We start from the raw sequence: 57,178 nt of genomic DNA on the forward strand, positions 1-57,178 counted from the left end.
CGCGGGGTCGGGCGTCTGCACCTCGCCGGTCGCGCTGATCGCTCGGCAGCGGATCTCGTGCGCGCCGCTCTCGGCCGTCCACGGCAGGCTCCACTGCACCCAGGTGTCTTCCGAGATGGCGGTCGCCAGCGTCGCCGGCTGCCACGGACCGTCGTCGATCTGCACCTCGACGCCGTCGATGCCGACGTGCTGCTGCCACGCCACGCCCGCGATGACCGTCTCGCCGGGCGGCAATCGTCGCCCGCGCCGCGGCACGTCGATACGCGACTGCAGCTTGATCGGCCCGCGCTCGGACCACCCGCGCGTCGACCAGTACGCCTTCGCGCGGTCGAATCGCGTGACCTCGAGCTCGACCACCCACTTCGTCGCCGACACGTAGCCGTAGAGCCCCGGCACGACCATTCGCACGGGGAAGCCGTGCTCCAGCGGCAGCGGCTCGCCGTTCATCCCCACCGCGAGGATCGCCGGCCGGTCGTCGGTGAGCACCTCCAGCGGGGTGGATGCCGTGAAGCCGTCGATGGAGCGCGAGAGAACCATGTCCGCATCCTCGGTGGGGCGTGCGCGGGCGAGCAGTTCGCGGATCGGGTGGCCGAGCCACCGCGCGTTCCCGATCAGCAGGCCGCCCACGGTGTTCGACACGCACGCGAGGGTGGTGTCGCTCTCGGCGAGAGGCAGGGCGAGCAGCTCGTCCCACGTGATCGTGACCTCCTGCTCGACCATGCCGTGGATGCGCAGCGACCAGTCGGCCGGATCGATCTCGGGCACGACGAGCGCCGTGTCGATGCGGTAGAACGAGCCGTTCGGCGTGACCACCGGCGCCAGATCCGGGATGCCGAGGTCGGCGCCGGCGGGGATCGGCGGCGCCGGGGTGGTGGGGCTCGGCAGGCGCAGGGCGCCGCGGACCGCTTCGACCGCGGCCGAGCCGGCGCGGCGGGCCGTCGAGGCGATCGCGACCAGGACGCCGGCGGCCAGTGCGGCACCCGACCACACGAAGAAGCCACGGCGATCGAGTCCGCGCTGCTCGGCGCGGGCGGGGGACGCGACGGGACTCCGCGGATCCGGCGACGAGCCGTCTGTCCGCGCAGCGGCGGTGGCCCGGATCCCTGCAGTTCGCTCGCGTGCGGGCGCGGGGCGGCGCAGCCCGAGGCCGCGGAGACGCCGCGCGAGCAGCCACAGGGTCGCAGCGCCGACGACGCCCGCGACGACGGAGGGCAGCCACGCCAGCCCCTCCGCGCCCGGGCGGAGCACGGCGACGACCGCGCCGACCATCCCGAAGGCGGCGACGATCCCCGCGCCCCACGGCGGGCGGCGCACCTCGAGCCAGCCTGCGACGGCGGCCACCACGAGCATCACCGCGGCGATGCCGACCAGCAGCGCGATCTTGTCCGCGGTGCCGAACAGGGCGATCGCGAGGTCCTTCGCCCACGACGGGGCAGCGTCGATGAGGGCGCCGCCGATGGCCGCGAACGGGCTCGAGGTCGGTGCGACCGATGCCGCGGTCAGCTCTCCGAGGCCGGCGCCCAGGACCGCGGCCGAGACGCCCGCGAGCCACGTGGCCGGGGCGGGGAATCGGTCGCGCGAGGGCGCGTGCTCGTTCGCCACGAGGCGAGCCTACGACCGCCGGCGGAGTGAAGGGCGGTCGAACGATGACGATCCGGCAACGGCGGGTGCGGCATCCTGCCGGGGAGCCGTGGGTGGCGTCAAGCGAAACACTGCCGCAACAAGCCCGGGACTAGGCTCGTGTGCCATGGGTGACCTGTTCGACGGATACGGCTCCACGCTGGCGCCACGCAAGACGCCGTCGGGTGTGCCGGCGTTCGACGAGATGTTCGGCAGCCCCGATCATCCGGGGGCTCCCGCACAGTCCCGGCAGGCGTATCGCGAGCTGTACCAGGCTCTCGCGCAGATGACCCAGGAGGAGCTGCGCGGGCGGACGGACTCGCTCGCGAGCTCCTATCTGGCGCAGGGCGTGACCTTCGATTTCGCCGGCGAGGAGCGCCCGTTCCCGCTCGACGCCGTGCCGCGGGTGATCACCTACGACGAGTGGTCGCGCGTCGAGGCCGGTGTGAAGCAGCGGGTCAAGGCGCTGGAGGCCTTCCTCGACGACGCCTACGGTCACCAGCACTGCGTGCGCGACGGCGTGCTGCCGGCGCGACTGATCGCCTCGTCCCAGTACTTCTACCGGCAGGCGGCGGGCATTCACTCCGCCAACGGCGTGCGCATCCACGTCTCGGGCATCGACCTCATCCGCGACGAGCACGGCGAGATGCGCGTGCTCGAAGACAACGTCCGCGTCCCGAGCGGCGTCTCGTACGTCATCTCGAACCGCCGTGTGATGGCGCAGACCCTTCCCGAGCTGTTCGTCTCGATGCGCGTGCGTCCCGTCGGGGACTACCCCAACAAGCTGCTCGGTGCGCTGCGCGCGTCCGCTCCTCCCGGGGTCGAGGATCCCAACGTCGTCGTCCTCACGCCGGGCGTCTACAACTCCGCGTACTACGAGCACACGCTGCTCGCGCGCCTGATGGGCGTCGAGCTCGTCGAAGGACGCGACCTGCTCTGCATCGGCGGCAAGGTGTTCATGCGCACCACCCGCGGGCCCAAGCGCGTGGACGTCATCTACCGGCGGGTCGACGACGACTTCCTCGACCCGCTGCAGTTCCGGGCGGACTCGATGCTCGGGGCCCCGGGCCTCATGCTCGCGGCGCGCCTGGGCAACGTCACGATCGCCAACGCCGTCGGCAACGGCGTCGCCGACGACAAGCTCCTCTACACCTACGTGCCGGACCTCATCCGCTACTACCTGGCCGAAGAGCCCATCCTCAAGAACGTCGACACGTGGCGGCTCGAGGATCCGAACGCCCTCGAAGAGGTGCTCGACCGCCTCGACGAGCTCGTGGTCAAGCCCGTCGACGGGTCCGGCGGCAAGGGACTCGTCGTCGGACCGGATGCTTCTCCCGCCGAACTCGAGAAGCTCCGCACGCGCCTGCTCGCCGACCCGCGAGGCTGGATCGCGCAGCCGGTGGTGATGCTGTCGACCATCCCCACGCTCGTCGAGGACGGCATGCGGCCGCGCCACGCCGACCTGCGGCCCTTCGCGGTGAACGACGGCGACGACGTGTGGGTGCTGCCGGGCGGGCTCACCCGGGTGGCGCTGCCCGAGGGGCAGCTGGTGGTCAACTCCAGCCAGGGCGGCGGGTCGAAGGACACGTGGATCGTCGGCGGCTCGGCTCCCACCCAGGTCGAGTACGGCCAGGGCGGCGGCATGGGGGCGCTCGTGGCCGACCAGGCCGCGGTCACCTCCTCGATCCCGATCATCTACGACGAGCAGTCGCAGCCCACCCACTCTCCGCAGGACAAGCCGCGCTCCAGCCGCGAGCAGCAGGAGCAGCAGCAGCAGGCCTCGTCCGACGACGTTTCGTCTCGCTTCGCTCGCTCAACGACCGAGGCCCCGGTCGTTGAGCGAGCGAGGAACGAGCGAGACGAAACGCCGCGACCGGACGGAGGCTCGTTATGCTGAGCCGCATCGCGGAATCCCTCTTCTGGATCGGACGCTACCTCGAGCGCGCCGACGGCACCGCCCGCATCCTCGACGTGCACCTGCAGCTGCTGCTCGAGGACCCGTGGATCGATGAGGACATCGCGTGCCGTTCGCTGCTCACGGTCATGGGGTCGTTCCCGTCCGATGACATCGACACCGTCGGTCGCGAGGACGTCCTGCAGCAGCTCGCCGTCGATCGCAGCAATCCGTCGAGCATCGGCTACTCTCTCAGCGCCGCGCGCGAGAACGCCCGGCGCGCGCGGGAGATCGTCTCGACCGAGCTGTGGGAGACCCTGAACACCACCAACGCGCGCATGCCGCGCCGGCTGCAGGTCGACAAGGTCCACACGTTCTTCCAGTGGGTGCGCGAGCGCAGCGCGCTGTCGGTCGGCGTCGTGGACTCGTCGACCAGTCGCGACGAGGCCTGGCAGTTCTTCACCCTCGGACGCTCCATCGAGCGCACCGACATGACAGCGCGGATGCTGGCGACGAGGTCGCTGACCCAGGCATCCGGTCCGTCGTGGACGACCATCCTCCGTTCGTGCGGGGCCTACGAGGCGTACCTGCGCACCTATCGAGGCATTCCGAGCGCTCGGAACGCCGCGGAGTTCCTGCTGTTGGACCGACTCTTCCCGCGGTCGATCATCTACTCGATCCAGAGCGCGGAGGGGTGCATGAGCGCGATCGATCCGCGCGCCGACCGCGTCGGCCATTCGAACACGGTGCTGCGGGCGCTCGGGCAGATCCGCAACGATCTGGAGTACCGCTCGCTGAGCGAGATCCTCGACGAGCTGCCCGAGCACATGTACCGCGTCCAGAAGGTGACGCGCGAAGCATCCGAAGCCATTCGCGGGCGGTTCTTCCCCACGCAGGCCGAGCCCAGCTGGATCGGGGAGATCTCGTGATGCTCCGACAGGTTCACCGACCGGGGCTGTGCCTCCGCGAGCGGAGGCACGACACATGAAGAGACTCAGGATCGAGCACCAGACCGGCTTCTCGTATCAGGGCGACGTGACCGCGTCGTACAACGAGGCGCGCATGCTGCCGGGATCGACCGAGAACCAGTTCGTGCTGAACTCCTCACTCGACATCGAGCCGTCGACGTCGGTCAACCAGTACGTCGATTATTTCGGCACGCGCGTCGCGGCCTTCGACGTGCTGTCGGGCCACGCGTCGCTGATGATCACGGCACGGTCGCTCGTCGAGGTGCGTCCGCGTCCGATCGAGCACGTCGAGTACTCGTGGGCAGATCTCGAGCGCGACGCGATCCTTGCGATCGACATCGTCGAGCAGCTCACCCAGACCGTCCGCACCCGCCCGCACCCCGAAGTCGCCGACCTCGCGCGTCGCATCGCGGCCGAGCACCAGCATCCGGGGCGCGCCGCGCACGCGATCGCCGAGGCCGTCGGCGATGCCGTGGAGTACATGCACGGGATCACCGGGGTGCACTCCACCGCGGCCGAGGCGTGGGACGAGCGCAAGGGCGTGTGCCAGGACATCGCGCACATCACCCTCGGGGCGCTCCGCGAGGTCGGGATTCCGGCGCGCTACGTCTCGGGATACCTGCACCCCCGGGAGGACGCCGAGGTCGGCGAGCCCGTGATCGGCGAGTCGCACGCATGGGTCGAGTGGTTCGCGGGGGAGTGGCAGGGCTTCGACCCCACCAACAACCTCGAGATCGGCGACAGGCACGTGCTGGTCGGGCGTGGACGCGACTACAACGACGTACCGCCGCTGCGCGGCGTGTACGCCGGCCCGCACAAGAGTCACCTCCACGTGAAGGTCACGATCACCCGCGAGGCGTGAGTCCGGCGGGCCGGACGGCGGGTCAGGCCGGCGCGGCGTCGGGGTCGAGGGCCTTGAGGGTGTCCTCCTCGACGGCGTTGTCGGCGTCGAGCCGGTCCTCGGTGCTCTGGTCGCCGCCCGTGGGGGCGTCGTCGCCGTGCGGCTGCTCCGCCTGCGGCTGCTCCGCGTCCGGCTGCTCCGCGTGCGGCTGGTCGCCCTGCGGCTGGTCTTCGGTGTGATGTTCGCTCATGCGCCCCACGCTAGGCGGGGGATGCCGGTGCCGACAGGGTCTTGCGCTCAGAGCGCGGCGATGATCGCGTTGTCGAGCTGATCGGTGTCGACCCCCGGGCGCTGGGCCCGGTTTGTCAGGAGCACCCACGCCACGCCGGCGGACGGGTGCACCCAGAACTCCGTGCCCGACCAGCCGCCGTGTCCGAAGCAGTCCCGGTCGATGAGTCCCGGCGCGCGGGTGCGCAGATTCCACGTGAAGCCCCAGTCCTGCCCGCGCTCGGGCGGATACGGCTCGAGGCGCGGAATGTCGCCCGTGAGCGGCCGGAGCATCATCGCCAGCGTCCGGGCCGACACGACGGTGCGCTCGCCGCGGGTGGCGGTGCGCAGCAGCGCCGAGCCCAGGGCCAGCAGATCGGCCGCGCGGCCGATGACACCCGCACCCGGGTGTCGCAGCGCGGTGAACCGCGACATGTCGAGGCCGGCGGCTGCGGCATCCGCGACCTCGTGCGGGTCGCTGGCCTCGTCGAGGGTGAAGCCGTCGGCGCCGATCCCACTCGCCCACCCGGCGAGGTCGTCCTCCCACGTGCGGGCGGTGGCGTGGGCGGTCATCGCGGCGATCCCCTCGAACGCCACCGACGAATAGCGAGAGGCCGCGCCGGCGGCGAAGTCCCGGCCGCCCGACAGCAGGGCGGGGCGCAGGCCCACAGCGGTGTCGAGGGCGGGCTCGGCGATGCCCGCGGTGTGGCTGGCCAGGTGCCGCAGGCGCACGATGTCGTCGCGTCCCGCGCCGAAGTCCGGCAGCGCCCACGACAGCGGCGTCTCGGGTGTCAGCAGGCCCTGTTCGATGGCGCGCGCGGCGCCGAGCCCGACGAGCGGCTTGGTGATCGAGAACAGCCGGTAGTGGTCGTCGACGCGCGCTGCGCGGTCTCCGGTCGACCCGAACGCGTCGAGTGCGACGGTGCCGTCGGCGGTCGCGACGCCCAGCACGGCGGTGGGCAGCCGCTCGTCGGCCACGGCGCGGCGCGCCCAGTCATAGGCGGCGGCGAAGGCGGTTGACATGGGACTCCTGTCGGTCCGGGCCGGTGTGGCGGGCGAAACGGATGCCGCGACGCGGCGTTCCGTCAGGTGCGCGGCTCGTAGCGGCGGGGTGCGTGCGTGCGGGCCACCAAGTCTCGCATCGCCTCGAGTGACGGATCGCCGGCGAACCACCCCTGCGCCCGTGCTTGAACGAGCACATTGCCCAGCGCGGTCGCCTCGACGGGTCCTGCCAGCACGGGCATCCCGGCACGGTCGGCCGTGCGCTGGCACAGCAGCTGGTTGAGCGAACCGCCGCCGACGACGTGGATCGTCTGGAGCGTGCGGCCCGCCAGCGTCGCTGCGGTCCGCACGGCGCCGGCGAACGCCTCGGCGAGGCTCTCGACGATCGCGCGGGTGAAGGCGGCCCGGTTAAGCGGGACGGGCAGGTCGTGCTCGCGGTACCACGCGGCGATGCGGGCGGGCAGGTCGCCCGGGGCGAGGAAGCGCGGGTCGTTCGCGTCGAACACCGCGACCGAGTCGGCGGGGACCTCGGTGGCGTCGGCGAGCAGCGTGGGCAGGTCGAGTGACTGGCCGGTCTCTCGCTCCCACTGGCGCACGGATTCGCTCAGCAGCCACAGTCCCATGACGTTGTGGAGGAAGCGCACACGCCCGTCGACGCCGCCCTCGTTGGTGAAGTTCGCCGCGCGGGCAGCGTCCGTGGTGACGGGCTCGCGCAGCTCGAGCCCGACCAGTCCCCACGTGCCGCACGAGATGTACGCCGAGGTGTCCGGGTCGGCCATCGGCACGGCCACGACCGCCGACGCCGTGTCGTGCGACCCCACGGCGACGACGTCGATCGGGCGCAGGGCGCCGATCTCGGACTGGACCGAGGCCCGGATGCCGCCGATGCGGGCGCCCGGCTCGACGAGATCGGGGAAGAGCGAACGGTCGAACCCGAGCGCGTCCATCAGCTCGGTGTCCCACGTGCCGTCTGAGACGCGGACGAGGCCCGTCGTCGAGGCGTTCGTGCGCTCCGCGACGCGTGCGCCGGTGAGGAGGAAGGCGAGCGCGTCCGGCACGAGCAGCGCTCGGTCGGCCAGCCCCAGGATTCCGTCGCTCTTCTCCGCCTCGAGCTGGTACGCGGTGTTGAACGGCAGGAACTGCAGACCGTTCCGCCTGTACAGCTCGGCGAACGGATGCTTCGCGTGCACACGCTCGACGGCGGACTCGTTCCGCTCGTCGCGGTAGTGGAACGGCTCGCCCAGCATCCGATCGCCGCGGAAGAGGGCGTAGTCGACCGCCCACGAGTCGATCCCGATCGACGCGATGCCGGGCTCGACCCGTACGGCCTCGGCGAGTCCGCGCAGGGCGTGGGCGTAGAGGCCGGTGAGGTCCCAGTGCAGGCCCGATGCCAGGCGCACCGGACCGTTCGGGAACCGCGCGACCTGCTCGAGCTGGAGCGTGCCGCGTGGATCCACCCGCCCGATCATGACCCGGCCGCTGGTGGCGCCCAGGTCGATCGCGGCGACCGCTCCGCCCGTGGCGACCGCTCCGCCCGCGTTCGTCGTCATCGCAGGAACGCCGCGGCGACCCCGGAGTCGACGGGGATGTGCAGGCCGGTGGTGCGGGTGAGCTCGGGACCGGTGAGCACGAACACGGCGTCGGCCACGTTCTCGGGCACGACCTCGCGCTTGAGGATGGTGCGGTTGGCGTAGTACTGGCCGAGGTCTTCTTCCTTCACGCCGTAGGTCGCCGCGCGGTTCGCTCCCCAGCCCGCCGCGAAGATGCCCGATCCCCGCACGACGCCGTCGGGGTTGATGCCGTTGACGCGGACGCCGTGCTCGCCGAGTTCGACCGCGAGCAGTCGCACCTGGTGGGCCTGGTCGGCCTTGGTGGCCGAGTACGCGATGTTGTTCGGGCCGGCGAAGACGGAGTTCTTCGACGAGATGTAGATGATGTCGCCGCCGAGCTTCTGGTCGATGAGGATCTTCGCGGCGGCCTTCGAGACGAGGAACGAGCCCTTGGCCATGACGTCGTGCTGCAGATCCCAGTCCTTCTCGGTGGTCTCCAGCAGCGGCTTCGACAGCGACAGGCCGGCGTTGTTGACGACGAGGTCGACGCCGCCGAAGGCGAGGACCGTGGCGTCGAGCGCGGCCTGGATGGCGTCGGCGTCGGCGACGTTGGCCGCGACCCCGATCGCCACGTCGGTGCCGCCGAGTTCGGCCGCGGCGGCCTGCGCCTTCTCGAGGTCGAGGTCGGCGATCACGACGCACGCGCCTTCGGCGGCCAGACGCGTGGCGATGGCCTTGCCGATGCCGGATGCCGCGCCCGTCACGAACGCGATGCGACCCTGGTGGGTCTTCGGCTTCGGCATCCGCTGGAGCTTGGCCTCTTCGAGGGCCCAGTACTCGATGCGGAACTTCTCGGCGTCCGAGATGGGGGCGTAGGTCGAGAGCGCCTCGGCGCCGCGCATGACGTTGATGGCGTTGATGTAGAACTCGCCCGCGACGCGCGCGGTCTGCTTGTTGGCGCCGAACGAGAACATCCCGACGCCCGGCACGAGCACGATGAGGGGGTCTGCGCCGCGGATCGCCGGCGAATCGGACTCGGCGTGGGCGTCGTAGTACGCCTGATAGTCGGCGCGGTAGGCCTCGTGCAGCTCGTGCAGGCGGGCCAGCGCCTCGTCCACGGGGGCGTCGGCGGGCAGGTCGAGCAGCATCGGCTTGACCTTGGTGCGCAGGAAATGGTCGGGGCAGCTGGTGCCGAGCGCGGCCAGGGCGGGCGCCTTCTCGGCCGCGAGGAAGTCCAGGACGACGTCGGCGTCGGTGAAGTGGCCGACCATCGGCTTGTCGGTGGAGGCGATGCCGCGGATGGTGGCGGCCAGCGCCGCGGCCTTCGCGCGGCGCTCCTCGGCCGGAAGGGCCTCGAAGCCGGTGCGCACGGGGCCGAACGGGTCGGCCTTGCCGTTGCCGGCGATGTAGGTCTCCGCGGTCTCGATGATCCACAGCGAGTTGCGCTCGGACTCCTCCGAGGTGTCGCCCCACGCGGTGATGCCGTGACCGCCGAGGATGCAGCCGATCGCCTGCGGGTTCTGCTTCTTGATCTCGGCGATGTCCAGCCCGAGCTGGAAGCCGGGGCGGCGCCACGGCACCCACACGACCTTGTCGCCGAAGATGGTGCGGGTGAGCTGCTCCCCGTCGGCGGCGGTGGCGATCGCGATGCCCGCGTCGGGATGCAGGTGGTCCACGTGCGCGGCATCCACCAGACCGTGCATCGCGGTGTCGATCGACGGGGCCGCCCCGCCCTTGCCGTGCAGGCAGTAGTCGAACGCGGCCACCATCTCGTCCTCGCGGTCCAGGCCCGGATAGACGTCGACGAGCGCGCGCATCCGGTCCAGACGCAGCACGGCCAGACCCTCGGGCTTCAGCGTGCCCAGGTCGCCCCCCGAGCCCTTCACCCACAGCAGTTCCACGGGCTGTCCGGTAACCGGATCGGTCTCGGTGCCCTTCGCCGACGTGTTGCCGCCGGCGTAGTTGGTGTTCTTCGGGTCGGCGCCCAGGCGATTCGAGCGCTCGATGAGGTCGGTGACGGCGGGGTTCGTCATGAGGTGTCCTTCGTGACAGTCGGTTCTAGACGGGAACTCGGGCGGCGAGGGCGGCGAGGCGGGTCGCGATGCGCTCGACGGTGAGGGATGCCGCAGGCTCGTGCGGCCGGTTCAGGTGACCGTGTTCGGTGCCGGGCTCGGTGACCACTTCGACGTCGCGGCCGGCGGTCGCCAGCGTCGCGCCGAAGTGCTCGCCCGACACGCGGAGTTCGTCCACGTCGCCGTTGACGATCAGCGTGGGCGGGAAGCCGGCGAGATCGGCGGGTGTGGCCGATCCCGGCACGGCGCCGAGCGGGGCGTCGTCGACGGGGCCGCCGAGGTAGTTCTCATACATCCCGAGCACGGCCGCGGGACCGAACCGGTCGGCTCCCGGCTGGGCGTCGAGTGCGGCGCGCAGCTCGGGACCGGGCGCGGGCTGCACCGCGAGGAGGGTGGGGTAGGCCAGCACGACGAGGGCGGGCAGGACGTCGCCGGCGCGCTCGAGCAGGCGGACGGTGGCGCCGGCTGCGAGGTTGCCGCCGGCGCTCGTGCCGCCGATCGCGAGGCGCTCGACGTCGACGCGCAGCCGGGCGGCGTTGTCGACCGCCCACCGCCACGCCGTGAGCATGTCGTCGGATGCCGCGGGGTAGCACTCGCCGTCGCGGGGGGCCGCGGTCGGGATCGGGCCCCACCCCGCCGGCACGGGCGCGAGGCGGTAGTCGACCGAGATGACGGTCGTGCCGCGGGTCGCGAGCTCGCGGGCGACCCAGTCGCTCTCGGGCATGTCGAGGTCGCCGAAGGCGAAACCGCCGCCGTGCGCCCACACCAGTCCGGTGCGGCGCGGCTCACGCGCGGGGTAGACGCGCACGAGCCCGTCGGCAGCGGTATAGGGGTCGCTCATGCTGGATCCTCGGGTCAGGGGTATGGAGGGTGGGACGCCGGGAGTGGGGGGGATCGGCTTCCCCCACTCCCGGCGGGTCTGGTGGGTCAGGCTCCCCAGCCGGCCTGCGTGCCGCCCACGCGGTCGGCGGCGATCTTCTGCTGGTAGCCCGATGCGGCGTACGCGGCCATCGGGTCGGAGGGGAGGCCCCGCGACTCGCGCCACTCGGCGAGGGCCGGACGCACGTCGGTGTAGAACGCGTCCATGAAGACGGCGTTCGCCGCGAGCACGTCGTTCGACGACTGCGCGGCATCGAGTGCGGCGCGGTCGACCAGCAGGGCGCGGGCTGTCATCTCCTGGACGTTGAGCACCGAGCGGATCTGGCCCGGGATCTTGTCCTCGATGTTGTGGCACTGGTCGAGCATGAACGCCACGTCGGGGTTGTTGAGGCCTCCGCCGCGGACGACCTCGAACAGGATGCGGAACAGCTGGAACGGATCGGCCGCCCCCACGATCAGGTCGTCATCGGCGTAGAAGCGCGAGTTGAAGTCGAACGAGCCGAGCTTGCCGAGACGCAGCAGCTGCATGACGATGAACTCGATGTTCGTGCCCGGTGCGTGGTGACCGGTGTCGAGGCACACCATCGCCTTGTCGCCCAGCGCGGCGACCTGGGCGTAGCTGGTCCCCCAGTCGGGAACGTCGGTGTGGTAGAACGACGGCTCGAAGAACTTGTACTCCAGCACCAGGCGCTGGTCGTCGCCGAGCCGCGCGTAGATCTGCTGGAGCGAGTCCTGCAGGCGGTCCTGGCGGGCGCGCATGTCGTTCTGCCCCGGGTAGTTCGACCCTTCGGCGAGCCAGATCTTCAGGTCGCGCGACCCCGTCGCATGCATGATGTCGATGCACTCGAAGTGGTGGTCGATCGCCTTGGACCGGATCCGGTCGTCGTGGTGCGTGAGGGCGCCGAACTTGTAGTCCTCGTCCTGGAAGGTGTTGGAGTTCACCGTGCCGAGTGCGACGCCCAGGTCCTCGGCGTGTGCGCGCAGGGCGTTGTAGTCCGCGACCTTGTCCCACGGGATGTGCAGGGCGACGCTGGGAGCCAATGCCGTGTACCGGTTGACCTGCGCGGCGTCCGCGATCTTCTCGAACGGGTCGCGGGGCGTGCCGGGGGTGCCGAACACGCGGAAGCGGGTGCCCGAGTTGCCGAAGGCCCACGAGGGCAGTTCGATGCCCTGGCCTTCGAGCGCCTGGAGGGTCTCGGCGGGAAGCGTCGTCATGATGCCGTGCTTTCGTTGGGGATGGAGGGGGAGGAGGCGGCCGCACGCGCGGCCTGAAGCTGGTCGTCGAGGTGGAACACCTCGGTGAGCGACGTCGCCGCCTGATCAGGGCGACCGTCGAGGCCGACGAAGAAGCGGGCCATCTCGGCCTCCCACCTCGCCGCGACGGGGGATGCCGCCAGGTACGCCTGCGCGGCCGCGTCGTCGTCCGTCTCGTAGTACCCGATGAGGCGGCCGCCCTCGCCGAGGAACAGCGAGTAGTTGCGCCTGCCGGAGGCGGCGATCTCTTCGAGCATCTCAGGCCACACCGGGGTGTGGCGGGCGATGTACTCCTCGAGCAGGTCGGGTGCGACCTGCAGCTGGAAGCAGACCCGCGTCGTCGCGGACGGGCTCGTCATCGAGGTGCTCCTTGGGTGGTTCTGATGATGCCGGGGGCGTGAATCGTTTCAACAGCATAAGTCACGGGTATCGTTGCGCGCAAGTGTCAGGGAGGCGCCATGGCTGTCAGCGTTCGCGATGTCGCGCTCGCGGCATCCGTCTCGGTGGGCACCGTCTCGAACGTCCTCAATCGTCCGGCGAAGGTCGCGCCCGAGACCGTCGCCCGGGTGCAGAAGGCCATCGCCGACCTCGGTTTCGTCCGCAACGACGCGGCGCGCCAGTTGCGGGCCGGCCGCAGCCGCAGCATCGGCCTCATCGTGCTCGACGTGGGCAACCCGTTCTTCGCCGAGGTCGCCCGCGGCGCAGAGGCGCGCGCTGCCGAGGAGGGCATGACGGTGCTGCTCGGCAACAGCGACGAGCGGCAGGACCGCGAGACCGCGTACATCGACCTGTTCCGCGAGCAGCGGGTCAACGGCGTGCTCGTGACTCCGACGACCGACGACCTCGGGCTGCTCGAGCGACTGCGCGACGGCGGTGTGCCGGTGATCCTCGTCGACCGCGAGGTCGAGGATGCCGGATTCGGATCCGTCGCCGTCGATGACGTCGAGGGTGGTCACCTCGCGGTGGCGCACCTCATCGAGCAGGGACGCCGCCGCATCGCCTTCGTCGGCGGGCCGCGCTCGACGCGGCAGGTCGTGGACCGTCTTGAAGGAGCACGCCGCGCGGTCGCCGAGCATCCCGACGTCTCGCTGGATGTGATCGAGATGCCCTCCCTGACCGTGCTGCAGGGAAGGGATGCCGGTGAGCAGCTGCTCGCGCGGGATCCGGCCGACCGGCCCGATGCGGTGTTCGCCGCCAACGACCTGCTGGCCGTCGGCGTGCTGCAGGCGTTCGCACTCATGGCCGACGTCCGCGTGCCCGACGACATCGCGCTCATCGGCTACGACGACATCGACTTCGCCGCCGCCGCGGTCGTGCCGCTGAGTTCCATCCGCCAGCCGGCGCACCTCATCGGCTACTCCGCCGTCGACCTGCTGCTGAAGGACCTCGCCGACCCCGACGGCGGGCACGAGCGTCGCATCCGGTTCCGGCCCGAGCTCGTCGTCCGGGAATCCACCGGCCGCTGATCCCGCTCCGGGTGAGCGTCAGCGGATCCAGGAGCTCCGGCCGAACCTCTCCCAGCGGTCCACGATCCGCGGAGCCTCGTCGTCCCCGGCCGCGGGCTCGACGACGGGACGACCGGAAATGAAGGCGTGCTGCACGTCGGAGTCGATCGCGAGAGGGTCGCCCGACCACACCACGATGTCGGCGTCGCGACCCACCTCGAGCGCACCCACGCGCGCCTCCAGCCCCAGAATGGATGCCGGGTTGACCGTGAGCGCCTCGAGCGCGGTCTTGGCGGGCAGCCCTTCGCGGACGGCGAGGATGGCCTGCAGCCGCAGCTGCTCGATCGGCACCACCGGGTGGTCGGTCGTGATCGCGACCTTCACGCCGGCCGCGGCGATGAGGGCGAGGTTGCCGATGCCGCGGTCGCGCAGCTCGACCTTGGAGCGGGAGGTGAGCATCGGGCCGAAGATCACCGGGATGTCCTTCTCGGCTAGCACGTCCGCGATCTTGTGACCCTCGGTGCCGTGGTTGACGACGAGCCGGTAGCCGAACTCCTCGGCGATGCGGATCGCGGTCGCGATGTCGTCGTGCCGGTGGCAGTGCTGGTCCCACGCCAGCCGCCCGTCGAGGACGTCGGCGAGGGTCTCGTGGGTGAGGTCGCGGTCGAACGGCTCGCCCTTGGTCGCGGCGGCTGCTCGCTTCTCGGAGTAGTTGCGCGCGTTCACGAAGGCCTCGCGCAGCACGGCTGCCACACCCAGTCGCGTCGACGGGGTCTGCTTCTTGTCGCCGTAGACGCGCTTCGGGTTCTCGCCGAGCGCCGACTTGACCGAGACGTCGAGCGAGAGCACCTGCTCGTCGACGGTGCGTCCGCCCCACGTCTTGATCGCGACGGTGCGTCCGCCGATGGGGTTGCCGGATCCGGGCTTGATCACCGCGGTCGTCACCCCGCCGCGAAGCGCGTCGCGGAAGCCGACCTCTTCGATGTCGATGCCGTCGAGCGCACGGAAGCGTGCGCCGTTGGGATCGGTCATCTCGTTGGTGTCGTCGCCCGACCAGCCCTCGCCGCCCTCGTGGACGCCCAGATGCCCGTGCGCCTCGATGAAACCGGGGAGCACCCAGCTGCCCGTGGCGTCGACCACGCGGGCGTCGTCCGGCACCGGCGTCTCCGGTCCGCCGACGGCGGAGATGACGCCGTCGGTGACGACGACCGTTCCGTTCTCGATCGGCTCGCCGCTGACGGGAACGACGCGGCCACCGGTGATCGCCAGGAATTCAGTCATCCCTCCACCCTAGGTCGGGTGCGGGCGAAGGGGCCGCGGGGCTACCGCCACAGAGTGTCAGCTAGCCTGAGTCGGGTCGAGAGGAACAGCGTGCGCGCACGAGCGAGGGCCGCAGGATGACCGCGGGTGCCGTGCCGACGCGGCGCATCGAACTGACCCTGCACCGACCGTGGTTCGCGCTCTACGCCGGCGTCCGACCGACGCTGGTGATCGGCGGGCGCGGCCAGCCGGTGCAGTGGGGGCTCGGTACCTGGCAGGTGCCCGCTGAGGAGACGGTGCTGCTCGGGGTCTTCCTCTTCAATCGCGTCTGGCGGTTCGGGCAGGCGGAGATTCGGCTCGAGCCGTCGCAGTCGCCGGCCCTCGAGTATCGGGCGCCTGCGCTGCCGTTCGGGGCAGGCCGCATGCGCGTCAGCGGGAGCAGCTGACTCAGCTTCTCGGGTCGGTCTGCCCGTGCCCCTGTTGCGGGGCGCGTGCGCACGCCGCCCCCGCGTGCGGGAAAACCACGCACGCGGGTGACACGTGCGCACGCGTCACAGGTTGGGGTCAGCGACCGACCCGCACCCAGCCGCACGCGGGCACGGACACCTCGATGTCGCCGGATGGCAAAGACACCCTCACGACCCGAGCGGCTGCGGCGAGATTGGCGACGAGCGCGCTCTCCACGCCGTTTCCGCGGGAGCCGATCGCCCAGATCAGGCCGTCGGGGCTCTCGCCCGAGAGCAGTTCGCCGCCCGCCATCGCGGCGAGTTCCTCGAGGGCCGTCGTGACCGGCAGCGGGTCACCGCTCGCGGTGCGGATGCCGCGCGGACCCCACTCCTCGAAGTAGGCCAGGGACGCCACACCGGCGATGCCGAGTGCGGCCGCGCTGGCGATCGTCCAGGCCGCGAGCTCGGCAGCAGACTGCCGCGGATCCACCGCCCCGGTGAACTCCGCCCCGTAGCCCTCCGACAGGTCGGAGCGGGTCGGCCCGGGCTGCGGAGCGGTCGCCACGTTGTTGAAGCGCGGGCGCAGGCACACCGGACCGAAGTGGACGGGGCGTCCACCCGCGTCCCCGACCGTCTGCCGCGCCACGAGCCGCTGCATCGCCACCGACTCGACGAGCTGCTCCGTGCCCAGCGCGTGGAACAGCGGCGTCACGGTCGTCGCCCAGCCGTCGAGATCGTCTGGCACGCGGTGGCGCTCGCGGTTCAGCTCGGTGAAGTGCGAACGCGACCCGCCGATCACCGCGACGGCCGCTCCCGCGTCGGCCAGCGCACTGCGCACCGCGGCCGCCACGTCGGCGTCGGTGACATCGCGCGCGTCGCCGCTGCGCTCGAAAGCCCCGACGCGCACCACATCGATGCCGCGCAGGGCCGCGGTCGCCTCGGCGAGCGCCTCGATCTCGCCGGCCTCAGCCGGGTCCAGCGCGAACCGGACGTCCAGCGGCAGCCCCGCTCGCGCAGTGCGGTCCAGCGCGGCGCGCCAGTTCGGAGTCGCCAGGTCCAGCTCGACGAGCACCTCCGACCCGATCGGTGCGACGGCGGGCGCGGGATCGGGCCCCGTCGCGGCGCCGAGGGCGATCGTCGGAAATCTCCCACCCGCAGTCAGCGTGATGCGGTCCGCGCCGGCATCCGCCTCGAACGGCGCCCTCACCCGGCGCGCCCGGATCATCACGGACTGCTGCACGCGCTCGCCTGCGGCGACCGGGTAGGGGAAGGGCAGCGTCAGCGGACGGCTGTAGGTCTTGTACGAGGCGTCGGTCCAGTTGCGCTGGTCCTCCATCTCGAACACGTCGCCCGAGAACTCCATCGCGACCGAGAGGCCCGCGTGCTCCCAGGCGAGCGCGGCGATGTCGATCACCGGCTGATGCGGGCTGATCGCTTCGGGGAATCGGGTTTGATCCGACAGCCCGCCGGGGTGGGCCACCGTGAGCGCGGTGCCCGCCAGCTGCGGCGGATGCAGCACGACGAGACCGGTGCGGTTCGTCTCGAACGGATGCTGCGACTCCAGGTCTGTGAGCACCACGAGTCCGGCGGCGCGAGCCTCGACCCGGACGATGCCGCGGAAGCTCGAGCCGAGCTCCTCGGATCGCACGTGCAGGGTCAGGGTGACGTCCGTCTCGCGCACGCGATCGACGATCAGCGGCGCGGTGTCCCAGTTGCGATCACGGACGACGGTGCGGACGCTCCGCAGCACCCGGGTGCCGTCGTACGACAGATCGGCGATCTCGTCGTCGCGCAGCTGCAGCGACCACGGGCCGCTCTCCCAGCGGCGCGACGACGAGAACCAGGACATGTCAGAGCGTCGTCATGCCGCCGTCGACGGCGAAGAGGCCACCCGTGGCGAACGCGGCGTCGTCCGACGCGAGGAAGACCATGATGCCCTCGACGTCCTGAGGTGTGCCCGCACGCCCCATCGGGATGCGGCCGATGATCGCTGCTCGCGATTCCGGGTCGCTCGTGATGGTGGTCACGAGCGACGTCTCGGTGTACGCCGGCACGACCGTGTTCACGCGGATGCCGCGATCGGCATACGCGGCGCCGACCGTGCGGGCGAGTCCGTGGATGCCGGCCTTGGACGCACTGTAGGCGGTGAAGTCCTTGCCCTCGCCGTTCAGGCCGGTCGGGCTGCCGGTGAGGATGATCGACCCGCCCCCGCTCGCCAGCATCGCGCGGACGGCGTGCTTGACGGTGAGGAACGTCCCGGTCAGGTTGATGTCGATCGTGCGACGCCAGACGTCCAGATCCAGGTCGGCCGCCGCGGCGTCCTGCCCGAACAGCTGCACGCCGGCATTGGCGACGACGACGTCGGGACTCCACTCGTCGGCGACGAGATCGGCGAACGCCATCTCGACCGACAGCTCGTCCGAGATGTCCATGACGGCGGCACGCGCGGCGTCGCCGATGGATGCCGCGGCTCGCGACGCGGCATCCGCATCACGATCGGCGATCACGACACGCGCGCCCTCGCGGGCGAAGCGCTCGGCCACCGCGAGGCCGATGCCGGTCCCGGCGCCCGTGACGAGCGCGGTCTTTCCTTCGAGCCTGCTCATGATTCCCCTCAGCGCTCGCTGTGGTCGCGCTCGATGCGGTCGAGGTGCAGCATCCGCGCGAGGTTCTTGTCGAGCTCGTCGTCGCGGAAGATCTTCTTCCAGTCTTCCTTGATGATGCTCTCGCGGCCATAGTCCATCGCGATGAGGCACGCGTCGCTGAAGGGGTTGTCGCCGCGGAGCCCGTTCGCGAGGGCGACCTGCGTGTGCCCGTACAGGATGCTGCGCGCGGCGGCCTCGGGAACCCCCATGGTGTTCACGGCCTCGTCGAGCGCCTCGTTGAGCAGGGCCCCGATCATGCAGGCGACGGTCTCGACGAGGGTGGGCTCGAGCTGGGCGAGCTGCTTGATCGTGACCCAGTGGACATCGATCACGGGTGCGTAGATCGCGCGCACGGTGGCCTCGACGACGGCCTGCTTGGCCGGGTCGTCGCTCTCGATCGCCGCGATCGCGTCCTGGGGTGCGGCGATGCCGCCGAACGTGTCGGCCCACTCCTCGGGCGTCTGGCGCTGCAGGAAGATCGACGGGTGGCAGGGGTGCGCGACGGCCTGGATGACGTCCTCGCGGGTGGTGAGCAGTCCCGCGTAGGCAGCCGCCGGGTCGAGTGTCAGCACGATCGCGCCGGACTTCAGCTGCGGCACCAGGTCGGCCGTGACGGGGGCGAGCGCGAGGTCGGGGACGGCGAGCACCACGATGTCGGCGTCGGCGACGGCGGTGGGGGCGTCGGTGAGCTCGCGCCCGGCGTCGATCGTGCGCTGCTGACCGGCGGGGGAGTTCTCGACGTACCAGACGGTGTGATCCGTGCGTGCGAGGTTGTCGGACACGCGCATGCCCATCTTGCCGCCGGCGCCGACGACGGCGATCTTGTAGGTGCTGGTGGTGGTGGTCATGTCGTGCTCCTCAGGTAGTCAACGGTGGCGCGGGTCCATTCCCGCTCGGTTCGGATGGTGGTCTCGGCGTCGCCCTGCCAGGGCAGCCAGTGCTCGACGATCTCGTTGATGCCCCGCTCGCGGGGGTGGACGGTCTCGAGCAGATGCGGATAGTCGTGCAGGCCCTCGCCCATGCGCGCTCCGGAATACGTGAAGCCGACCCAGCCGGGCTGCCGGGCGAAGGCGAAGTCCTTCACGTGCACGTTCTTCACGTGGCCAGCGACGGCCTCGACGCAGTCACGCGGACGCTCGAGGCGCGCGACGACGTTGCCGGGGTCGAGGCAGACGCCCAGGCGGGGGCTGCCGATGCGCTCGACCAAGGCGACGAGATCTGCCGTCGCGAGCTGCTCGTAGGTCTCGAGGGCGAGCGTGACGCCCGCGGCCTCGTACGCCGGCAGCGCCCGGCGCAGCCAGTCCTCGGCATCGGCGAGCGACGGCCGTGACTCGGGGCTGTAGAGCATGCTGCGCACGAGTCGCGCGTCGAAGACGGCCGCGATCTCGAGGAAGCGTGCCAGTCGAGCCGGCTCGATCCCCTTCGTGCCGAGCTCGATCGTGAGGCCCAGATCACGGGCCGTGGATGCCGCGACGCCCAGTTCGTCGTCGCTCATCCGCTCGAGCGGCTCGAAGTCGCAGATCTGGAACAGCTCGATGCCCATCTCGCGGGTGGCCTCGAAGGCCCCGGTCAGCGACAGCGGGGCAGAGTCGCGTCCGGCGTGCTGCCAGAAGAACGCGTACGTCCCGAGCCCGATCACGGGGCGGTCCCCATCACGCCGTGACGCCGGTCATCGAGGGCGACGGCCTCGTCGAGGACGGAGACGAGGGCGTCGGGGTCGTGGGCGAAGCGACCCAGGAACAGCCCGTCGACGTCGTCGCCGAGTCGCGTGAGAAGACCGGGCCCGGCCGAGCCGCCGTAGATGACGCTCGAACCCGCGCGCCCGGGAAGCGCATCCAGCGCCGCTCGCACGGCGCGGGTGACGGTGACGATGTGGTCCGCCGGGGCCGGCTCGGCGGCCCCGATCGCCCACACGGGTTCATAGGCGACGACGACGGGACCGTCGGCGGCGCCCCCGAGCGCGGACCGCAGCTGCGCCACGGTCGCGCGGGCGGCGGCCGCGGCATCCGCTCGCTCATCTTCGCCGAGGCAGAGGACCGGGACGAGCCCCGCACCCAGAGCGGCAGCGGTCTTCGCGGCGACGACCGCCTCGGTCTCGCCGAACAGGCGGCGGCGTTCGGCGTGGCCGACCTCGACGAAGAGCGCGCCGGACTCGCCGAGCTCGGCGGCGGTGACCTCGCCGGTGTAGGCGCCGGGCGGGTAGGCGGAGACGTCCTGGGCGCCGACGGCGACGCCCGTGCCGGACAGCGCGGCGACGGCGTCGTCGAGCTGGAGGAAGGAGGGGATGACGAACACCGTCACCCGGCCGGTGCGCACCGATGCGTGCTCGCGCAGGCGCTCGGCGACCGTGGCGAACCAGGCGCGCGCGTCACGCCGCCCGAAGTACGCCTTCAGGCTCACCCCCACCACCATGCGTCGCATCAGCAGCTGCCGGTGCTCTCGTACTCGCCGATCGCGGCGACCTTCGCCGCGGACGCCGACGTCGGGTCGAAGCGGTAGGTGAGCCACTCGCGGACCAGACGGCGGGCGAGCTCGATCCCGACGACGCGCTGGCCCATCGTGAGCACCTGGGCGTCGTTGGAGAGCACGCCCCGCTCGACCGAGAAAGAGTCGTGGGCGGTCACGGCGCGGATGCCGGGGACCTTGTTCGCCGCGATGGCGACCCCGAGGCCGGTGCCGCAGATGAGCAGCGCCCGGTCGGCGGTGCCGGCGGCGACCTGCTCGGCGGCCTCGATCGCGACCTTCGGGTACGGCGTGTGGCCGTCGGCGTCGACGCCGACATCCACGACCGAGGCGACGCCGGGGTTGTCCTGCAGGTCCTTCTTCAGGATCTCCTTGTAGTCGAAGCCGGCGTCGTCGCAGCCGATGACGATGCGCAGGGGCGGGGTGGTGGTCATGACGGGTTCTCCTGGTTCGCGCGGCCGGCGTCGAGGACGTCGGCGATGGCGGTCACGATGAGGGCGAGCGAGTGCGCGCCGGGGTCGACGGTTCCGACGCTGTTCTGGCCATGCGAGCGCGCGCGGCCCATGCGGGGGAGCAGCTCGGCGGTGCCCGCGGCGGCGGTGGTCGCCGATTCGGCCGCACGACGCCAGCCCTCGGCGAGCGAGGCGCCGCTGTCGACGGCCGCGGTGAGGGCGTCGGTGAACGGGACGAGCGCATCGACCATGGTCTTGTCGCCCACGTCGGCCTTGCCGTAGGCCATCACCCCGGCCGACCCGGCGGCGACGCCCGCGGCGACCGCGGACGCCGACGGTCGCCCGATGTCGCCGAGCTCGGCGGCGAGGCTCGCGAGGATGACGCCCCACAGGGCGCCCGACGTGCCGCCGGCCTTGTCGCTCCACCCGTCGGCGGCGCGCTCGAGGGTCGTCCGGGCGCCGGCGCCCGAATCGTGCGCGGCGGCTCCCGCGGTCAGAGCGGCGTGCGATCCGCGCTGCATGCCGATCCCGTGGTCGCCGTCGCCGGCGATCGCGTCGATCCGCCCGAGCTCCTCGACGTTCGCGTCGACGGTGGCGACGATCGTCTCGAGGGCGCGAACGACCACGGCCGCGGCGGCGCGTGAATCCGCATCGGCGTCGGGGATCTCGGCGGCGGCGGTCGCGGCATCCGGCCCCACCTCGGCACGGGCGGCCGCGGTCACCGAGCCGCGGCGGTAGGCGGGGGCGTCGACCGGAGTGTCCCACAGGCGCTCGAGCTCGTCGTCGAGCCAGAAGAGGGTGAGCGACGTGCCGGCCATGTCGAAGCTCGTGCAGTACTCGCCCACATGCGGGTCGACCGCGGTGATGCCCGCGGCGTCGAGGAGCTGGGCGATGCGCCGGTAGACGACGAACATCTCCTCGTACTTCAGCGACCCGAGACCGTTGAGGATCGGGACGACGCGGGCGCCGTTGATCGTCACGCCGTCGGGAACCTCGTCGAGCAGCTTCTCGACGAGCATCTCGGCCAGGCCGTCGGCGGTCGGAATGCCCGTCTCGTCGATGCCGGGCTCACCGTGGATGCCGAGACCGACCGCCATGCGGCCCTCCGGCACGCTGAACAGCGGCTTCTCAGCGCCCGGCAGGGTGCAGCCGGTGAACGCGACACCGAAGGAGCGGGTGCGGTCGTTCGCGTGCCCGGCGAGCCGTGCCACCTCGGCGAGATCCGCGCCGGCCTCGGCGGCGGCCGCCGCGATCCGGAACACGGTCAGGTCGCCGGCGATGCCGCGGCGCTTGTGCCGTTCGGCAGGCGGGGCGCTGGAGACGTCGTCCGTCACGGCGACGGTCTCGCACGCGATGCCGTCGGCACGCAGGCGCTCCTGCGCGGCGTCGAAGTTCAGCACGTCGCCGGCGTAGTTGCCGTACGAGAAGAACACTCCGCCGCCGTTGTCAGCCGCCTTCGCCACGGCGTGAATCTGCTGCGTGGACGGCGAGGCGAAGAGGTTGCCCATCGCCGCGCCGTGCGCGAGCCCCTGGCCCACGAGCCCCCCGAACGCGGGGTAGTGGCCCGAGCCGCCGCCGACCACGACCGCGACCTGACCTCGCGGCGATACCGTGGCGCGGACCACGCCACCGGTCACCCGTCGCACGGACCGCGCGTTCGCGGCGACGAAGCCGTCGATCATCTCATCCGCGAAGTCCGCAGGTTCGTTCCACAGGCGCGTCATCGCGTCTCCTCGATCGGTCGGGCAGGGGTGGGAAGCCCCGCGGGCATGACTCCAGTGTCACAAACCGGTTGACCAATTGCAAGCGCGGAGCCGAGCGCCCGGGTAAGGTGGCCCCATGCCCGCGTACCCCGCCGATCGGTCGGCAGACATCGCCGCATCCCTCGGCACGCTTCCCGCGGGGACGCCGGTGTCGGAAGTCGCTCGCCGCCTGATGGACCTCTTCACCAGCGGATCCATCGAACCCGGCACGCGACTGCCTCCGGAGCGGCAGCTCGCCACCGGGCTCGGGGTCGGCCGCTCCGCCGTGCGCGAGGCGCTCGCCGCCCTCGAGATCATCGGCATCGTCGACGTGCGGCCGGGGTCGGGAACCTATCTTCGCGGGACCGCCAGCGACCTCCTTCCGCAGACGCTTCGGTGGGGGCTGCTGATCGGACGCAAGAGCACGGCCGAGCTGCTGGAGCTGCGTTCGGGTCTGGAGATCTACGTCGCCCGTCTTGCCGCGGGCCGGGCTGCGGCATCCGATCGGGAAGCACTCGGCGCGACGGTCGAGCGCATGCGCGCCGGCACGACGAATCTCAAGGCCTTCGCGCGCGCGGATCTGGACTTCCACAATGCGCTCGCCGCGGCCGCCGGGAACGACACCCTCGTCGACCTGCTCCACGTGGTCCGATCGCTGCTGCAGGTCTACGCCGACCGCGCCGTCCACGACGAGGCGGCCGCGCTCATCGCGATCGCCGAGCACGACGCCGTCTTCGCGGCCGTCGAGCGCGGCGACGAGGACGCCGCTGCCTCGGCGATGGCCGCGCACATGGCGACCGCGTCCGCGCGGCTCGCTGCCGAAGCCACGGACTGACCGGCCCATACGCTGGTCGGACCGCCACTGACCGAGAACCTGCCGCGACCGAGATCGCGGACCGAGGAGAGGAGCGCGATGTCGCGCAACTGGGCCGGAACCTACGAGTACAGCGCACCGCGGATCGTCGAGGCGACGAGCGTCGACGACGTCCGCCGTGCCGTCGCGACGCCGGGGCCGGTGCACGCGCTCGGCACGAGGCACTCCTTCACCGATCTTCCGGACACCGCCGGGACCCTGATCGACGTGACGGGACTCCCCGCCGAGTTCGCTCTCGACGAGCAGCAGCGCACCGTGACGCTGGCCGGCGGCATCCGCTACGGGGTTCTGGCGCAGTGGCTTCACGAACGCGGCTGGGCGCTCAAGAACATGGGCTCGCTGCCGCACATCAACGCCGCCGGGGCGACCGCGACCGGGACGCACGGGTCGGGGAACGGCAACCAGACCCTCTCGGCGTCGGTGCGCGCGCTGCGCTACGTGGGTGCGGACGGCGACGTGCACGACCTGCGCCGCGGCGACGAGGACTTCGACGCGCTCGTGGTCGGCGTCGGCGCGTTCGGCATCGTCGTCGAGGTCACGCTCGACGTCGTGCCGACCTTCCGCGTGCGGCAGGACATCTACAGCGGGGTCACGTGGGATGCCGCGCTCGAAGATCTCGACGCGGTGACGGGTGCGGGCTTCAGCGTGTCGGTGTTCTCGCTCTGGGAACCCGACACGTTCGGCGCGGTGTGGGTGAAGTCGCGGCTGGAACGGGACGACGACGCCGTCGCCGACACGCTGCTCGACGGTGTCATCGACCCCGGCGCGAACCCGCTCGGGGATCTCGCCGACGTCACCGAGCTGGGCGGCGTCCCCGGCCCGTGGATGCTGCGACTGCCGCATTTCCGCCTCGACGGAACCCCCTCGTTCGGTGACGAGATCCAGTCCGAGTACTTCGTCGCGCGATCCGATGCTCCCGGCGCCTTGCTGGCCGTGCGCGAGCTCGCCGACCGGATCGCCCCGCTGCTGTTCGTCACCGAACTGCGGACCGCGGCCGCGGACGACCTGTGGCTGAGCCCCGCGTACGGCCAGGACGTGCTCGCCATTCACTTCACGTGGCACAACGACCCGGTGGCCGTGCGGGCGCTGCTCCCCGACATCGAGGCCGCGCTCGCCCCCTTCGGCGCCCGGCCGCATTGGGGCAAGCTGCACCTCATGGAACGCGAGGCCATCGAGCGCGTGCACCCGCGCCTTGCCGACGCCCGCGCGGTGTTCGAGCGCCTCGACCCCGACGGCCGCTTCGTCAACGACCACCTCGTGCGGGTGGGAGTGCGCGAACCGCGCTGAGCCGGGTGGGCGGTGCGGGCTGGCTGTGCGGTGGGGAGCGGGCTGGCCGGTGGGGAGCGGTGCGGGGCGGTGGGGGCGGGCGTGGCCGCGAGCCGTCACGTGTGTCGGGTTCCCGTCGCTCCACCGGACAGGACTGACGGCTCACGCGCGGCGGGACGGCGTCCGTGCGCCCGGAGACGATCGGCGGGCCGCGAGCCGTCACGTGTGTCGGGTTCCCGCCGCTCCACCGGACAGGAGTGACGGCTCACGCAACTACGCGCGTCGGCCGAGCACGCCGCTGACCGACCACGCCCCGACGACGACCGCCCGCGGGGGCCAATTGGTCAACCGGTGGTACGATCGCGGAGGCTGTGCCCGACGACGAAGGGGTTCGAATGACCAGGGTTCGCATGAGCGGAGGCTTCGAGTGAGCACCATACCCACGCCCGAAGAGACGGCAGCCGTGCAGGCCCCGCGTCGCTGGACGCTCGGTCAGGCGCCGTGGCAGGCCATCGCCCCGACGACCCCGCCTCGTGCGCGGGTCATCATCGACAACGACTTCTCGGGCGACCCCGACGACCTCTTCCAGCTCGTGCACCACCTGCTCTCGCCGAGTGTCGAGATCCCGCTGATCGTCGCGTCGCACCTGCGCGCGGACGACCCGTTCGACGCGAGCGACCGACAGGCGCGGAACGCCGCGGCGATCGTCCACGACGTGTTCGCCCGCATGGGGCTGGATGCCGCACATGTCGTCGCGGCCGGTTCCGACGTCGCGCTGGCGAACCGGACCACACCGCAGCCCGCTCCGGCCGTCGACGCCATCATCGCCGAGGCCCTCCGCGAAGATGTCGCGACGCCCCTGTTCTACGTCGCCGGCGGAGGACTCACCGACCTGGCCTCGGCGTACCTCCGCGAACCGCGCATCGCCGACCGGATGACCGTCGTCTGGATCGGCGGCGCCGAGCACGAGGGACTCGCCGTGCCCCCGCCCGACTCGATGCCGATCGAGTACAACCTGCTCATCGACGTCGCCGCCGCGCAGGTGGTCTTCGAGGACTCGGCGCTGCCGATCTGGCAGGTGCCGCGTGACGTCTACCGGCAGTGCCTGGTGTCGGATGCCGAGCTGCGGCTGCGCGTCGCCGCGACCGGTCCGCTCGGACGACACCTGTACGACGAAGTCGCCCGGGTGATGGCGATGGTCGCAGCCCACCTCGGCGGCGCGGCCGAGACCTACGCGCTCGGCGACTCGCCGCTCGTCCTGCTGACCGCGCTGCAGTCGGTGTTCCAGCCCGACCCGTCCTCGAGCCGCTACGAGAGCGTGCCGACGCCCGCGATCGACGACGACGGCTCGTACCGCGTCGTTCCCGGGGCGCGACCCCTGCGCGTGTACACGTGGGTCGACACGCGACTGATGTTCGAGGACTTCTATCTCAAGCTCGGTGAGTTCGACCGGTGGCAGCAGGCCGCGGTGCACGCGCCCGGCCGGCCCGCCGACGACGCTGCGGCGCCGGGCGGAGCGACCTCGTGACCGCGCGGCCGCGGACGATCGTCACCGCCGACCCCGAACTCGACGATCTGAACTCGATGATCCGGTTCCTGCTCTACGGCAACGAGGTCGAGATCGAGGGCCTCGTGTACGCGAGCAGCCGCTTCCACTGGCGGGGCGACGGCGCCGGGACCGAGTTCTTCCTCCCCGACCGCGAGTACACCGAGCCGCAGAGGTCCTGGCGATGGGCTCCGGGCGAGCGCTTCATCGACGATGCCGTCGACGCGTACGCTCAGGTCTACGACACGCTCGTCACGCATGACGAGCGCTACCCCGCACCCGATCGGCTGCGGAGCGTCATCCGCGAGGGGAACGTCGACTTCGAAGGCGACACCGCCCACGCCTCTCCGGGGTCGGACCTGATCGCCGACGTCCTCCTGGACGACCGGCCGGGTCCGGTGTTCCTGCAGCTGTGGGCGGGGCCGAGCACGGTGGCACGAGCGCTCATGTCGATCGAGGAGCGCTTCGGCGAAACTCCGGAGTGGGAGGCGGTCCACGCGACCGTGTCGGCCAAGGCCGTCATCAGCAAGTTCGCGTCGCAGGACGACACCTACGACGACTACATCGCCGTCGCGTGGCCCGGCATCCGCGTGATCGAGGTCGCCACGCTGGCGTGGGGCTATATGGCGCGCCGGACGATCCGCCCCGAGGACCAGCATCTGCTCGGCGCGTCCTGGACGCGCGACAACGTCACCGGCGTCGGTCCTCTCGGCGGGCTGTACCGCGTGTGGGGCGACGGGCGTCAGATGGTCCCGGGCGACATGACCGACTACTTCCACCTGTCCGGCTTGTCGGCCGACGAGCTGCGTGCGCTGGGGTACGGGGTGTGGATGCCGCCCCAATCGCCTGGCGAATGGATCTCCGAGGGCGACTCGACCAACATGCTCAACCTCCTCGTGCCCGGCCTGCGCGCACACGAACACCCGTCGTACGGCGGGTGGGGCGGACGCTACGTGCGCACCGACGATGGTGCCGACACGTGGGGCCTCGCGGACGCCGCGTTCCGGGTCGGCGGAGCCGACTGGGCGGACTCGTCGGCCACGGGCGACGAGGGCTCGGTGGTGCGCTGGTTCGCCGACGCGCAGGCCGACTTCGCCGCACGCCTGCAGTGGACGGTGCGGCCGTTCGCCGAGGCCAATCACCACCCGACCGTCCGCATCGCGGAGGGCACTGACGTCGATGTGTCGGCCGGCTCCGAGGTGACGCTCACGGCTGAACTGGGCGACCCCGACGGCGACGATGTGTCCTGCCGCTGGTGGGTGTACCGCGAGGCCGGGACCTACGACGGTGAGGTGTCTCCGGCTGCGGAGCACGGCATCCGGACCTCGATCGTCGTGCCCGCCGACGCGCGGCCCGGCGAGACGATCCACGTGATCGCCGAGGCGACCGACGACGCACCCACCCCGCTGAAGGCGTGGCAGCGGGTGATCCTCACCGTCCGCTGACGTCGCGGCGGCGTTTCGTCTCGGGCTGCGCCCTCGCTCAACGTCCGGGGAGTTCGGGCTGCGCCCGCGCTCGAACTCCCGCGGGCCCGGGCTGCGTGCGCCGCGCTCAAACTCCCGGGAGCTCGGGCTGCGTGCGCACGCGTCCCTCGCGTGCGTGAGAACCCCGCACGCAGGGGCGGCGTGCGCACGCGACCCGAAGCGGGAGGCCGGGACCGAGCCGACCAGCCGGCCCGTCCCGCGCGGCCGCCCGGGCGTCCGGCGCCAGCCGCCCCGGGCGTCAGGCGGTCGCGGCCCGGATCGCGGCGTCCACGGCGGCCAGCACCGGCGGCGGAGTGAACATCAGCGCCGTCGACACCGTGCGTCCCCGGCCCCAGTGGGTCTCGGCGCGCACGCTCTCGGCGCGCTCCGGGTCGATCTCGGCGAGCGTGTCGAGCAGCGCCCGGTAGGCGCGCGGGTCGTCGATCACGTCGGCCAGCGACGCGTCGAGTCCGGGCAGCTGCGGACGATCGGATGCCGCCACCTGCGGCATCCGCCATGCGTGAGCGCCCGATCCGACCTCGAACGGCTCGCGCCCGGCGAGCTCGACCACGGCGGTGGTGTTGGCGGGAACCGTTGCGGTCACGACGATCTCGTCGCCCTCGCGCACCCATCCGACCGAGGCCTCGCCGTACGGGGTGATGTGCCGCGCCGAGGCGTGGGCGAGCGAGGCCAGCGGGTGCGGAGCGATGCGTAGCGTGCGGTACGCGGGCTCGGCGGGTGCCAGGCCCGCCACGACCCGGTGCAGCCAGTCGGCGACCGCGCCCAGGGCGTAGTGGTTGAACGAGGTCATCTCGCCCGGGTTGATCGACCCGTCGGGCAGCATCGAGTCCCACCGCTCCCACACCGTGGTCGCGCCCATCGTGACGGGGTACAGCCATGACGGGCACTCGGTCTGGGTGAGCAGGCGCTCGGCGGCGTCGAGATGGCCGCCGTCGGTCAGGGCGTCGGTCACGAGCGGCGTGCCGACGAACCCGGTGCCGATGCGGTACCCGCCCTCGCGGACGAGGTCCGCCAGCCGCGCGGCCAGTCCCGCGCGCACGCCGGGTTCGCGCACCAGGTCGAACTCGAGCGCGAGGGCGTAGGCCGTGGGGGCGTCGCTCATCATGCGCCCGGCGGGCGTGACGTACTCGGCGGTGAACGCGTCGCGGCTGCGTGCGGCGAGCACGTCGTAGCGGGCGGCGTCGTCGTCGCGTCCGAGCAGGCGTGCGGCATCGGCGACCTGCTGCAGCGAGCGGGCGAGGTAGGCGGTGGCCACGATGTCGCCCGAGACCTTGGCCTGTCCGGGCTTGTCGGGCGGCGCGGCGGGGTCGAGCCAGTCCCCGAGCTGCATGCGCCCGGCCCACAGGCCCGAGTCGCCGGCGTCGGCCAAGACCGACTCCACCCACGCGCGCATGCTGTCGTACTGGTCGGCGAGGACGCCGGCGTCGCCGAAGCGCTCGTGCAGCACCGTCGGGACGACGGTCGCCGCGTCGCCCCACGCGGCGACCGGGCCGCCGCCGCCGAACGAAGGTAGGGCGGCGGGGATCACCAGCGGCACAGAGCCGTCGGAGGTGTGGCGCTGCTCGTGCGCGAGGTCGCGCAGCCACGACGTCAGGAACCCGTCGCAGTCGTAGAGGAAGCTCGCCGTCGGGGTGAACACCTGGATGTCTCCCGTCCACCCCAGGCGCTCGTCGCGCTGTGGGCAGTCGGTCGGGATCGACAGGAAGTTGCCGCGCATGCCCCACACGACGTTCTCGTGCAGTCGTTCGATGAGCGGGTCGGATGCCGCGAACCACCCGGTCCGCGTCATGTCGGTGTGGAGGACGACCGCCTCGACGGCGGCCGGGTCGATGTCGGCGCCGGTGATCTCGGCGTACCGGAACCCGTAGAACGAGAACCGGGATTCCAGGACGTCGTCGCCGCCGCCGAGGTCGAAGGTCGCCGTCGCCGCGGCGTTGCGAAGGGGGCGGATGCCGAGCTCGCCGTCCTCGAGGACCTCGGCGTGCCGGATCGTCACACGCCGGCCCGCCTCACCGCGGACGCGGACGCGGAGTCGGCCGACGAGGTTCTGGCCGAAGTCGAGGATGCGGCCGCCCGACGGTGTGTCGATCACGGCCGACACCGGCAGGGTCTCGATGCGGCGCACCGGAGGGGCGATCCGGGCTTCGGGCACGGGCACCGTGTCGAAGCCGGGCTTCGCCGCAGCGCCGACGCGAGCCGGGGTCCAGCTGGTCGCGGAGCGGCGGAGGTCCTGGTGCTCGCCCGGGTAGACACCGCTGTCGACGACGGGGCCGTCTCCGGCGGCCTCCCACCCGGCGCCGGTGGCGGCGAGGGTCTCGACGGCTCCGTCGGCGTAGGTCACCCGCAGCTGCGCCAGGAAGGACGGCTGCGTCCCGTACAGCCGATCGGTGAAGGTGAAGAAGCCGTACTTCTCGGTGTACCAGGCGCCGGCAACCGTGGCCGACAGCACGTTCTCGCCGGGACGCACGAGAGCGGTGACATCGACGGACTCGTGGACGAGGCGGTCGCGGTATGCGGTCCAGCCGGGGGCGAGCACGTCGTCCGAGACGGGCGCACCGTTGACGGCGGGCTCGGCGACCCCCAGCGCGGTCCAGAAGAGGAACGCCGACGTCACCGCCCGGTCGATCGTGAACGACGTGCGGGCCTCGAACGGCTGCGCATCCCGATCCGGCTCGGAAAGACCGATCGGCTGTGCGACCCATTCGCCCGGGGCGAGGAAGGCGGCCCGCACCGCGCGAGCATCGCTCCACTCGGTCAGCGCGCCGGTCGTGGCGCGCACCCGCACCCCGACCTCCCGGGTCTCGCCGGGCTCGAGCGGGGCGAACGGCCATGCCACCAGCACGCTGTCGCGGCCCTCGATCGTCACCGTCTGCCGGCCGTCGGTGATCTCGGCGTCAGCCTGCAGCCACGCGTCCGGTGCGCCCTCGACCGTCCAGCTCAGCCGGGGCGTGGGAGTCGCGACGTCGGCGGTGTCGTCTCGCAGCTCGGCACGCAGCACGGCGGTGGGGGAGGTGCTCATTCGTCGTTCCCTTCGGCCACCCACGAGCTCGCGGAGATGTGACCCTCGATGGCGTACAGGCCGATCACGCGGCCGGTGAAGGACTCGGTGACCTCGGACGACAGGAACCGGCCGTCGATCTGCGCGAGCTCGATGCGCTCGCCGTCGACGGTCGCCGCCAGGTGGAAGACGTCGCTCGTCGAGACGAGACCGCCGCCGCCCGCGGGCCGCCGCGAGACGATGTGCAGGTCGACCTCGTCGCCCGAGAACGGGTGCACCCATTCCTGCAGCAGTCCGCCGATCGCCGCGCGCGCGACGATGCGGCCGCCGCCGACCTCGAGATCGACATGAAACTGCTCGTCGTAGCGGACGGCGAGACCGCCGGTGCCGGCGGAGACGTCGACGCGGACGGTCACCTCGTTGGTGAGGTGCTCCTGCCGCCTGCCGACGAACACCGGCCGCGGGTCGGCGAGGGTGCTGCCGTCGGCGGCCAGGACGAGTCGGCCGTCCTCGATGGACGCCACGTCGGACGGCAGGCGGCGAACGGCCACCCACTCGTCGTCGAGCGGCGCGTCGAAGGCGATCTCGGTCCGGGTGCCCGGACGCGGATTCAGCTCCACGGGGGCGATGGCAGGCCACCCGTCACTCCAGCTCACCGGCGTGACGAACGTCTCGCGCCCGAGCGCGGAGAATGCCCGCGTGCCGCTTCGGGGGCGCACCCCGAGGAGCACGCACAGCCACTGGCCGTCGGGCCCGAGGACGAGATCTCCGTGTCCGGTGTTCTGGACGGGACGCGGCGTGGATCGTGCCGACACGAGCGGGTTGCCCGGGGCCCCCTCGAACGGACCCTCCGGCGCGTCGCCGCGCGCTATCGAGATGGTGTGGCCACGCTCGGTGCCGCCCTCGGCGATGACGAGATACCACCGGCCGTCGATCTGGTAGAGGTGAGGCGCCTCGGGGAACATCAGGCCTGTGCCCGACCAGAGCGACCGCGGCGCCTCGACCGCCCGGTGGGTGTCGAGGTCGACCTTCACCTGCTGGATGCCGAGGTGCGTCGGCTCGTTCGGGTTCAGGGCGCCGTCGAGCACGAGTCCCGAGAAAGTGACGTAGGCGGTTCCCGCGTCGTCCCACACGATGTCGGGATCGATGCCGAACACGCTCCCCGCGCCGTCGTGCGTGAGGATGACGTCGCCGTCCGACCAGGGACCGGCCGCATCGGCGGCGGTGAAGTGCAGCATCCCCCGGCCCATCGCGTCGGTGATCACGAGGTGGAACACGCCGTCGTGGTGGCGGATCGTCGGCGCCCATGCGCCGCCGCCCGTCGGCACGTTCTCGACGCCGAGCTGACCGGGGCGCGTGGCGACGTGGCCGATGAGCTCCCACGTCTCGAAGTCCCGCGAGCGGTGGATCGGGATGCCGGGCAGGTACTCGAACGACGACGTGGCCAGGAACCACTCCTCACCCACCTTCACGACCGACGGGTCGGGGTGGAAGCCGTTCAGCAGCGGGTTGGGGAGCGTGGTCATGATTCCTCGATGATGTCGGATCGCCCGGCGAAGAAGCGCGCCAGGCCGGAAGCGGGGTCAGGAAAAGCGCGGGTCAGGAAGAGAGCAGGTCAGGAAGAGAGCAGGGTTCCGAGGTCGCGCGCGAGCGCGAGAGCGCGGGGATCGGCGCCCCCGGGCCACGGGCCGCGCGCGATCGTCCACGCGAACGCGACCCCCGTGTCGGGGTCGACGCACGCCAGCGCGCCCATGGCGCCGTCGTGGCCGAAGGCCCGCGGACCGCCGAAGTGCAGCGACGGAGTCGGCTTCTGGAAGACGATGCCGTGCGCGCGGTGCGGCTGCCCCAGCACCTCGTCATAGCCGCTGACCTGCTGCTGGCCGATCGCCGCCACCGTGTCCGGGGACAGCAGCGCGGGCGCACCCTCGACACCGGTCACCGCCGTGGCCATGAGACGGGCGAGGCCGCGTGCGGTGCCGGTGCCCGAGGCGGCGGGGTGACCGAACCGCCAGCTGACCTCGTCGTTGGCGAGGTCGACGGGCGGTCCGGCCGCATTCCACACGATCGGGCCGAGCACCGAGCTGTACATCGTCGACGAGTCCGACACCGGGCGGATCATCGGCAGAGTGTCGACGCGCCGACGGTCGTGCTCGGGAGGCAGGCCGAGGAAGAAGTCGATGTCGTGCGGGCGACGGATCTCGGTGTCGTAGACCTCGTGCAGCGTGCGCCCGCTGACGCGGAACACCAGTTCGGACGCCAGGCTGCCGATCGTGATCGCGTGGTATCCGAACGAGCTGCCGGGGTGCCAGAACGGCGTCGTCGCGGCGAGCCGCTCCGCAGCCGCGTGGTGATCGAGGAGCTCGTGCCATGTCAGCGCCGGCGTCGCCTGCGGCAGGCCGGCCTGGTGCGAGAGCAGCTGGCGGACGGTGACGCGGGCCTTCCCCTTCTGCGCGAATTCGGGCCAGAAGGCCGCCACCGGCTCGTCGAGGTCGAGCGCTCCCCGCTCGACGAGCAGACCGACGGTGACGCCGATGGTGTTCTTCGTCGCCGAGTACGGCACCATCACCGAGTCCTCGGACAGGTGCGGCCCGCCCCACACGTCGAGCACGGGCTCGCCGCCCTGGAACGCCGCGGCCTGGAACGACAGGTCGGGGTCGGCGGTGAGGAAGCCCTCGAGTCGCTCGACGATCTCGTTCAGCCGGGCGTCCACGCGGCCCTGGAGGATGCCGCCGGTGACCTGCTCCGTCGTCACGCCTGCACCTGCCAGGCGAGGTCCAGCGGCAGATCGACCACCGAGGCGCCCGCGCGCAGCGTGTACTCGCCGGACTCGAGGCGCCAGGCGCCCTCCGCCCAGTGCGCGAACCGACGCGTCGGCAGCGGGATGCGGGCGGTGACCGTCTGGCCTGCCTCGGCGCGCACCACCGCGTAGCCCACGAGCCACCGCACCGGGCGCTCCACGGTCGAGTCGGGGCGCTCGGCGTAGACCTGCACCACCTGCTTACCGGGGCGGTCGCCGGTGTTGGCCAGGGTGACCTCCACGTCGTCGCCGACGCGCTGGGCGGCACCCCACGACCAGGTCGTGTAGCCGAGACCGTGACCGAACGGGAACGCCGGTGCGGCATCCGCCTTTAGCCACGCGCGGGAGCCGATGTGGATCCCCTCGGTGTACCGCAGCACGCCGTCGGTCGGGACGACCTCGGTCACGGGCACGTCGGACAGGGCCGCGGGCCACGTGGTGGGCAGACGCCCACCGGGCTCGGCAGCCCCCGTCAGCACGTCCGCCAGCGCCGCACCGAACTCCTGACCGCCGAAGTATCCCTGCACCACCGCGGACACCTCATCCGCCCACGGGAGCACCACGGGCGACCCGGCGTTGACGACCACCACGGTCGGCGTGCCGGTCGCGGCGACCGCGCGGACGAGGTCGTCCTGGTGGCCGGGCAGATCGAGGTTCTCGCGGTCGTAGCCCTCGGACTCGACCTTGGAGTTGGTGCCGACCACCACGACCGCGACCTCGGCGGCTTCGGCCGCGGCGACGGCGCGCGCGATCAGCGCGGCGGGGTCGGTGCGCTCCGGCGCGATGCCGAGCGTCACGCTCAGCGCGCCGTCCAGCGGGCCGCCCTGGGCGCGGGTGAACTCCGCGCGCACGGCGATCGCGCGTCCCGCCTCGACGCGCACCGCAGCGGTCAGCGACGGCGGATTGAGGAACGCGGCGCCCAGGTCGGTGCCCTCGAGGACGGGGGCGTCGTCGAGCACGAGGTCGCCGTCGACGAAGAGCTTGCCGGGGTTGGCGCCGGCGAAGCCCAGCTGGATCTCGCCGGATTCGGCGGGGGTGTAACGGGTCTCGAGCACGACGGTGCGGCTCGCGCCGATGGGGGCGTCGCCGCCGAACCAGACCAGCGCGGTCGCGCGCCGGTCCTCGGCGAACAGCTCCGCGCCGTCGGCGCCGAAAAAGCCCACCCGCAGACCGGGCTCGCCGGTGACCGGATTGACCAGCTGATCCAGCGGGATCTCGGCGACGCCTTCCTGCACGACGGCGCCGATCTCGTACGTCACCTGCGCGTCGGCGAGCGCGGCGCGGATGCCGTCGAGGGGCGACACGATCTTCTCGGGCAGCACGGTGGCGCTTCCGCCGCCCTGCGTGCGCGCCTCGCGGGCGTTGTGGCCGATGACGGCGACGCGCGAGAGCGACCCGGGGTCGAGGGGCAGCACGCCGTCGTTGGCCAGCAGCACCGTGCCCTCGATCGAGGCCTCGCGGGCGAAGGCGGGTCCGTCGACGGGTGCGGGCGCCGCGGCATCCGAACCTTCGAGCGCGCCCACGCGCTCGGCGAGCAGGAGGAGCCGCAGCACCTTGCGGTCGAGGTCCGCCTCGTCGACGCGGCCGTCGCGGACGGCATCCACCAGATCGGCCCATGCCGGGGCGGGTCCGGGCATCGCCAGGTCCTGTGCGGCGGGGATGGAGCCGAGCGAGCGCACGGCGGTCCAGTCGCTGATGACGACGCCGTCGAAGCCCCACTCCGAGTTCAGGGGCGTCTCGAGCAGGTCGTTCTCGGTCATGGTGACGCCGTGGACGGAGTTGTAGGCGCTCATGATCGTCCACGCGCCCGCTTCGTCGACCGCGCGCTCGAACGGCGCCAGGTACAGCTCGCGCAGGGCGCGGTCGTCGACCTGCACGTCGACGGTGAAGCGATCGGTCTCGCTGTCGTTCGCGACGAAGTGCTTCGGGCATGCGCCCACGCCGTTGTCCTGCATCCCGCGGACATAGGCTGCGCCGAGCCCGGCGGTCAGCTCGGGATCCTCGCTCAGGCATTCGAAGTGGCGGCCGCCCAGCGGCGAGCGGTGCAGGTTGATCGTCGGGCCGAGCACGACGTCGACGCCCTTGCGACGGGCTTCGGATGCCGCAGCCGCACCGTAGCGGTAGGCCAGCTCCTCGTCCCATGACGCGGCGAGCGCCGAGCCCGACGGGAGGTTCAGCGACGGCTCCCGCTCATCCCATCGCGGGCCGCGGACACCCGCGGGGCCGTCCGACAGCGTCATCGCGCGCAGGCCGATGTGCGGCAGCGGGACGGTGGTCCAGAAGTCTGCTCCCTGGACGAGGGCCGCCTTCTGCTCGAGCGTCAGCTTCTCGAGAAGCGGCACGAGGTGGGCGACGGCGGGGGTCTGGACGCGGGTGGGGGCGGTCATGCCGCTTCTCCTTCGGGGGACAGGCTCGCCAGGAACTCGCGGCGCTCGCGGCGACGCTGCTCCTGCTTGTCGGGATCGGGGATGGGGGCGGCCATGAACAGGCGCTGGGTGTAGGGGTGCGCGGGGGCGGAGGTGACCTGGTCGCCGTCCCCGCTCTCGACGATCTCGCCGCGGTACATGACGGCGACGCGGTGGCTGATGTGGCGGACCACGGCCAGGTCGTGCGTGATGAACAGGTAGGCCACGCCGGTGCGCTCCTGGATGTCGATGAACAGGTCGAGCACACGTGCCTGCGTCGACAGATCGAGCGCCGAGACCGGCTCGTCGCACACGATGAGCTTCGGGTCGAGGGCGAGTGCCCGCGCGATCGCGATGCGCTGGCGCTGGCCGCCCGAGAACTCCCGCGGGAGACGGCTGCGGGCATCCGAGGGCAGGCCGACCGCGTCCAGCAGATCGCGCACGCGGCCCTTGGCCTCCTTGCCGGCCACGCCGCGCGCGGTGAGGGGTTCGGCGAGGATCTGCTCGATCGTCAGGTTGGGGTTCAGCGAGGAGTACGGGTCCTGGAACACCACCTGGATCTCGCTGGCGAGGTCGCGGCGCTGGCGCCGGTTCAGGTGCGAGATGTCGCGGCCGTCGTAGGAGATGCTTCCGCCCGAGACGGGGGCCAGTCCCAGCACGGCGCGGCCGAGGGTCGTCTTGCCCGAGCCCGACTCGCCCACCAGGCCGACGGTCTCGCCGGGACGGATGTCGAGCGAGACACCCTTGAGCGCACGGAAGGGCTGCGCGCGGAACCCCTTGCCGGGGTACTCGACGACGAGGTCGTCGACGGTCAGCAGCGGATCGGTCATGACCGGCCTCCAACGGTGTACGCGGGACGTGCGGGTCCCTCGTCGAGGATCGCGTCCAGCAGGGATCGCGTGTAGGGGTGGGTGGGGTTGCCGAGGATCGTGCGCACGGGTCCCTGCTCCACGAACAGTCCCTGCTGCATCACGGTGACCCGGTCGCACAGATCGGCGACGACGCCGAAGTTGTGCGTGACGAGGAGCATCGCCATCTGACGCTCCGACTGCAGGTCGCGGAGGAGATCGAGCACCTCGGCCTGGACCGTCACGTCGAGGGCCGTCGTGGGCTCGTCGGCGATGATCAGGTCGGGGTCGGTCGAGACGGCGCCGGCGATGAGGACGCGCTGGGCCATGCCGCCCGACACCTCGAACGGGTAGGCGTCGAACGTGCGCTGCGGGTTCGGGATGCCGACCCTGGCCAGCAGCGCGAGCGCTTTCTCGGTGGCGTCCTTCTTCGACATCCCCAGCTGCGTGCGCAGGGGCTCGACCAGCTGGGAGCCGATCGTGAACGACGGGTCGAGGTTCGACATCGGCTCCTGCGGGATGTAGCCGATGCGCTTTCCGCGGATGCCGGCGTAGGCGCCTTCGTCCCCACCGGCCAGTTCGGTCCCCTCGTAGTCGATCGATCCCGCGGTGACGTGCCCGCCGCGGGGGAGGAGCCCCAGCACGGCGAAGGCGGTCTGGGTCTTGCCGGAGCCCGACTCTCCGATGAGCCCGTGGATCTCGCCCTTGCGAATGTCGAGCGACACACCATGGACGACCTCGATGTCCTCGCCCTGGGTCTGCTGGTAGGCCACGCGAAGATCGCGGACACGCAGCACGTCGTCCGTGCGGGGAGTGCCCGGCGCGTCGTCGTGGACGATGGTCGCGCCTTCGACCACCGGCAGCTCGGTGGAGTCCTCGAGGGACGACAGGTCGCCGCCGCCGGTGGACAGCGAGGTGGTGACGGCGGCCATCGAGCCGGTCGCGGTGGTCACGGCGCGGCGGCGACGACGGCGGACCGTGACGGTGCGCTCGAGGACGTCGCGCATGGCGTTGGCCAGCAGGGTCAGCGCGATCGAGGTCAGCGCGATCGCCAGCGACGGCCAGATCATCAGGTGCGGTGCGCGGTAGATGTTGGTGAACGCGTCGTTGAGCATCTGGCCCCACGTCGGGACCGACAGGTCGCCGAGGCCGAGGAACTCGAGCCCCGCCTGGATCGCGATGGTGATGCCGGCCACGATGGCCGACTGGATGATGATCGGCGCACGGACGACCGAGAGGACGTGGCGGCCGATGATGCTCAGGTCGCTCAGGCCCGACACACGCGCGGCGTCGACGTACAGCTCGCTGCGCACGGCGTTCACCGAGGCGTAGACGAGCCGGAAGTAGGCGGGGGAGATCAGGATGCCGAACACGAACATCGCGATCCACACCGAGGGGCCGACGACGGCCTGCACGGCGAGGAGGACGACGATGCCCGGAAGCGCCATGAACAGCGACGTGACCCACGACGACACCGCGTCGAACCAGCCGTGGAAGTATCCGGCGATCAGGCCCGAGATCACGCCGATCACGAGGGCGGTCACCAGCGCCAGGAGCGCCGCGGCGACGCTGACCTGGGTCGCCGCGAGCAGGCGCGAGAGCACATCGCGGCCGGCGCTGTCATTGCCGAGGAGGTTGTCTGCGCTCGGCGGGGCGAGGATGAGCGACAGCGACGCCTCGTTCGGGTCGTACGGCGCGATGAGAGGGCCGATGACGGCGATGACCGCCACGACGGCGAGGAAGATCAGCGAGATCAGCGCGAGGGGCCGGCGGACCAGGCGGCGCAGTAGGTGCGGGTGCGCGGGTCCGCGCGTCGGCGTGGTCTGGGGAGTCTCGATGGCGGTCATGACAGTCGCACCTTCGGGTTGAGCGCAGCCTGCGCGAGATCGATGAGGAGGTTGACGACTACGACGATCACGGCCGTGGCGATGACCACGCCCATGACGACGGGGATGTCACCCGAACTGGTGGCGCTGACGGTCAGCTGGCCGACGCCGGGAAGGGCGAACACCTGCTCGACGATGACGGCGCCGCCGAGGAGTCCCACGAACTGGACGGCGAGGACGGCCAGCGCGGGGCCGCCGGCGTTGCGCAGCACGTGCTTGAAGACGACGCGGTTCATGCTGAGGCCCCGGGCGCGGAGGGTGCGGACGTAGTCGCGCGAGAGCGCGTCGACGACCGAGCCGCGCACTTGCTGCGCGACGGCGGCGATCGCGCTGAGCGAGAGGGCCGCGATGGGGAGTGTCACCGACGAGAGCCATCCCGTGAAGGAGGTGCTGATGGGGATGTAGCCGGTCGCTTTGAACCAGCCCAGCTCGATCGCGAACCACAGCACGAGGTAGAGGGCGATGAGGAAGCCCGGGACGGCGAAGCCGATGACGGCGATGAACTGGACGACGGCGTCGACCCATCCGCCGCGGCGGGCGGCGAGGACGCCGAGGACGACCGAGATGATCGCGGCCACGATGGTGGTGCCGATGACGAGCGAGAGCGTCACGGCGAGGCGGCTGGTCAAGCTGGTGGTGACCGGCTGGCTCGTGAACCACGAGACCCCGAAGTCGCCGGTGATGGCCGAGGTGAGCCAGTTGACGTACTGGACGACCAGGGGCTGGTCGAGGCCGAGCTGCTGCGCGCGCAGGGCGACGGTCTCGTCCGAGGCGTTCTGGCCCATGATGCGGCGGGCGATGTCTCCGCCGCCGGCGTAGAGCATGGTGAACGCGACGAGCGAGACCGCGAAGATCAGCACGAGCCCCGCGAGCAGGCGCCGGAGGATGAAAGTCAGCATGTGTCGTCCCAGGGGATCGGTCCCGGCCCGCCCGCGGTGCGGGCGGGCCGGGGAGTGATCAGTTGGCGGGGTAGATGTCGTAGATGGCCGGGTAGGTGTTGGTCGGCAGCATCTCGACGGTGGTGTTCGCGTCGGACGGGAAGTTGCCCTGCACGCGGTACATGGGGGCGAACCAGGCCTGCTCGACGAGGTAGCGGTTGAGCTCCTTGACGACCTCGTCCTGCGTGGCCTCGTCGCCGTTCTGGATCTGCTCGATGTACTCGTTCACCTGCGGGTCTTCGTACTTGAACGGGTTGAAGATCGCGGTGGGCGAGAGCATGAACTGGATGAGCTGCCAGTCGGGGTTCTGCTCGAGCGGGATGTAGGCGGCGGGGAACTTCGGCGCGAGCAGGTCGGCGATGAAGTTGCTGCCCGGGTCGGTGTACTCGACCGTGATGCCGATGTCGGCCAGCTGCTGCTCGTGCAGCGTGTAGGTCGTGCCGCCCAGGAGTGCCGAGTTCGGCAGTTCGAGGGTGAAGCCGTCCTCGTAGCCGGCCTCGGCCAGCAGCTCCTTGGCCTTCTCAGGGTCGTAGCCGTAGTACTCGTCGAGCTCGGCGTCGTACGCGGCCGACGACGGCGGGAACATCTGGCCGGTCACCGTGCCGTTGCCGCCCTCGAGCGCCTGCAGCAGGCCTTCGCGGTCGAACGCGTGGTTGATGGCCTGGCGGACACGGACGTCGCCGAGCGGCTCGTTCATGTCGCCTGCGCGGTCGAGCAGCAGCAGGCTCGCGACGTCCAGCTCGTTGGCGTTGACGGTCCATCCGGCGCCCTCGATCTCGGCGAGGTTGTCGCTCGAGGTCACCTTGACGGCGTTGGCCTCACCGGCCTTGATGGCGTTCAGGGCCGCGGTCTGGTCGCTGAGCACATTGATGACCAGGCGGTCGTAGTGCTGCAGCTCCGGGTTCCAGTAGTCCTCGTTGGCCGTGTAGACGTAGCTCGTGCCCGCCACGGTCGCGCCGGTGTCGAGCACGTACGGCCCGGAGCCCACCGGGTTGGTCGCGAGGTCGCCCGCGGCGATGGCCTCGCTCGAGGCGATCAGGCCGGCGTCGCGCGTCAGGTAGTTCAGCAGCGCCGGGTTCGGCGCGTCGAGGGTGATCGTGACAGTGGTCGCGTCCGGTGCCTCGAAAGAGGTGACGCCGGCGAAGTAGGACGCGTCGGGTGAGGTGCCGTCCTTGAAGCGCTGCAGGTTCTCGACCACGACGTCGGCGGTCAGTTCGCTGCCGTCGGTGAAGGTGACGTCTTCGCGGATCGTCAGTGTGAGGACGGTGTTGTCTTCGTTGTACTCCCACGCGGTCGCCAGGAACGGCTCGATCTCGCCCTCGGGCGTCGCGAGCAGGAGGGTGTCGTACATCGCCTGGTAGAACGGCGAGCGGTTGCCCCACTCGGCGCCGGCGGGGTCGAGGGTGAGCGGCTCGATGATCGCGCCGAGCGTGAGGGTGCCTCCGCTCGCGCTGCCGCCGCCGTTGCCGGAGTCAGTGCCTCCGCCGGCGCAGCCGGTGAGGGCGAGAGCGGTGATCGCGAGGGCGGCTGCTGTGGCCTTCCAACGGAACATCCTTGGTCCCTTCTAAGCGGCGATGCCCCTGTGGATCGCCTTCTGGAGGAGACCGTAACAGAAATTCCGAGTGAGCACTAGGTTTTTAGGTTGAAAAACTAGCGATCGCTCGCAATTCGTTATAGAACGGTCATGAAGGGTCCGCGAGCACCACCGATGGGGGAGGCGCCGCGGGATACGGTGAGACCATGACGGACACCTCCGCGACCGCGGCGACCACCCGCGCTCGCAAACCTCGCGGAGAGTACGCCAAGAGCGCCGCCACGCGCACCGCGATCCTCGACGCGGCGCTCGAGGTCTTCGCCGAATCGGGGTACCGCTCCGGATCGCTGCGTGAAGTCGCAGCGCGCGTCGGGATGAGCGAGGCGGGGCTGCTGCATCACTTCCGCAGCAAGAGCGCCCTGCTGCAGGCCGTGCTCGACCATCGCGACGAGCGCTCGCGCAGCTACGTGGACGTCACCCAGCCGGACGGGGCCGACACGCTTCGCGGTCTGGTCACGCTCGCGGCCCACAACGCCGGCACGCCCGGCGTGGTCGAGCTCTACACCACGCTCTCCGCCGAGGCGACCTCGCCCGACCACCCCGCCCACGCCTACTTCGTGCGCAGATACGAGTGGACGCGGGAGATGATCTCGCTGGCCTTCGCCAAGCTCGCCGACGACGGACGGCTCGAGCACGGTGTCGATCCTGTCCGGGCGGCTGTCGCCACCATCGCCCTGATGGACGGTCTGCAGGTGCAGTGGCTGCTCGATCGCGATGTCGTCGACATGGCGGACGCGCTCGCGGAGTACTTCCGCGGCTTCGTGGTCGGCTACGACCTGGGCTCGATCGAGCGGGTGCTCGACGCGCGCGCCGTCACGGAAGCCGCCGCCACGGAAGCCGGCGCCACGGAAGCCGAGGTCACCCCGGCCATCTCAGCCACCGAAGCGCCCGGCGCCGAAGGCGCCGATCCCGAATCGAAGGACGTCGCATGATCCGCGTCCCGTTCCACGACGGGTGGACCGTCGGCCCCAAGCTCGGCGCGTTCGAGCAGCCCACCCCCGACACGGCTCCGCGGCCGGTGCGTCTGCCGCACGACGCGATCCGCGACCTCGCGCGCTCCGCCGCGAGCGACCAGGGGGTCAACAGCGGATATCACCCGGGTGGTGTCTTCGAGTACGCCCGCAGCGTCGACGTGCCGCGGGAATGGCGGGACAAGACGGTCCAGCTGGAGTTCGAGGGTGTGTACCGCGACGCGACCGTGTTCGTCGACGGCGCCGTGGTCGCGCACGAGACGAGCGGCTACAACGGCTTCGTCGTGGCCCTCGACCCGTTCCTGCGCTTCGGGCAGACGCAGCGCATCACCGTCGAGGCCCGAGCGCATCGCGACAGCCGGTGGTATTCCGGCGCGGGCATCCATCGTCCGGTCCATCTGGTGGTCGCCGACCCCGTCCACGTGCCCCTGGGCGGGACGCGGGTGACGACGCCCGACATCGACGCGGACCGCGCGGTGGTCGAGATCGCCACGACCGTCGTGAACGGCACTCGTCACACCCGTACCCCGCGCATCGCGTGGCAGGTCGTCGCTCCGGACGGCACCGTGGCAGCTCGCGCCGATGCGCCGGTCACGGTGCTTCCCGGCTCGCAGGCTGTCGCGCGCGTGCGGATCGCCGTCCCGGGCGCGCAGCTGTGGCACCCGGACACGCCCTGGCTGTACGAGGCCCGCACGAGTCTGGACGAGGGCGACGTTCACCTCGATGCCGACACCGTGGCCTTCGGCATCCGTCGTCTTCAGGTCGACCCCGCGCGGGGCCTGCGCATCAACGGGCGGCCGGTGCTGATGCGCGGCGCGTGCGTCCACCACGACAACGGACCCCTGGGGGCCGCGACGCCCGATGCCGCCGAGGACCGCCGGGTGCGGCTGTTGAAAGCGGCCGGGTTCAACGCGCTGCGCAGCGCCCACAACCCGATGAGCCGAGCGATGCTCGACGCGTGCGACCGGCACGGCGTCCTGGTGATGGACGAGCTGACCGACGTGTGGACGCGCTCGAAGACCGCCTTCGACAGCGCGGTGACCTTCCTGGACACGTGGCGTCACGACGTCGCCGCCCTCGTGGCGAAGGACGTCAACCACCCCAGCGTGGTGATGTACTCCATCGGCAACGAGATCCTCGAACTCGGCACCCCCCATGGCGCGACGTGGAGCCGGCGCCTGGCAGAGGAGGTCCGTGCGCTGGACCCCACGCGCCCGGTCACCAACGGCATCAACGGCATCATCGCCAACCTGCCGCGGATGTCCGAGGCCATGGCCGAACTCGAAGCCGCCGACCCGAACACGATGATGGCGAACATGGGCGAGCAGATGGCCCGCATGAACGCCTCGGCGCTCGTCAGCGACTCCATCGAGGAGTCCGCCGCGGTCCTCGACATCGTGGGTTTCAACTACGCCGACTCCCGCTATCGGCAGGATGCCGAGCAGTACCCGCACCGCGTGATCGTGGGGTCCGAGACCTTCCCGGCCCACATCGATGCGATGTGGGCGCTGGTCGAAGAGCTGCCCCACGTGATCGGCGACTTCACGTGGACCGGCTGGGACTACCTGGGCGAGGCCGGCATCGGCCGGGTCGACTACACCGACGTCGACGGCTACGTCGCCACCGGAACCGCAGGCCCTTTCCCGTACCTGACCGCGGAGTGCGGCGATCTCGACATCACCGGCCACCGCCGGACGGTGTCGTTCTATCGCGAGATCGTCTACGGGCTGCGCACCGATCCGTACATCGCGGTGCACCGCCCCCAGCACCACGGTCGCCCCACGGCGACGACGCCGTGGTCGTGGGATGACACGGTCGCCTCGTGGTCGTGGGATGCCGCGCCCGGCGCCCCCGTCACGGTCGACGTGTACGCCGATGCCGACGAGGTCGAGCTTCTGCTCGACGGCGTCTCGGTCGGGGTGGAGCCGGTGGGTGAAGAGAAGGCGTTCCGTGCGCGGTTCGAGACGACCTGGCAGCCGGGGGAGCTCGTGGCGGTGGCGCGGCGAGCCGGCGCGGAATCCGGCCGGCACGCGCTGCGGACCTCGTCGGGATCGCTCGCGCTCGTGGCCCGCGCCGAATCGGACGAGACGGGTCCGGACGGCCTCGTCTACGTCGTCGCGACGGTGGAGGACGCCACCGGGATCGTCCCGTGCGACGCCGACACGCGCGTCAGGGTCGAGGTGACCGGGCCCGGCGAGCTGGCGGGCCTCGGCACGGGCCGCGCCCGCACCGAGGAGACGTTCTCGAGCGACACCGTGACCACCTACGACGGCCGCGCGCTGGCGATCGTCCGGCCGACCGGCGCCGGTGAGATCACGGTGACGGTGTCTGCCGAGGGGTTCGCCCCGGCTCGCGCGGTCGTCATCGCGCACCGCTGACGCAGCATCCCCTGCCCCTCCTCCCGCCGTGGGACGCGTGCGCACGCGCCACCGGCGTGCGTGGGAATCACGCACGGGTGTGACGCGTGCGCACGCAGCACCGGGCCCTGCACCGTCCTCGCCCTGGGACGCGTGCGCACGCAGCACCGGCGTGCGTGGCAATCACGCACGGGTGTGACGCGTGCGCACGCGTCACCGGGGCAGGGGGGTCAGGAGGCGCGCCGCTCCGACGAGGGACGCAGCGGCGTGGTCTGCGCGATCTGGTCGCTGAACTCCTCGGGCGGGATCACCGACATCGGGCGCGTCTCGTCGAGCGTGAGACGGAAGCGGCGCCGCTCGTGGCGGTGGAGGCGCCCCGAGACGACGAGCCACGTCGCTCCGACGGCGAACGCGACGAGGGCGGCGCCCGCGCCCATCATGATCGCCGCGCGCGGGCCGAATTCGTCGGCCACCCACCCGACGATGGGGGCGCCGATCGGCGTGCCGCCCATGAGGATCGCCATGTACAGGGCGAGGACGCGTCCGCGCAGGGCCGGATCGGTCGTCGTCTGGACGTAGCCGTTGGCCGTTGTCAGCATCGTCACGACCGCGAACCCCGTGAACATGAGCGTCACGGCATATGTCCAATAGGTCGGCATGAACGCAGAGACCGTGGCGGCCGCGGCGAACAGCAGCGTGCCGGCGATCACGACGCGGATGCGGGCGCGGTCGCGGCGGGCGGCCATGAGCGCGCCGGCGAGGGACCCGATCGCGAGGATCGAGCTGAGCAGCCCGAAGCCGTCGGCCTCCTGGCCGAATTCCAGCGCCATGGTCGAGGCGAAGATCGGGAAGTTCATGCCGAAGGCGCCCACGAGGAACACCATGGCGAACGTCACGATGAGGTCGGGCCGCCGGGCGACATAGTGGAAGCCGTCCGCGAGCCGCGCGGAGCCCGGCGCCTTCACCCGCGGGATCAGCTCGTGCGTGCGGATGAGCAGGAGCGCGGCGAGCATCGCCAGGAAGGTGACCGCGTTGAGGACGAACACCCACCCGGTGCCGACGGCGACGATGACGAGGCCGCCGACGGCGGGGCCGATCATGCGGGCGCCGTTGAAGGATGCCGCGTTGAGCGCGACCGCGTTCGAGGCGTTCTCGCGCGAGACCAGGTCGGACACGAAGGCCTGGCGCGCCGGGTTGTCGAAGGCGGCCACGACACCGAGGCCGAGCGCGAACGCGTACATGATCGGCAGCGTCATGACGCCGGCGAAGATGAGGATGCCGATCGCGACACCCAGCAGGAGGAGCACCGACTGCGTCACCACGAGCAGGCGGCGCCGGTCGAAGCGGTCGGCGACCCAGCCGGTGATCCCCACCAGCAGCAGCGGCGGCGCGAACTGCAGCGCCATCGTGATGCCCATGGCCGCGGCGTCGTTGTCGGTCAGCTCGGTGAGGACGACCCAGCTGATGGCGGTGGCCTGCATCCAGGCACCGACGTTCGACACGAGCGCGCCGATGAACCACACGCGGTAGTTGAAGACCGAGAACGAACGGAACATCGCGCTCATCGCGTCACCGCCCGCTGCAGGATCTCGGCGGCCGAGGCGAGCGTGGCCCGTTCGCCGTCGTCGAGCGAGGCGAGGAAGCCCTCCACCCACGCGTCGCGGCGCCGCACCGTCTCTTCGACGACGTCGAGGCCGGCGGGCGCGATCTGGATGACGACCTTGCGGCGATCGCTCTCGTCGGGCGTGCGGGAGAGGTAACCCGACTCCTCGAGGCAGTTCACGGTGCGGTTCATCGACGGGGCCGTGACGCGCTCGCGTTCGGCGAGTTCGCCGAGCGTGTGGGGTCCGTGGAGCTTGAGGGCGGCGAGGACGGCGAACTGCCCGTCGCTCATGCCGTCGATGGCCCGCTCGGCGCGCAGGCGCCGCGCGAAGCGGAAGACGGCCATGCGCAGCTCGGAGGCCGCGGGAGCGAGATGGGCGTGTTCGTCGAAGGCGGGGGCGGATGCGGGGGTCTCGACGTTCATGCGATTCCTTAGCATAGCTCATTAGTCATGCTAAAGAAAGGCGCCCCCGGATGGACGGCGACGGACGAGCGCCGCCACCCTAGACTCATCGGCATGCCCGAGTTCATCGATGCGCACGGCGTTGCGATCGTCTACGACGTCCACCCCGCGACGACGACGCCGCGGGCGGTGGTCCAGCTGCTGCACGGCGTCGGCGAGCACGCGGGCCGCTACGGGGCGCTCATCGAGGCGCTCACCGCCGACGGCTACACCGTCTACGCCGACGACCACCGCGGTCACGGGCGCACCGGCATGACCCAGCACGACGGGGACGCGTCGCGCCTGGGCACGCTCGGCCCCGGTGGTCTGCGCGCCGCCGAGGCTGCCGTCTGGCAGCTCACCCAGCTCATCCGCGAGGAGAACCCCGGCCTGCCGCTCGTCCTCCTCGGGCACTCCTGGGGATCGTTCCTCTCGCAGATGCTGCTCAACAAGCATCCCGACGCCTTCGACGCCGTCATCCTGAGCGGTTCCGCGCTCCGCTGGCCGGGCTCGCTCAACTCCGGTGATCTGAATGCGCGCTGGAACCGCCCGGGCGCCCTCGGCACCGAGTGGCTGTCGTCGGATCCCGCGGTCGGCCGGGCGTTCCTCGACGACCCGCTGACGACATCCACTCCGCTGCTCAAGCTCTTCGGCCCGATCGACACGCTCCGACTCATCGGCCGCCCGCGTCGAGATCTCGGCCGTGACATCCCGACACTCCTCATGGTCGGCCGCGACGACAGCGTCGGCGGCCCGCGGAGTGTCCACCGCCTGGCCGAGGCGTACCGCACGCGCTCGGGTTTCACGGACGTGACCACCCTGGTGTACCCGGACGCCCGCCACGAGATCTTCAACGAGCGCGTGCAGGCCGAGGTGCGGGCCGATCTGCTCGCCTGGCTCGGGCGACGCTTCGCCGAGCGGGGCGCACTACGCGAGGATGCGGCCGGATCACCCGTCGTCGCCGACGCCGAGGCGGCGCCCGCAGCCGAATAGGCTGGCGTCCATGCACGGCGAATACAAGGTCCCCGGCGGCAAGCTCGTGGTCGTCGACCTCGAGGAGCGCGACGGCCGGATCGCCGACTTCCACCTCGCGGGCGATTTCTTCCTCGAGCCCGACAGTGCCCTCGACGACATCGACGCCGCGGTGAACGGCCTCCCCGTCGAGTCGGACGTCGCCGCGATCGCGTCGGCCGTCCGCGCGGCGCTGCCCGACGGCGCCCAGCTGCTCGGCTTCACGCCCGAGGCCGTGGGCACAGCCGTGCGCCGTGCGCTGGTCACCGCGCCCGGCTGGCGCGACTTCGACTGGGAGATCGTGCACGACGAGCCGCTCTCGCCGCGCATGAACCTCGCGCTGGACGAGGTGCTGACCGCCCGCGTCGGCGACGGCCGCCGCCGGCCGACGCTGCGGATGTGGGAGTGGAACGAGTCCGCGGTCGTCATCGGGTCGTTCCAGTCGTACCGCAACGAGGTCGACCCCGAGGGGGCGGCAAGACACGGGTTCGACGTCGTCCGCCGCATCTCGGGCGGCGGGGCGATGATGATGGGCGCCAACTCGATCGTGACGTACTCGCTCTACGTCCCGGCATCCCTGGTCGCGGGCATGACGTTCGCGGACTCGTACGCGTTCCTGGACGACTGGGTGCTGCAGGCGCTCCGCTCGGTCGGTGTCGAGGCGACCTATCAGCCGCTCAACGACATCGCGTCGCCGCAGGGGAAGATCGGCGGCGCCGCCCAGAAGCGGCTCGCCAACGGCGGCGTCCTCCACCACGCCACGCTGAGCTACGACATGGACGGTCAGATGATGACCGAAGTGCTGCGCATCGGACGCGAGAAGCTCAGCGACAAGGGCACCGTCTCGGCTGCCAAGCGCGTCGACCCGCTCCGCCGCCAGACCGGCCTGTCGCGGGCCGAGATCATCGAGCGCTTCACCCAGACCTTCGCGCACCTGTACGGCGCCGTCCCCGGGTCGATCACCGCCGACGAGTACGCCGAGGCGGAGGAGCTCGTGGCGTCGAAGTTCGCCACCGAGGCGTGGCTCCACCGCGTGCCGTGAGCGGAGCAGGCGACACCCGGGGCAGTGTCGAGATCCATCGCGGCGACAACCTCGAGGTGGTCCGCGGGTTCGCCGACGACAGCTTCACACTCATCTACCTCGACCCGCCGTTCAACACCGGACGCGCGCAGTCCAAGGCGCTCGAGACGGCCCGCTCTCCGGGTGAGACCCCCGGGCTCGTCCGTCGCGGCTTCCACGGTCGCGAGTACGAGCGGCTGCGCGGCGATCTGCGCGCCTACGACGACCGCTTCGACGACTACTGGGGCTTCCTCGAGCCGCGGCTCGTCGAGGCGTGGCGCCTGCTCGCCCGCGACGGCACCCTCTACGTCCACCTGGATTACCGCGAGGCCCACTACGCCAAGGTGCTCATGGACGCGCTGTTCGGCCGCGACCGGTTCCTCAACGAGCTGATCTGGGCGTACGACTACGGTGCGAAGACCCGTAAGCGCTGGCCCACCAAGCACGACACGATCCTGGTGTACGTCAAGGATCCGGCGTCGTACTGGTTCGACTCCGAGGCCGTCGACCGCGAGCCCTACATGGCCCCCGGCCTCGTGACGCCCGAGAAGGCCGCGCGCGGCAAGCTGCCCACCGACGTGTGGTGGCACACCATCGTCCCGACGACCGGACGCGAGAAGACCGGATACCCGACGCAGAAGCCCGAGGGGGTGCTCCGGCGCATCGTCCAGGCCTCGAGCCGCCCCGGCGACCGCGTGCTGGACTTCTTCGCCGGCAGCGGCACCACCGGCGCCGTCGCCTCGGCGCTCGGCCGCCACGCCGTCCTGGTGGACGTCAACCCCGAGGCGATCGCGGTGATGACCCAGCGGATGCCGCACGCCCGCGTCGCCGATTGACCTGACGCGGCGGGTCCGCGCTCCTAGGCTGTACTCCATGCGTTTCGGAACCTTCATCCCCCAGGGCTGGCGCCTCGACCTCGTCGACATCGAGCCTGCCGACCAGTGGCGCGTCATGGCCACACTCGCCCAGCAGGCTGACGAGGGCCCGTGGGAGTCCCTCTGGGTCTACGACCACTTCCACACCGTGCCGGTGCCCACCGAAGAGGCCACGCACGAGGCGTGGACCCTTATGGCGGCGTTCGCCGCCGCCACCACCCGCATCCGGCTCGGCCAGATGTGCACGTGCATGGGATACCGCAACCCCGCGTATCTGGCGAAGGTGGCCGCGACCGTCGACCTCATCTCGGGCGGTCGCGCCGAGATGGGCATCGGCGGAGGCTGGTACGAGCACGAGTGGAAGGCCTACGGCTACGGTTTCCCCGGCATCCCGGATCGCCTGTCGATGCTGCGCGAAGGCGTCGAGATCATGCGCCAGGCGTGGACGACCGGTCGCGCGACGCTCGACGGCAAGCACTACCAGGTCGACGGGGCGATCGTTCGCCCGCTGCCGCTGCAGGACGGCGGGGTGCCGCTGTGGATCGCCGGCGGGGGCGAGAAGGTCACGCTGAAGATCGCCGCCACCTACGCGCAGTACACCAACTTCGCCGGCTCGATCGAGGAGTTCGACCACAAGGCCGCCGTGCTCCGCGGCCACTGCGAGGCCATCGGCCGCGACCCGGGCGAGATCACCCTGTCGTCGAACTTCAACACGATCGTCGGCGCCACCGAAGCCGAGGCGCACGACCGTCTCGCCGCGGTGAAGGCGCGCGTGCTGCCGCACGTCGGCCAGGAGCGCGCCGACGCGATCGAGCGCGAGTACCTCGGCTCGCCGGCGTTCGGTTCGGTGGAGCAGGTCGTCGAGCGACTCGCCGAGCGCCGCAACCACGGTCTCGGCTACTCGATCCACTACTTCCCCGAGTCCGCGTACGACCGCTCCGGCGTGCAGCTGTTCGAGCGTGAGGTCATTCCCGCGCTGGGCTGACACAGCGGGTGCGGGCCGCGTCCGTGGGCCGCGTCCGCGCGCGCGGCCCACGGGGCTCACCGCGGGTTCAGATCAGGGCGCGGACGCTCGCGTATCCGTCCTCGATCACCTCGGGTGCGGATGCCGGTCCTCCGAACACGCGGGTGGTGCCGGGCCGCGTCGTCCACGTCGGCCATCCCGGGTCGCCGTGACGCACCAGGGCGACGGCGCCGCCGTGGAGAGCAGCGGCGAGCGACGGCGGCGGCTCGTCACCGGCGATCGCGGTGACGCCGTCGGCGTCGAGGCAGTCGAACCAGAACGGCACATCCAGGCAGTGGAGCGCCCACCGGCGCACCGGCGACGGCCACGAGAATCGGTACACCCACGTCGGCGCGGTGCCGCGCGCGTCGGCCACCCGCACGACGAGGGATCGGAACACCGCGTCGCTGATATAGCGGCCGAGCACCGCCGCCGTCCCCTCGCGCCGCCGGTCGACGTTGACGGCGAGGTACTCGCGCAGGCGCGGGCGGCCGGGGCTCAGGCGCCGCAGGGCGAGAACGGGCGGGATGAACCGGATGGCGCGCGGGGCGTCGTCGAGCACCATCGTGAACTCGTCGTCTGTCGATCCCAGCACGAGCGGCTTGTCCGCGCCGACCCCCGCAGCGATCTGCTCGACCGCGGGGCGCACGACGAGCTCACCGTCGACCATGGGTCCCCACGAGAGCCCGCGCGACAGCAGCGTGCGCGCGGCGCCGAGCGGACCCGGCGATGCCGCGGCCGACGCCTTCTGCTGCAGGGCGGCCAGAGCCTCGTCCGACACCGACCCGAAGCCCTCGGGCGTGGCCTCGACGCCCGCGAGCTCGGCGAGCCGTGCCGACAGCGCGCGAGCTCGATCGGGCGCGACGTCCGCGGGAGCCGCCGACAGCGCCCACGCGCGGTGGAACAGGTGCTGCGCGGCAGGCATCCCGAGAAGCGTCAGCACGGCGCCGCCGCCGGCGGACTGGCCCGCGATCGTGACGCAGCCGGGGTCTCCTCCGAAGGCGGCGATGTTCCGCTGCACCCACTCCAGTGCGGCCAGCCAGTCACGCACGCCACGGTTGGCGGGCGCGCCCGGGATGTAGCCGAATCCCTCGAACCCCAGCCGGTACGACACCGTGACGGTGACGACGCCGTCGCGTGCGAACGCGGCGCCGTCGTACCAGGGGCTCGCCGGCGAGCCCGAGACGAAGCCCCCGCCGTGGATGTAGACGAGGACCGGGAGCGCGGCATCCGCCTCGCCCGGACGAGGGGTGAAGACGTTGACGTTCAGCGTGGACTCGCCCGGGACGCTCGGCTCGGGGATGAGGGTGATGCCCGCGTCGCCGCGCTGCGGCGTGGCGCCGAACGCCCCGGCATCCCGCACCCCCGGCCAGGGCGGAGGCGGAACGGGGGCGGCGAAGCGAAGGTCACCCACGGGTGCCTGCGCGAAGGGGATGCCGAGGAACGCCGCCGAGGACCCCGCGGAGGCGTCGGGTCGCCAGCGCCCGCGCACCTCACCGGACGACGTGCGGACGACCGGGGGCTCGCTGCGGGACGTCATCGCGACGCCGCCTGATCGGAAGAGGCCGCGTCCGCCGAGGCGGCGTCGACCGAGGTCGGGGCCAATGCGGCGAGCAGCTGTGAGATGACGCCCGCCATGTCGAGATCGGGCTCCTGCATCCACTGGATCTGCAGCCCGTCCGAGACAGCCTGCAGGATGCGCGCGAACGCCTCGGGCGAAAGGGCGGGGGTGGCCGCTCCGCGCTCCTGCGACGCAGCGAACGCCGCGGCGGTGCCCTCGCGCATGCGCCGGCTGCGCTCGAGGAACCAGTCGTGCGCGGGGTGGGTGGGGTCCGCCGCGTCGACCGAGAGCTGAGCGAACAGCTGGACCAGCCCCGGAACCTCCGCGTTGTGCCTCACCACGTGGAGGAACCCCTCCGCGACGTCGTCGAGGCTGCCGTGGGGATCGTCGAAGGGGCCGTAGGCGGCGGCGTCCAGTTCGTCGCGCTTGCGGAGGATCGCGGTGAAGAGCTCCTCCTTGCTGTCGAAGTAGTGCAGCAGCCCCGCCTGGCTCAGACCGACCGCGTCGGCGATCATCTTCACCGACGCGCCCCGCAGCCCCTCGCGGGCCACGACGTCGAGTGCGCGCTCGAGGATCTCCTCGCGCTTCGCCACGCCCTTGGCGTAGGAACCCCGCTGTGCCATGCGCCCAGTAAACCCGAATGACGGTTGTTATTCCACGACCGGCGCCCGCGTCGTCACCGGCCGGGTCAGGCGCGCAGGAACATCAGCAGCGCCTCGTTGACCTCCTCGGCGTGCGTGAGCAGCATCCCGTGCGGCGCGCCCTCGATCTCGACGTACGTCGCCTGGGGCAGCAGTTCCTTGAAGCGGCGCGCGGTGGCGTCGATCGGCAGGATGTTGTCCGCGGTGCCGTGGACGATGAGCGCGGGCACATCCACGGCCGGGATGTCCTGCCGGAAGTCGGTCGACCACGTCAGCGGCGCCGCGGCGATCGCGGTGTTGCCGGCGCGATTGGCGGTCTGGATGCTGGCATCCAGCGCGGGCTGCGAGATGCGCTTCCCGAGGTTGTCGTCGAGGTTGTAGAAGTCGCCGAAGAACTCCGCGACGAAGCCGTAGCGGTCCTCGCGGACCTTCGCGGCGATGCCGTCGAAGAAGTCCTGGGGGCCGGCGCCGTCGGGGTTGTCGTCGGTGATCAGCAGGAACGGCTCGAGCGACCCCAGGAAGGCCGCCCTGGCCACGCGCGCGCTGCCGTAGCGGCTGAGGTAACGGGCGATCTCGCCGGTGCCCATCGAGAAGCCGACCAGGACGGCATCCGTCAGATCGAGGTCCTCCATGAGGGCGTGCAGGTCGGCCGCGAACGTGTCGTAGTCGTAGCCGGTGCCCGCCTTGCTCGATGCGCCGAACCCGCGACGGTCGTAGGCGATGACGCGGTAACCGGCGTCCAGGAGCGCCGCCTGCTGGCGTCCCCACGACTCGCCGTCCAGGGGGAAGCCGTGGATCAGGACGACCGGCTGCCCCGAGCCCTGGTCGGTGTAGAAGAGGTCGATGTCAGCCGAGTTCTCGGTCCCGACGGTGATGTAGGCCACAGCAGGCTCCTTCCGGTCGGGCGATCAGATACCCGATCCGTCCTCGACGTTAGGCCCCGGCATCCGCGGGTGCGAGGTCTTGCATTCGGGGGGCGCGTCTGCCAGCGTGACCGCCTTGAGGAAGGGCGGGGGTCAGTCGCGGCCGGCGCCGGTCGACGGGCTCACCGTGAACTGGGTGGGGGAGGCGAATCCGGATGCCGCGAAGGCCGCCGCGACGGCATCCCGCACCTGGTCCACACGCTCGCGGGCGACGAGTGCGATCGCCGCGCCGCCGAAGCCGCCGCCGGTCATGCGCGCGCCGACGGCTCCCGCGGAAAGTGCCGCCTCGACGGCCGTGTCGAGCTCGGGCACCGAGATCTCGAAGTCGTCGCGCATCGAGGCGTGCGAGGCGACGAGCAGCTCGCCGATCGCCGACGCGCCCGACTCGGCGAGCACGCGGACGGTGTCGAGCACGCGCTGGTTCTCGGTCACGACGTGGCGGACCCGCCGGAAGGTCACGTCGTCCATCAGGCCGCGCGCGCGATCGAGGTCGGCCGGTGTCAGGTCGCGCAGGGCGGCCACGCCCATGAGCGCCGCGCCGCGCTCGCACGCCGCCCGCCGTTCGCCATAGCCGCCGGTGGCGTGGGAGTGCTTGACACCGGTGTCCATCACGAGCAGTTCCAGGCCGGCGGCGGTGAACCCCAGATCGACCACCTCGGCCTCGAGCGAGCGGCAGTCCAGGAAGATGCCGGCGTCGGCGCGGCCGAGGTTCGAGGCCATCTGGTCCATGATCCCGGTGGGGGCACCGACGGCCTCGTTCTCGGCGGTCCGCCCGACGCGCGCGCGGGCGACGGGGTCCAGCCCCAGCTGCCACACGTCATCGAGCGCGGCCGCGGTGGCGCCCTCGATGGCGGCCGAGGACGACAGCCCCGCACCGACCGGCACGTTGGACGCGAAGGCCAGATCGACACCGGTGACGGATGCCGCATCCCGGCCGGCTGCCTCGAGAGCCGCCCAGGCCACGCCGAGCGGATAGCGTGCCCACTCCGGGACTTCCTCGCGACGGGCGGGGAAGAGCGCGCCCAGGTCGGCGATCGCCACCTCGACGGGGACCGGGTCGAAGGTCGACACGACGCGGATGACGGCGTCCTCCCGCGTGCCGAGGGCGACGTGGGTGCGGTGCTGGATGGCGAACGGCAGAACGAATCCGTCGTTGTAGTCGGTGTGCTCGCCGATGAGGTTGACGCGTCCGGGTGCCGACCAGGTACCCCGCGGGTCGGAGCCGGTCAGCTCGGAGAACAGGTCGGCGGCATCGCGGGCGGCATCGTGGGGCTCGGCGGCCGCGGTGCGGGGGGTCTCGGTCATGCGGTCACCTCGGGGATGGATGCGACGGCCTCGCGCAGGCGCGCGGCCGAGGTCTCGGGCGGGACGTCGCCGATCCAGGCGCCCATGGCCGCTTCGGATCCGGCGAGGAACTTCAGCTTGTCGGCTGCTCGGCGCGGGCTGGTCAGCTGCAGGTGCAGGCGCACCGCGTCGCGTCCGGTGTGGACGGGGGCCTGGTGCCACGCGGCGATGTACGGCGTGGGCGTGTCGTACATGGCGTCGACGCCTCGGAGCAGGCGCAGGTAGAGCGGTGCGAGTTCGTCGCGCTCGGCATCCGTCGTCTCGGACAGATCGGCGACGTGACGATGGGGCATCAGGTGCACCTCGATCGGCCAGCGCGCGGCGAACGGGACGAAGGCCGTCCAGTGCTCGCCTGCGAGGATGACCCGCTCGGACGCGCGCTCGGCGTCGAGGATGCGCGCGAACAGGTCGGCGCCCTCGCGGTCGAGGGAGCGCAGCACGCTCTGCGTGCGCGGGGTGATGTAGGGGTAGGCGTAGATCTGGCCGTGCGGATGCGGCAGCGTCACGCCGATCGCCTCGCCGCGGTTCTCGAACGGGAACACCTGCTCGATGCCGGGCAGCGCCGATAGGGCGGCGGTGCGGTCGGCCCAGGCCTCGATCACCGTGCGCGCGCGGGTGGGGGACTGGGTGCCGAACGAACCGGAGTGCTCAGGACTGAAGCACACCACCTCGCAGCGGCCGACGGAGGTGCGGGTGCGCTCGAGGCCGGGTGCGTCGAGGTCGGCGAGGTCGCGCGGCGCGTCGTCCGCGGCGGGGTGATCGCCGTGCGCCTCGCGGAGGGCCGGACCGAACGACGGCGACTTGTTCTCGAACACCGCGACGTCGTACCGCGACGGGATCTCGGACGGATTCGTCGGCGTCTGCGGCGCCAGCGGGTCGAGTTCGGCGGGCGGGAGGAACGCCCGGTTCTGCCGCGCCGCGGCGACCGAGATCCAATCGCCGGTGAGCACGTCGCGGCGCATCGTGGCGGTGGCCGGGCGGGCGTCGAGGGTGCGGGCGTCGACGTTGCGGTCCGGGCCGAGGGCGGTGCCGGGGTCGTCGAAGTAGATCAGCTCGCGGCCGTCCGCCAGCCGCGTGGCCCGTCGTACGACGCCGCCGGTGAGGGCCTCGACCGTCTGGGGGGTGGAGCTTGCCCGCCCGGTGGGGTCGGGCGTGCCGGCGGCGACGGCGGGCGTGCCGGGGGCGTCGTCGTCGTCGCCGGGGGCGGGCGTGCTGGGGGTGGGTGCGCCGGGGGCGTCGGTGGGCGTGCCGGGGGCGGGCGTGCCGGCGGCGACGGCGGGCGTGCCGGGGGCGTCGTCGTCGTCGCCGGGGGATCGCAACTCCTGCATGTTCACGTCAACACGGTAGCAAGTGCACCGTGGTAACGTCAACATGCCCGGAGGTGCAGGAGTTGTGATCCTCGCGCCGCGGCGACGGCGGTGTACCACGGGCGATCCGGCAGGGAGGGTGGGGCGGATGACGCAGCGGCGGGTTTCGATGGCCGATGTCGCCGCGCGCGCGGGCGTCTCGGGGCAGACCGTGTCGCGCGTCGTGAACGGCAGCCCGCGTGTGGATCCCGCCACTCGCGATCGTGTCGAGGCGGCGATGGCCGCGCTCGGCTACCGTCCGCATCGCGCCGCCCGCGCCCTGCGCACCGGCCGGTCGCAGACCCTCGGGCTCGTGGTCTCGACCCTGGCCACCGTGGGCAACTCCCGGATGCTGCAGGCCGTCGCCGATGCTGCGACCGCGCGGGGGTACGCCACGACCGTCGTCACCGCGGGGGGACGCGACGCCCTCGACGACGCGTTCGAGCGCCTGCGTGACCAGGGTGCCGACGGTGCGATCGTGCTCAACGAGGCCACGGCCCTGGCGACCGGTGCCGAGGCGCCGGCCGGGCTGCAGCTCGTCGTCGTCGACTCGCCCCCCGACCCGCGGTTCTCGATCGTCCAGTCCGACCACGCCGGCGGAGCGCG

Annotated in this window: 47 protein-coding genes (2 of these 47 cut by a window edge); 16 read left to right on the forward strand and 31 right to left on the reverse strand. The window is 71.6% G+C overall.

All coding sequences use genetic code 11. From position 1 onward, the window contains the following. Window positions 1-1,602 carry the 5' portion of a molybdopterin-dependent oxidoreductase gene (locus tag Q9S36_RS16220; RefSeq protein WP_311286001.1) on the reverse strand. Its footprint begins 57 nt before the window's first position, so only the first 1,602 of its 1,659 coding nucleotides appear in the window; the start codon lies at window positions 1,600-1,602; its stop codon lies beyond the left edge, outside the window. Between the two features lie 145 nt (window positions 1,603-1,747). Between Q9S36_RS16220 and Q9S36_RS16225 the strand changes: the two genes are divergently transcribed. The 3 genes from Q9S36_RS16225 to Q9S36_RS16235 are packed head-to-tail and all read left to right on the forward strand — an operon-like array spanning window position 1,748 to window position 5,344. After that, complete coding sequence (locus Q9S36_RS16225) at window positions 1,748-3,517, forward strand: circularly permuted type 2 ATP-grasp protein (protein ID WP_311286002.1); 1,770 nt, start codon at window positions 1,748-1,750, stop codon at window positions 3,515-3,517. Beyond that, a complete protein-coding gene (locus Q9S36_RS16230) occupies window positions 3,511-4,443 on the forward strand; it encodes an alpha-E domain-containing protein (RefSeq protein ID WP_311286003.1) in 933 nt (310 codons plus the stop codon). Before Q9S36_RS16225 ends, Q9S36_RS16230 begins: the two co-directional genes overlap by 7 nt. Window positions 4,444-4,498: 55 nt before the next feature. Then, window positions 4,499-5,344 carry a transglutaminase family protein gene (locus Q9S36_RS16235; RefSeq protein ID WP_311286004.1) on the forward strand — a complete coding sequence of 282 codons (846 nt, stop codon included), beginning with the start codon at window positions 4,499-4,501 and terminating at the stop codon, window positions 5,342-5,344. A gap of 22 nt (window positions 5,345-5,366) precedes the next feature. On the opposite strand, the gene Q9S36_RS16240 is transcribed toward Q9S36_RS16235, so the two are convergent. From Q9S36_RS16240 to Q9S36_RS16270, 7 genes are all read right to left on the reverse strand, one after another. Further along, a complete protein-coding gene (locus tag Q9S36_RS16240) occupies window positions 5,367-5,573 on the reverse strand; it encodes a hypothetical protein (protein WP_311286005.1) in 207 nt (68 codons plus the stop codon). A gap of 47 nt (window positions 5,574-5,620) precedes the next feature. Next, complete coding sequence (locus Q9S36_RS16245; protein WP_311286006.1) at window positions 5,621-6,613, reverse strand: serine hydrolase domain-containing protein; 993 nt, start codon at window positions 6,611-6,613, stop codon at window positions 5,621-5,623. A 62-nt stretch (window positions 6,614-6,675) separates the two neighbouring features. Further along, window positions 6,676-8,142: a rhamnulokinase family protein gene (locus tag Q9S36_RS16250; RefSeq protein ID WP_311286007.1), complete on the reverse strand. Its 1,467-nt coding sequence runs from the start codon at window positions 8,140-8,142 to the stop codon at window positions 6,676-6,678. Beyond that, complete coding sequence (locus Q9S36_RS16255) at window positions 8,139-10,175, reverse strand: bifunctional aldolase/short-chain dehydrogenase (protein WP_311286009.1); 2,037 nt, start codon at window positions 10,173-10,175, stop codon at window positions 8,139-8,141. Before Q9S36_RS16255 ends, Q9S36_RS16250 begins: the two co-directional genes overlap by 4 nt. A gap of 25 nt (window positions 10,176-10,200) precedes the next feature. Further along, complete coding sequence (locus Q9S36_RS16260; protein ID WP_311286011.1) at window positions 10,201-11,055, reverse strand: alpha/beta hydrolase fold domain-containing protein; 855 nt, start codon at window positions 11,053-11,055, stop codon at window positions 10,201-10,203. Window positions 11,056-11,141: 86 nt separating this feature from the next. Then, entirely contained in the window at window positions 11,142-12,308 is a 1,167-nt protein-coding gene (gene rhaI / locus Q9S36_RS16265) for an L-rhamnose isomerase (RefSeq protein WP_311286012.1), read from the reverse strand. Then, window positions 12,305-12,706 (reverse strand): L-rhamnose mutarotase, encoded by a 402-nt coding sequence (locus tag Q9S36_RS16270; RefSeq protein ID WP_311286013.1) that lies wholly within the window; start codon window positions 12,704-12,706, stop codon window positions 12,305-12,307. Before Q9S36_RS16270 ends, rhaI begins: the two co-directional genes overlap by 4 nt. 99 nt (window positions 12,707-12,805) lie before the next feature. Between Q9S36_RS16270 and Q9S36_RS16275 the strand changes: the two genes are divergently transcribed. Then, window positions 12,806-13,813: a LacI family DNA-binding transcriptional regulator gene (locus Q9S36_RS16275; RefSeq protein ID WP_311286014.1), complete on the forward strand. Its 1,008-nt coding sequence runs from the start codon at window positions 12,806-12,808 to the stop codon at window positions 13,811-13,813. A gap of 18 nt (window positions 13,814-13,831) precedes the next feature. Here Q9S36_RS16275 and Q9S36_RS16280 read toward each other — a convergent pair whose 3' ends face one another. Then, the gene (locus Q9S36_RS16280) at window positions 13,832-15,073 is read right to left on the reverse strand and encodes an amidohydrolase (RefSeq protein ID WP_311286015.1); all 1,242 of its coding nucleotides are present in this window, start codon (window positions 15,071-15,073) and stop codon (window positions 13,832-13,834) included. Between the two features lie 116 nt (window positions 15,074-15,189). Here Q9S36_RS16280 and Q9S36_RS16285 point away from each other — a divergent pair, with 116 nt between their 5' ends. After that, window positions 15,190-15,498, forward strand: a complete 309-nt coding sequence (locus Q9S36_RS16285) for a hypothetical protein (protein WP_311286016.1) — start codon at window positions 15,190-15,192, stop codon at window positions 15,496-15,498. A 118-nt stretch (window positions 15,499-15,616) separates the two neighbouring features. Here the strand turns inward: Q9S36_RS16285 and Q9S36_RS16290 are convergent, their stop codons facing one another. Genes Q9S36_RS16290 through Q9S36_RS16320 form a run of 7 tightly spaced genes read right to left on the reverse strand, consistent with a single transcriptional unit; the run spans window position 15,617 to window position 22,782 of the window. Continuing rightward, window positions 15,617-17,347: a hypothetical protein gene (locus Q9S36_RS16290; protein ID WP_311286017.1), complete on the reverse strand. Its 1,731-nt coding sequence runs from the start codon at window positions 17,345-17,347 to the stop codon at window positions 15,617-15,619. Window position 17,348: 1 nt separating this feature from the next. Next, on the reverse strand, window positions 17,349-18,104 hold the full coding sequence (locus tag Q9S36_RS16295; protein WP_251452219.1) for an SDR family NAD(P)-dependent oxidoreductase: 756 nt from the start codon (window positions 18,102-18,104) through the stop codon (window positions 17,349-17,351). An 8-nt stretch (window positions 18,105-18,112) separates the two neighbouring features. Next, complete coding sequence (locus tag Q9S36_RS16300) at window positions 18,113-18,991, reverse strand: phosphogluconate dehydrogenase C-terminal domain-containing protein (protein WP_251452217.1); 879 nt, start codon at window positions 18,989-18,991, stop codon at window positions 18,113-18,115. Continuing rightward, window positions 18,988-19,782: a TIM barrel protein gene (locus tag Q9S36_RS16305; protein WP_311286018.1), complete on the reverse strand. Its 795-nt coding sequence runs from the start codon at window positions 19,780-19,782 to the stop codon at window positions 18,988-18,990. The genes Q9S36_RS16300 and Q9S36_RS16305 overlap by 4 nt, the downstream gene beginning before the upstream one ends. Continuing rightward, window positions 19,779-20,543: a triose-phosphate isomerase family protein gene (locus tag Q9S36_RS16310; protein ID WP_311286019.1), complete on the reverse strand. Its 765-nt coding sequence runs from the start codon at window positions 20,541-20,543 to the stop codon at window positions 19,779-19,781. The genes Q9S36_RS16305 and Q9S36_RS16310 overlap by 4 nt, the downstream gene beginning before the upstream one ends. Window positions 20,544-20,563: 20 nt before the next feature. Further along, the gene (locus tag Q9S36_RS16315) at window positions 20,564-21,040 is read right to left on the reverse strand and encodes a ribose-5-phosphate isomerase (protein ID WP_311286020.1); all 477 of its coding nucleotides are present in this window, start codon (window positions 21,038-21,040) and stop codon (window positions 20,564-20,566) included. Next, window positions 21,037-22,782, reverse strand: a complete 1,746-nt coding sequence (locus Q9S36_RS16320; protein ID WP_311286021.1) for a dihydroxyacetone kinase family protein — start codon at window positions 22,780-22,782, stop codon at window positions 21,037-21,039. Before Q9S36_RS16320 ends, Q9S36_RS16315 begins: the two co-directional genes overlap by 4 nt. 115 nt (window positions 22,783-22,897) lie before the next feature. Between Q9S36_RS16320 and Q9S36_RS16325 the strand changes: the two genes are divergently transcribed. From Q9S36_RS16325 to Q9S36_RS16340, 4 genes are all read left to right on the forward strand, one after another. After that, window positions 22,898-23,635, forward strand: a complete 738-nt coding sequence (locus Q9S36_RS16325; RefSeq protein ID WP_251452208.1) for a FadR/GntR family transcriptional regulator — start codon at window positions 22,898-22,900, stop codon at window positions 23,633-23,635. A 78-nt stretch (window positions 23,636-23,713) separates the two neighbouring features. After that, the gene (locus Q9S36_RS16330) at window positions 23,714-24,961 is read left to right on the forward strand and encodes a D-arabinono-1,4-lactone oxidase (protein ID WP_311286022.1); all 1,248 of its coding nucleotides are present in this window, start codon (window positions 23,714-23,716) and stop codon (window positions 24,959-24,961) included. Between the two features lie 406 nt (window positions 24,962-25,367). Next, complete coding sequence (locus Q9S36_RS16335) at window positions 25,368-26,468, forward strand: nucleoside hydrolase (protein WP_311286023.1); 1,101 nt, start codon at window positions 25,368-25,370, stop codon at window positions 26,466-26,468. Continuing rightward, window positions 26,465-27,931: a nucleoside hydrolase-like domain-containing protein gene (locus Q9S36_RS16340; RefSeq protein WP_311286024.1), complete on the forward strand. Its 1,467-nt coding sequence runs from the start codon at window positions 26,465-26,467 to the stop codon at window positions 27,929-27,931. The genes Q9S36_RS16335 and Q9S36_RS16340 overlap by 4 nt, the downstream gene beginning before the upstream one ends. A 277-nt stretch (window positions 27,932-28,208) precedes the next feature. On the opposite strand, the gene Q9S36_RS16345 is transcribed toward Q9S36_RS16340, so the two are convergent. The 8 genes from Q9S36_RS16345 to Q9S36_RS16380 form a co-directional block, all read right to left on the reverse strand. Next, on the reverse strand, window positions 28,209-30,989 hold the full coding sequence (locus Q9S36_RS16345) for a family 78 glycoside hydrolase catalytic domain (RefSeq protein WP_311286025.1): 2,781 nt from the start codon (window positions 30,987-30,989) through the stop codon (window positions 28,209-28,211). Then, window positions 30,986-32,494 (reverse strand): family 43 glycosylhydrolase, encoded by a 1,509-nt coding sequence (locus Q9S36_RS16350; RefSeq protein ID WP_311286026.1) that lies wholly within the window; start codon window positions 32,492-32,494, stop codon window positions 30,986-30,988. Before Q9S36_RS16350 ends, Q9S36_RS16345 begins: the two co-directional genes overlap by 4 nt. 89 nt (window positions 32,495-32,583) lie before the next feature. Continuing rightward, window positions 32,584-33,720 (reverse strand): serine hydrolase domain-containing protein, encoded by a 1,137-nt coding sequence (locus tag Q9S36_RS16355; RefSeq protein WP_311286027.1) that lies wholly within the window; start codon window positions 33,718-33,720, stop codon window positions 32,584-32,586. Next, window positions 33,717-36,152 carry a glycoside hydrolase family 3 C-terminal domain-containing protein gene (locus Q9S36_RS16360; RefSeq protein WP_311286028.1) on the reverse strand — a complete coding sequence of 812 codons (2,436 nt, stop codon included), beginning with the start codon at window positions 36,150-36,152 and terminating at the stop codon, window positions 33,717-33,719. The genes Q9S36_RS16355 and Q9S36_RS16360 overlap by 4 nt, the downstream gene beginning before the upstream one ends. Then, window positions 36,149-37,000 carry an ATP-binding cassette domain-containing protein gene (locus tag Q9S36_RS16365; protein WP_311286029.1) on the reverse strand — a complete coding sequence of 284 codons (852 nt, stop codon included), beginning with the start codon at window positions 36,998-37,000 and terminating at the stop codon, window positions 36,149-36,151. Before Q9S36_RS16365 ends, Q9S36_RS16360 begins: the two co-directional genes overlap by 4 nt. Then, on the reverse strand, window positions 36,997-38,865 hold the full coding sequence (locus tag Q9S36_RS16370) for a dipeptide/oligopeptide/nickel ABC transporter permease/ATP-binding protein (protein ID WP_311286030.1): 1,869 nt from the start codon (window positions 38,863-38,865) through the stop codon (window positions 36,997-36,999). The genes Q9S36_RS16365 and Q9S36_RS16370 overlap by 4 nt, the downstream gene beginning before the upstream one ends. After that, complete coding sequence (locus Q9S36_RS16375) at window positions 38,862-39,803, reverse strand: ABC transporter permease (protein WP_311286031.1); 942 nt, start codon at window positions 39,801-39,803, stop codon at window positions 38,862-38,864. The genes Q9S36_RS16370 and Q9S36_RS16375 overlap by 4 nt, the downstream gene beginning before the upstream one ends. 58 nt (window positions 39,804-39,861) lie before the next feature. After that, window positions 39,862-41,394: an ABC transporter substrate-binding protein gene (locus tag Q9S36_RS16380; RefSeq protein ID WP_251452187.1), complete on the reverse strand. Its 1,533-nt coding sequence runs from the start codon at window positions 41,392-41,394 to the stop codon at window positions 39,862-39,864. 188 nt (window positions 41,395-41,582) lie between these two features. Here Q9S36_RS16380 and Q9S36_RS16385 point away from each other — a divergent pair, with 188 nt between their 5' ends. Both Q9S36_RS16385 and Q9S36_RS16390 read left to right on the forward strand, forming a co-directional pair. Beyond that, a complete protein-coding gene (locus Q9S36_RS16385; protein ID WP_311286032.1) occupies window positions 41,583-42,368 on the forward strand; it encodes a TetR/AcrR family transcriptional regulator in 786 nt (261 codons plus the stop codon). Next, window positions 42,365-44,785, forward strand: coding sequence for a glycoside hydrolase family 2 TIM barrel-domain containing protein (locus tag Q9S36_RS16390; protein WP_311286033.1), 2,421 nt, complete (start codon window positions 42,365-42,367; stop codon window positions 44,783-44,785). Before Q9S36_RS16385 ends, Q9S36_RS16390 begins: the two co-directional genes overlap by 4 nt. 209 nt (window positions 44,786-44,994) lie before the next feature. Here the strand turns inward: Q9S36_RS16390 and Q9S36_RS16395 are convergent, their stop codons facing one another. Both Q9S36_RS16395 and Q9S36_RS16400 read right to left on the reverse strand, forming a co-directional pair. Further along, complete coding sequence (locus Q9S36_RS16395) at window positions 44,995-46,329, reverse strand: MFS transporter (protein ID WP_311286034.1); 1,335 nt, start codon at window positions 46,327-46,329, stop codon at window positions 44,995-44,997. Beyond that, window positions 46,326-46,790 (reverse strand): MarR family transcriptional regulator, encoded by a 465-nt coding sequence (locus Q9S36_RS16400; protein ID WP_311286035.1) that lies wholly within the window; start codon window positions 46,788-46,790, stop codon window positions 46,326-46,328. The genes Q9S36_RS16395 and Q9S36_RS16400 overlap by 4 nt, the downstream gene beginning before the upstream one ends. A gap of 93 nt (window positions 46,791-46,883) precedes the next feature. Between Q9S36_RS16400 and Q9S36_RS16405 the strand changes: the two genes are divergently transcribed. From Q9S36_RS16405 to Q9S36_RS16420, 4 genes are read left to right on the forward strand one after another with little or no spacing between them, the layout of a single operon-like run. Next, the gene (locus Q9S36_RS16405) at window positions 46,884-47,801 is read left to right on the forward strand and encodes an alpha/beta fold hydrolase (protein WP_311286036.1); all 918 of its coding nucleotides are present in this window, start codon (window positions 46,884-46,886) and stop codon (window positions 47,799-47,801) included. Window positions 47,802-47,811: 10 nt separating this feature from the next. After that, a complete protein-coding gene (locus Q9S36_RS16410) occupies window positions 47,812-48,861 on the forward strand; it encodes a biotin/lipoate A/B protein ligase family protein (RefSeq protein WP_311286037.1) in 1,050 nt (349 codons plus the stop codon). Next, window positions 48,858-49,715, forward strand: coding sequence for a site-specific DNA-methyltransferase (locus Q9S36_RS16415; RefSeq protein ID WP_311286038.1), 858 nt, complete (start codon window positions 48,858-48,860; stop codon window positions 49,713-49,715). Before Q9S36_RS16410 ends, Q9S36_RS16415 begins: the two co-directional genes overlap by 4 nt. A 37-nt stretch (window positions 49,716-49,752) precedes the next feature. Next, window positions 49,753-50,739, forward strand: a complete 987-nt coding sequence (locus Q9S36_RS16420; RefSeq protein ID WP_311286039.1) for an LLM class F420-dependent oxidoreductase — start codon at window positions 49,753-49,755, stop codon at window positions 50,737-50,739. Window positions 50,740-50,806: 67 nt separating this feature from the next. Here Q9S36_RS16420 and Q9S36_RS16425 read toward each other — a convergent pair whose 3' ends face one another. The 5 genes from Q9S36_RS16425 to galT all read right to left on the reverse strand — a co-directional run bounded on the left by Q9S36_RS16425 (window position 50,807) and on the right by galT (window position 56,560). Beyond that, complete coding sequence (locus Q9S36_RS16425) at window positions 50,807-52,297, reverse strand: carboxylesterase family protein (RefSeq protein WP_311286040.1); 1,491 nt, start codon at window positions 52,295-52,297, stop codon at window positions 50,807-50,809. After that, entirely contained in the window at window positions 52,294-52,941 is a 648-nt protein-coding gene (locus Q9S36_RS16430; RefSeq protein ID WP_311286041.1) for a TetR/AcrR family transcriptional regulator, read from the reverse strand. The genes Q9S36_RS16425 and Q9S36_RS16430 overlap by 4 nt, the downstream gene beginning before the upstream one ends. Before the next feature lie 65 nt (window positions 52,942-53,006). Further along, window positions 53,007-53,843, reverse strand: a complete 837-nt coding sequence (locus Q9S36_RS16435) for an alpha/beta hydrolase (protein WP_311286042.1) — start codon at window positions 53,841-53,843, stop codon at window positions 53,007-53,009. Window positions 53,844-53,975: 132 nt separating this feature from the next. Further along, a complete protein-coding gene (galK, locus tag Q9S36_RS16440; RefSeq protein ID WP_311286043.1) occupies window positions 53,976-55,187 on the reverse strand; it encodes a galactokinase in 1,212 nt (403 codons plus the stop codon). Further along, a complete protein-coding gene (galT, locus tag Q9S36_RS16445) occupies window positions 55,184-56,560 on the reverse strand; it encodes a galactose-1-phosphate uridylyltransferase (RefSeq protein ID WP_311286044.1) in 1,377 nt (458 codons plus the stop codon). Before galT ends, galK begins: the two co-directional genes overlap by 4 nt. A 121-nt stretch (window positions 56,561-56,681) precedes the next feature. Between galT and Q9S36_RS16450 the strand changes: the two genes are divergently transcribed. Then, window positions 56,682-57,178, forward strand: partial view of a substrate-binding domain-containing protein gene (locus tag Q9S36_RS16450; RefSeq protein WP_311286045.1) — the 5' portion only. 490 nt of this gene lie beyond the right edge of the window; 497 of the gene's 987 nt are visible here — the first part of the coding sequence; its start codon is at window positions 56,682-56,684; its stop codon lies off the right edge, out of view.

This window comes from Microbacterium sp. ARD31, from assembly GCF_031844425.1.

Excerpts from the sequence above, each read along its gene's own strand:
- rhaI (WP_311286012.1), bottom strand. The coding sequence starts at position 12,308 with ATGACGACGCTTCCCGCCGAGACCCTCCAGGCGCTCGAAGGCCAGGGC.
- Q9S36_RS16270 (WP_311286013.1), bottom strand. The coding sequence starts at position 12,706 with ATGACGAGCCCGTCCGCGACGACGCGGGTCTGCTTCCAGCTGCAGGTC.
- Q9S36_RS16405 (WP_311286036.1), top strand. The coding sequence starts at position 46,884 with ATGCCCGAGTTCATCGATGCGCACGGCGTTGCGATCGTCTACGACGTC.
- Q9S36_RS16400 (WP_311286035.1), bottom strand. The coding sequence starts at position 46,790 with ATGAACGTCGAGACCCCCGCATCCGCCCCCGCCTTCGACGAACACGCC.
- Q9S36_RS16230 (WP_311286003.1), top strand. The coding sequence starts at position 3,511 with ATGCTGAGCCGCATCGCGGAATCCCTCTTCTGGATCGGACGCTACCTC.
- Q9S36_RS16255 (WP_311286009.1), bottom strand. The coding sequence starts at position 10,175 with ATGACGAACCCCGCCGTCACCGACCTCATCGAGCGCTCGAATCGCCTG.
- Q9S36_RS16320 (WP_311286021.1), bottom strand. The coding sequence starts at position 22,782 with ATGACGCGCCTGTGGAACGAACCTGCGGACTTCGCGGATGAGATGATC.
- Q9S36_RS16360 (WP_311286028.1), bottom strand. The coding sequence starts at position 36,152 with ATGACCGCCCCCACCCGCGTCCAGACCCCCGCCGTCGCCCACCTCGTG.
- Q9S36_RS16375 (WP_311286031.1), bottom strand. The coding sequence starts at position 39,803 with ATGCTGACTTTCATCCTCCGGCGCCTGCTCGCGGGGCTCGTGCTGATC.
- Q9S36_RS16240 (WP_311286005.1), bottom strand. The coding sequence starts at position 5,573 with ATGAGCGAACATCACACCGAAGACCAGCCGCAGGGCGACCAGCCGCAC.
- Q9S36_RS16380 (WP_251452187.1), bottom strand. The coding sequence starts at position 41,394 with ATGTTCCGTTGGAAGGCCACAGCAGCCGCCCTCGCGATCACCGCTCTC.
- Q9S36_RS16365 (WP_311286029.1), bottom strand. The coding sequence starts at position 37,000 with ATGACCGATCCGCTGCTGACCGTCGACGACCTCGTCGTCGAGTACCCC.
- Q9S36_RS16295 (WP_251452219.1), bottom strand. The coding sequence starts at position 18,104 with ATGAGCAGGCTCGAAGGAAAGACCGCGCTCGTCACGGGCGCCGGGACC.
- Q9S36_RS16370 (WP_311286030.1), bottom strand. The coding sequence starts at position 38,865 with ATGACCGCCATCGAGACTCCCCAGACCACGCCGACGCGCGGACCCGCG.
- Q9S36_RS16385 (WP_311286032.1), top strand. The coding sequence starts at position 41,583 with ATGACGGACACCTCCGCGACCGCGGCGACCACCCGCGCTCGCAAACCT.
- galK (WP_311286043.1), bottom strand. The coding sequence starts at position 55,187 with ATGACCGAGACCCCCCGCACCGCGGCCGCCGAGCCCCACGATGCCGCC.
- Q9S36_RS16315 (WP_311286020.1), bottom strand. The coding sequence starts at position 21,040 with ATGACCACCACCCCGCCCCTGCGCATCGTCATCGGCTGCGACGACGCC.
- Q9S36_RS16325 (WP_251452208.1), top strand. The coding sequence starts at position 22,898 with ATGCCCGCGTACCCCGCCGATCGGTCGGCAGACATCGCCGCATCCCTC.
- Q9S36_RS16300 (WP_251452217.1), bottom strand. The coding sequence starts at position 18,991 with ATGACCACCACCACCAGCACCTACAAGATCGCCGTCGTCGGCGCCGGC.
- Q9S36_RS16285 (WP_311286016.1), top strand. The coding sequence starts at position 15,190 with ATGACCGCGGGTGCCGTGCCGACGCGGCGCATCGAACTGACCCTGCAC.
- Q9S36_RS16260 (WP_311286011.1), bottom strand. The coding sequence starts at position 11,055 with ATGAGCGACCCCTATACCGCTGCCGACGGGCTCGTGCGCGTCTACCCC.
- Q9S36_RS16390 (WP_311286033.1), top strand. The coding sequence starts at position 42,365 with ATGATCCGCGTCCCGTTCCACGACGGGTGGACCGTCGGCCCCAAGCTC.
- Q9S36_RS16250 (WP_311286007.1), bottom strand. The coding sequence starts at position 8,142 with ATGACGACGAACGCGGGCGGAGCGGTCGCCACGGGCGGAGCGGTCGCC.
- Q9S36_RS16395 (WP_311286034.1), bottom strand. The coding sequence starts at position 46,329 with ATGAGCGCGATGTTCCGTTCGTTCTCGGTCTTCAACTACCGCGTGTGG.
- Q9S36_RS16280 (WP_311286015.1), bottom strand. The coding sequence starts at position 15,073 with ATGACTGAATTCCTGGCGATCACCGGTGGCCGCGTCGTTCCCGTCAGC.
- Q9S36_RS16420 (WP_311286039.1), top strand. The coding sequence starts at position 49,753 with ATGCGTTTCGGAACCTTCATCCCCCAGGGCTGGCGCCTCGACCTCGTC.
- Q9S36_RS16245 (WP_311286006.1), bottom strand. The coding sequence starts at position 6,613 with ATGTCAACCGCCTTCGCCGCCGCCTATGACTGGGCGCGCCGCGCCGTG.
- Q9S36_RS16350 (WP_311286026.1), bottom strand. The coding sequence starts at position 32,494 with ATGACCACGCTCCCCAACCCGCTGCTGAACGGCTTCCACCCCGACCCG.
- Q9S36_RS16290 (WP_311286017.1), bottom strand. The coding sequence starts at position 17,347 with ATGTCCTGGTTCTCGTCGTCGCGCCGCTGGGAGAGCGGCCCGTGGTCG.
- Q9S36_RS16430 (WP_311286041.1), bottom strand. The coding sequence starts at position 52,941 with ATGGCACAGCGGGGTTCCTACGCCAAGGGCGTGGCGAAGCGCGAGGAG.
- Q9S36_RS16225 (WP_311286002.1), top strand. The coding sequence starts at position 1,748 with ATGGGTGACCTGTTCGACGGATACGGCTCCACGCTGGCGCCACGCAAG.
- Q9S36_RS16275 (WP_311286014.1), top strand. The coding sequence starts at position 12,806 with ATGGCTGTCAGCGTTCGCGATGTCGCGCTCGCGGCATCCGTCTCGGTG.
- Q9S36_RS16345 (WP_311286025.1), bottom strand. The coding sequence starts at position 30,989 with ATGAGCACCTCCCCCACCGCCGTGCTGCGTGCCGAGCTGCGAGACGAC.
- Q9S36_RS16235 (WP_311286004.1), top strand. The coding sequence starts at position 4,499 with ATGAAGAGACTCAGGATCGAGCACCAGACCGGCTTCTCGTATCAGGGC.
- Q9S36_RS16330 (WP_311286022.1), top strand. The coding sequence starts at position 23,714 with ATGTCGCGCAACTGGGCCGGAACCTACGAGTACAGCGCACCGCGGATC.
- Q9S36_RS16410 (WP_311286037.1), top strand. The coding sequence starts at position 47,812 with ATGCACGGCGAATACAAGGTCCCCGGCGGCAAGCTCGTGGTCGTCGAC.
- Q9S36_RS16425 (WP_311286040.1), bottom strand. The coding sequence starts at position 52,297 with ATGACGTCCCGCAGCGAGCCCCCGGTCGTCCGCACGTCGTCCGGTGAG.